General features: G+C 74.5%; 52 protein-coding genes and 2 pseudogenes (1 of these 54 running past the window's edge). 17 read left to right on the top strand and 37 right to left on the bottom strand.

All coding sequences use genetic code 11. The annotated features are described in order from the left end of the window. Window positions 1-187 precede the first annotated feature (187 nt). On the top strand, window positions 188-1,105 hold the full coding sequence (locus ACFVHB_RS15940; protein ID WP_380321311.1) for a hypothetical protein: 918 nt from the start codon (window positions 188-190) through the stop codon (window positions 1,103-1,105). A gap of 64 nt (window positions 1,106-1,169) precedes the next feature. Here ACFVHB_RS15940 and ACFVHB_RS15945 read toward each other — a convergent pair. Both ACFVHB_RS15945 and ACFVHB_RS15950 read right to left on the bottom strand, forming a co-directional pair. Next, a pseudogene (locus tag ACFVHB_RS15945) lies at window positions 1,170-1,642 on the bottom strand (transposase); the annotation flags it as partial. Window positions 1,643-1,722: 80 nt separating this feature from the next. Next, complete coding sequence (locus ACFVHB_RS15950; RefSeq protein ID WP_380321314.1) at window positions 1,723-2,208, bottom strand: hypothetical protein; 486 nt, start codon at window positions 2,206-2,208, stop codon at window positions 1,723-1,725. A 188-nt stretch (window positions 2,209-2,396) separates the two neighbouring features. Between ACFVHB_RS15950 and ACFVHB_RS15955 the strand changes: the two genes are divergently transcribed. Both ACFVHB_RS15955 and ACFVHB_RS15960 read left to right on the top strand, forming a co-directional pair. Then, the gene (locus tag ACFVHB_RS15955; RefSeq protein WP_380321317.1) at window positions 2,397-2,576 is read left to right on the top strand and encodes a hypothetical protein; all 180 of its coding nucleotides are present in this window, start codon (window positions 2,397-2,399) and stop codon (window positions 2,574-2,576) included. Between the two features lie 33 nt (window positions 2,577-2,609). Beyond that, window positions 2,610-2,918, top strand: a complete 309-nt coding sequence (locus ACFVHB_RS15960) for an SAV_915 family protein (RefSeq protein WP_380321320.1) — start codon at window positions 2,610-2,612, stop codon at window positions 2,916-2,918. A gap of 133 nt (window positions 2,919-3,051) precedes the next feature. On the opposite strand, the pseudogene ACFVHB_RS15965 reads toward ACFVHB_RS15960, so the two are convergent. From ACFVHB_RS15965 to ACFVHB_RS15985, 5 genes and pseudogenes are all read right to left on the bottom strand, one after another. Continuing rightward, window positions 3,052-3,581 (bottom strand): annotated as a pseudogene (locus ACFVHB_RS15965) (IS5 family transposase); the annotation flags it as partial. 19 nt (window positions 3,582-3,600) lie between these two features. Beyond that, window positions 3,601-4,869 carry an NAD(P)/FAD-dependent oxidoreductase gene (locus ACFVHB_RS15970; RefSeq protein WP_380321323.1) on the bottom strand — a complete coding sequence of 423 codons (1,269 nt, stop codon included), beginning with the start codon at window positions 4,867-4,869 and terminating at the stop codon, window positions 3,601-3,603. Window positions 4,870-5,028: 159 nt separating this feature from the next. Then, window positions 5,029-5,460 (bottom strand): nuclear transport factor 2 family protein, encoded by a 432-nt coding sequence (locus ACFVHB_RS15975; RefSeq protein ID WP_380321326.1) that lies wholly within the window; start codon window positions 5,458-5,460, stop codon window positions 5,029-5,031. Window positions 5,461-5,465: 5 nt separating this feature from the next. Next, a complete protein-coding gene (locus ACFVHB_RS15980; RefSeq protein WP_380321329.1) occupies window positions 5,466-6,269 on the bottom strand; it encodes an MBL fold metallo-hydrolase in 804 nt (267 codons plus the stop codon). Between the two features lie 297 nt (window positions 6,270-6,566). Beyond that, entirely contained in the window at window positions 6,567-7,934 is a 1,368-nt protein-coding gene (locus tag ACFVHB_RS15985; protein WP_380321332.1) for an MFS transporter, read from the bottom strand. 101 nt (window positions 7,935-8,035) lie between these two features. On the opposite strand from ACFVHB_RS15985, the gene ACFVHB_RS15990 reads away from it, so the two are divergent. From ACFVHB_RS15990 to ACFVHB_RS16000, 3 genes are all read left to right on the top strand, one after another. After that, a complete protein-coding gene (locus ACFVHB_RS15990; RefSeq protein ID WP_380321335.1) occupies window positions 8,036-9,133 on the top strand; it encodes a DUF5937 family protein in 1,098 nt (365 codons plus the stop codon). A gap of 222 nt (window positions 9,134-9,355) precedes the next feature. After that, complete coding sequence (locus tag ACFVHB_RS15995; RefSeq protein ID WP_380321338.1) at window positions 9,356-10,279, top strand: PhzF family phenazine biosynthesis protein; 924 nt, start codon at window positions 9,356-9,358, stop codon at window positions 10,277-10,279. A gap of 55 nt (window positions 10,280-10,334) precedes the next feature. Next, window positions 10,335-11,711: a phosphotransferase gene (locus ACFVHB_RS16000; protein WP_380321341.1), complete on the top strand. Its 1,377-nt coding sequence runs from the start codon at window positions 10,335-10,337 to the stop codon at window positions 11,709-11,711. 416 nt (window positions 11,712-12,127) lie between these two features. On the opposite strand, the gene ACFVHB_RS16005 is transcribed toward ACFVHB_RS16000, so the two are convergent. The 11 genes from ACFVHB_RS16005 to ACFVHB_RS16055 all read right to left on the bottom strand — a co-directional run bounded on the left by ACFVHB_RS16005 (window position 12,128) and on the right by ACFVHB_RS16055 (window position 21,908). Further along, entirely contained in the window at window positions 12,128-12,910 is a 783-nt protein-coding gene (locus tag ACFVHB_RS16005) for a sirohydrochlorin chelatase (RefSeq protein WP_380321344.1), read from the bottom strand. Window positions 12,911-12,920: 10 nt separating this feature from the next. Further along, window positions 12,921-13,823: an ABC transporter permease gene (locus tag ACFVHB_RS16010; protein WP_380321347.1), complete on the bottom strand. Its 903-nt coding sequence runs from the start codon at window positions 13,821-13,823 to the stop codon at window positions 12,921-12,923. Further along, window positions 13,810-14,613, bottom strand: coding sequence for an ABC transporter ATP-binding protein (locus ACFVHB_RS16015; protein WP_380321350.1), 804 nt, complete (start codon window positions 14,611-14,613; stop codon window positions 13,810-13,812). Before ACFVHB_RS16015 ends, ACFVHB_RS16010 begins: the two co-directional genes overlap by 14 nt. Window positions 14,614-14,779: 166 nt before the next feature. Further along, the gene (locus ACFVHB_RS16020; RefSeq protein WP_380321353.1) at window positions 14,780-15,937 is read right to left on the bottom strand and encodes an aliphatic sulfonate ABC transporter substrate-binding protein; all 1,158 of its coding nucleotides are present in this window, start codon (window positions 15,935-15,937) and stop codon (window positions 14,780-14,782) included. A gap of 220 nt (window positions 15,938-16,157) precedes the next feature. Beyond that, entirely contained in the window at window positions 16,158-17,477 is a 1,320-nt protein-coding gene (locus tag ACFVHB_RS16025) for a sulfate adenylyltransferase subunit 1 (RefSeq protein WP_380321356.1), read from the bottom strand. Beyond that, window positions 17,477-18,415 carry a sulfate adenylyltransferase subunit CysD gene (gene cysD, locus ACFVHB_RS16030; RefSeq protein WP_380321359.1) on the bottom strand — a complete coding sequence of 313 codons (939 nt, stop codon included), beginning with the start codon at window positions 18,413-18,415 and terminating at the stop codon, window positions 17,477-17,479. The genes ACFVHB_RS16025 and cysD overlap by 1 nt, the downstream gene beginning before the upstream one ends. Continuing rightward, complete coding sequence (gene cysC / locus ACFVHB_RS16035; protein WP_380321361.1) at window positions 18,412-19,008, bottom strand: adenylyl-sulfate kinase; 597 nt, start codon at window positions 19,006-19,008, stop codon at window positions 18,412-18,414. Before cysC ends, cysD begins: the two co-directional genes overlap by 4 nt. Before the next feature lie 36 nt (window positions 19,009-19,044). After that, window positions 19,045-19,746, bottom strand: coding sequence for a phosphoadenylyl-sulfate reductase (locus ACFVHB_RS16040; protein ID WP_380321364.1), 702 nt, complete (start codon window positions 19,744-19,746; stop codon window positions 19,045-19,047). Further along, window positions 19,727-19,906, bottom strand: a complete 180-nt coding sequence (locus ACFVHB_RS16045; protein WP_380321367.1) for a hypothetical protein — start codon at window positions 19,904-19,906, stop codon at window positions 19,727-19,729. Before ACFVHB_RS16045 ends, ACFVHB_RS16040 begins: the two co-directional genes overlap by 20 nt. Continuing rightward, a complete protein-coding gene (locus ACFVHB_RS16050) occupies window positions 19,903-21,627 on the bottom strand; it encodes a nitrite/sulfite reductase (protein ID WP_380321370.1) in 1,725 nt (574 codons plus the stop codon). The genes ACFVHB_RS16045 and ACFVHB_RS16050 overlap by 4 nt, the downstream gene beginning before the upstream one ends. A gap of 197 nt (window positions 21,628-21,824) precedes the next feature. Further along, the gene (locus ACFVHB_RS16055) at window positions 21,825-21,908 is read right to left on the bottom strand and encodes a putative leader peptide (RefSeq protein WP_329492070.1); all 84 of its coding nucleotides are present in this window, start codon (window positions 21,906-21,908) and stop codon (window positions 21,825-21,827) included. A gap of 175 nt (window positions 21,909-22,083) precedes the next feature. On the opposite strand from ACFVHB_RS16055, the gene ACFVHB_RS16060 reads away from it, so the two are divergent. Then, on the top strand, window positions 22,084-23,379 hold the full coding sequence (locus tag ACFVHB_RS16060) for a YihY/virulence factor BrkB family protein (RefSeq protein WP_380321373.1): 1,296 nt from the start codon (window positions 22,084-22,086) through the stop codon (window positions 23,377-23,379). 67 nt (window positions 23,380-23,446) lie between these two features. Here ACFVHB_RS16060 and ACFVHB_RS16065 read toward each other — a convergent pair whose 3' ends face one another. Then, window positions 23,447-24,838, bottom strand: a complete 1,392-nt coding sequence (locus tag ACFVHB_RS16065) for an FtsW/RodA/SpoVE family cell cycle protein (RefSeq protein WP_380321376.1) — start codon at window positions 24,836-24,838, stop codon at window positions 23,447-23,449. Window positions 24,839-25,343: 505 nt separating this feature from the next. Between ACFVHB_RS16065 and rsgA the strand changes: the two genes are divergently transcribed. Next, the gene (rsgA, locus tag ACFVHB_RS16070; RefSeq protein WP_380321379.1) at window positions 25,344-26,471 is read left to right on the top strand and encodes a ribosome small subunit-dependent GTPase A; all 1,128 of its coding nucleotides are present in this window, start codon (window positions 25,344-25,346) and stop codon (window positions 26,469-26,471) included. Between the two features lie 135 nt (window positions 26,472-26,606). Here the strand turns inward: rsgA and ACFVHB_RS16075 are convergent, their stop codons facing one another. Beyond that, window positions 26,607-27,062: an ASCH domain-containing protein gene (locus ACFVHB_RS16075; protein WP_380321382.1), complete on the bottom strand. Its 456-nt coding sequence runs from the start codon at window positions 27,060-27,062 to the stop codon at window positions 26,607-26,609. Window positions 27,063-27,238: 176 nt separating this feature from the next. Between ACFVHB_RS16075 and ACFVHB_RS16080 the strand changes: the two genes are divergently transcribed. Beyond that, a complete protein-coding gene (locus tag ACFVHB_RS16080) occupies window positions 27,239-28,834 on the top strand; it encodes a DNA-3-methyladenine glycosylase 2 family protein (protein WP_380321385.1) in 1,596 nt (531 codons plus the stop codon). Between the two features lie 227 nt (window positions 28,835-29,061). Beyond that, the gene (locus ACFVHB_RS16085; protein ID WP_380321388.1) at window positions 29,062-29,571 is read left to right on the top strand and encodes a methylated-DNA--[protein]-cysteine S-methyltransferase; all 510 of its coding nucleotides are present in this window, start codon (window positions 29,062-29,064) and stop codon (window positions 29,569-29,571) included. Window positions 29,572-29,583: 12 nt separating this feature from the next. Here ACFVHB_RS16085 and ACFVHB_RS16090 read toward each other — a convergent pair whose 3' ends face one another. The 3 genes from ACFVHB_RS16090 to ACFVHB_RS16100 are packed head-to-tail and all read right to left on the bottom strand — an operon-like array spanning window position 29,584 to window position 31,040. Continuing rightward, the gene (locus tag ACFVHB_RS16090) at window positions 29,584-29,892 is read right to left on the bottom strand and encodes a VapC toxin family PIN domain ribonuclease (RefSeq protein WP_380321391.1); all 309 of its coding nucleotides are present in this window, start codon (window positions 29,890-29,892) and stop codon (window positions 29,584-29,586) included. 46 nt (window positions 29,893-29,938) lie between these two features. Beyond that, on the bottom strand, window positions 29,939-30,457 hold the full coding sequence (locus ACFVHB_RS16095) for a GNAT family N-acetyltransferase (RefSeq protein ID WP_380321394.1): 519 nt from the start codon (window positions 30,455-30,457) through the stop codon (window positions 29,939-29,941). 40 nt (window positions 30,458-30,497) lie between these two features. Beyond that, window positions 30,498-31,040, bottom strand: a complete 543-nt coding sequence (locus ACFVHB_RS16100) for a MarR family winged helix-turn-helix transcriptional regulator (RefSeq protein ID WP_380321397.1) — start codon at window positions 31,038-31,040, stop codon at window positions 30,498-30,500. Between the two features lie 144 nt (window positions 31,041-31,184). Here ACFVHB_RS16100 and ACFVHB_RS16105 point away from each other — a divergent pair, with 144 nt between their 5' ends. Then, entirely contained in the window at window positions 31,185-32,648 is a 1,464-nt protein-coding gene (locus ACFVHB_RS16105; RefSeq protein WP_380321400.1) for an MFS transporter, read from the top strand. 71 nt (window positions 32,649-32,719) lie between these two features. Here the strand turns inward: ACFVHB_RS16105 and ACFVHB_RS16110 are convergent, their stop codons facing one another. The 3 genes from ACFVHB_RS16110 to ACFVHB_RS16120 all read right to left on the bottom strand — a co-directional run bounded on the left by ACFVHB_RS16110 (window position 32,720) and on the right by ACFVHB_RS16120 (window position 34,643). Next, window positions 32,720-33,415, bottom strand: coding sequence for a DUF305 domain-containing protein (locus tag ACFVHB_RS16110; protein WP_380321403.1), 696 nt, complete (start codon window positions 33,413-33,415; stop codon window positions 32,720-32,722). After that, a complete protein-coding gene (locus ACFVHB_RS16115; RefSeq protein WP_380321406.1) occupies window positions 33,412-34,077 on the bottom strand; it encodes a DUF3105 domain-containing protein in 666 nt (221 codons plus the stop codon). The genes ACFVHB_RS16110 and ACFVHB_RS16115 overlap by 4 nt, the downstream gene beginning before the upstream one ends. A 131-nt stretch (window positions 34,078-34,208) precedes the next feature. Further along, window positions 34,209-34,643 carry a hypothetical protein gene (locus ACFVHB_RS16120; RefSeq protein ID WP_380321409.1) on the bottom strand — a complete coding sequence of 145 codons (435 nt, stop codon included), beginning with the start codon at window positions 34,641-34,643 and terminating at the stop codon, window positions 34,209-34,211. A 344-nt stretch (window positions 34,644-34,987) separates the two neighbouring features. Between ACFVHB_RS16120 and ACFVHB_RS16125 the strand changes: the two genes are divergently transcribed. Beyond that, window positions 34,988-36,682: a hypothetical protein gene (locus ACFVHB_RS16125; protein ID WP_380321412.1), complete on the top strand. Its 1,695-nt coding sequence runs from the start codon at window positions 34,988-34,990 to the stop codon at window positions 36,680-36,682. A gap of 94 nt (window positions 36,683-36,776) precedes the next feature. Here ACFVHB_RS16125 and ACFVHB_RS16130 read toward each other — a convergent pair whose 3' ends face one another. The 4 genes from ACFVHB_RS16130 to ACFVHB_RS16145 form a co-directional block, all read right to left on the bottom strand. Then, on the bottom strand, window positions 36,777-37,382 hold the full coding sequence (locus ACFVHB_RS16130) for a TetR/AcrR family transcriptional regulator (RefSeq protein ID WP_380321415.1): 606 nt from the start codon (window positions 37,380-37,382) through the stop codon (window positions 36,777-36,779). Window positions 37,383-37,536: 154 nt separating this feature from the next. Beyond that, a complete protein-coding gene (locus ACFVHB_RS16135; RefSeq protein ID WP_380321418.1) occupies window positions 37,537-38,580 on the bottom strand; it encodes an agmatine/peptidylarginine deiminase in 1,044 nt (347 codons plus the stop codon). A gap of 32 nt (window positions 38,581-38,612) precedes the next feature. Further along, a complete protein-coding gene (locus ACFVHB_RS16140; RefSeq protein ID WP_380321421.1) occupies window positions 38,613-40,334 on the bottom strand; it encodes an urease subunit alpha in 1,722 nt (573 codons plus the stop codon). After that, entirely contained in the window at window positions 40,331-41,041 is a 711-nt protein-coding gene (locus ACFVHB_RS16145) for an urease subunit gamma (RefSeq protein ID WP_380321424.1), read from the bottom strand. Before ACFVHB_RS16145 ends, ACFVHB_RS16140 begins: the two co-directional genes overlap by 4 nt. A 594-nt stretch (window positions 41,042-41,635) precedes the next feature. Here ACFVHB_RS16145 and ACFVHB_RS16150 point away from each other — a divergent pair. Together ACFVHB_RS16150 and ACFVHB_RS16155 are read left to right on the top strand one after the other, a co-directional pair. Further along, window positions 41,636-42,037, top strand: a complete 402-nt coding sequence (locus ACFVHB_RS16150; RefSeq protein ID WP_380321427.1) for an ATP-binding protein — start codon at window positions 41,636-41,638, stop codon at window positions 42,035-42,037. A gap of 350 nt (window positions 42,038-42,387) precedes the next feature. Then, a complete protein-coding gene (locus ACFVHB_RS16155; RefSeq protein WP_380321430.1) occupies window positions 42,388-44,637 on the top strand; it encodes a SpoIIE family protein phosphatase in 2,250 nt (749 codons plus the stop codon). A 31-nt stretch (window positions 44,638-44,668) separates the two neighbouring features. On the opposite strand, the gene ACFVHB_RS16160 is transcribed toward ACFVHB_RS16155, so the two are convergent. From ACFVHB_RS16160 to ACFVHB_RS16180, 5 genes are all read right to left on the bottom strand, one after another. After that, window positions 44,669-45,706, bottom strand: a complete 1,038-nt coding sequence (locus ACFVHB_RS16160; protein ID WP_380321433.1) for a DUF2637 domain-containing protein — start codon at window positions 45,704-45,706, stop codon at window positions 44,669-44,671. A 201-nt stretch (window positions 45,707-45,907) separates the two neighbouring features. Beyond that, complete coding sequence (locus tag ACFVHB_RS16165) at window positions 45,908-46,837, bottom strand: (2Fe-2S)-binding protein (RefSeq protein ID WP_380321436.1); 930 nt, start codon at window positions 46,835-46,837, stop codon at window positions 45,908-45,910. A 178-nt stretch (window positions 46,838-47,015) separates the two neighbouring features. After that, window positions 47,016-47,867, bottom strand: coding sequence for a hypothetical protein (locus ACFVHB_RS16170; protein WP_380321439.1), 852 nt, complete (start codon window positions 47,865-47,867; stop codon window positions 47,016-47,018). A 279-nt stretch (window positions 47,868-48,146) separates the two neighbouring features. After that, entirely contained in the window at window positions 48,147-49,016 is an 870-nt protein-coding gene (locus ACFVHB_RS16175) for a hypothetical protein (protein WP_380321442.1), read from the bottom strand. Between the two features lie 187 nt (window positions 49,017-49,203). After that, window positions 49,204-49,848, bottom strand: a complete 645-nt coding sequence (locus ACFVHB_RS16180) for an NTP transferase domain-containing protein (protein ID WP_380321445.1) — start codon at window positions 49,846-49,848, stop codon at window positions 49,204-49,206. Window positions 49,849-49,994: 146 nt separating this feature from the next. Here ACFVHB_RS16180 and moaA point away from each other — a divergent pair, with 146 nt between their 5' ends. Next, entirely contained in the window at window positions 49,995-50,990 is a 996-nt protein-coding gene (gene moaA, locus ACFVHB_RS16185) for a GTP 3',8-cyclase MoaA (protein WP_380321447.1), read from the top strand. A gap of 62 nt (window positions 50,991-51,052) precedes the next feature. On the opposite strand, the gene ACFVHB_RS16190 is transcribed toward moaA, so the two are convergent. Then, window positions 51,053-52,030, bottom strand: coding sequence for a GlxA family transcriptional regulator (locus ACFVHB_RS16190; protein ID WP_380321449.1), 978 nt, complete (start codon window positions 52,028-52,030; stop codon window positions 51,053-51,055). A gap of 127 nt (window positions 52,031-52,157) precedes the next feature. Between ACFVHB_RS16190 and ACFVHB_RS16195 the strand changes: the two genes are divergently transcribed. Both ACFVHB_RS16195 and ACFVHB_RS16200 read left to right on the top strand, forming a co-directional pair. Next, window positions 52,158-53,078 carry an NAD-dependent epimerase/dehydratase family protein gene (locus ACFVHB_RS16195; RefSeq protein ID WP_380321452.1) on the top strand — a complete coding sequence of 307 codons (921 nt, stop codon included), beginning with the start codon at window positions 52,158-52,160 and terminating at the stop codon, window positions 53,076-53,078. A 140-nt stretch (window positions 53,079-53,218) separates the two neighbouring features. Further along, window positions 53,219-54,835 carry an alpha/beta hydrolase gene (locus ACFVHB_RS16200; protein ID WP_380321455.1) on the top strand — a complete coding sequence of 539 codons (1,617 nt, stop codon included), beginning with the start codon at window positions 53,219-53,221 and terminating at the stop codon, window positions 54,833-54,835. A 75-nt stretch (window positions 54,836-54,910) separates the two neighbouring features. Here the strand turns inward: ACFVHB_RS16200 and ACFVHB_RS16205 are convergent, their stop codons facing one another. Further along, a protein-coding gene (locus ACFVHB_RS16205; protein WP_380321458.1) for a glycosyltransferase family 39 protein crosses the window boundary here: on the bottom strand, window positions 54,911-55,628 show its end. The gene runs 1,670 nt beyond the window's last position; only the last 718 of its 2,388 coding nucleotides appear in the window; the start codon falls outside the window, past its right edge; its stop codon occupies window positions 54,911-54,913.

Consider the following 55,628-nt stretch of genomic DNA (forward strand, 5'->3'; position numbering starts at 1 on the left):
CTCGTCCGACAACACCAACTCGGCCTTCGGCCGACCAGTCCGCACCATAGACCCAGTCTATATTTATGAATGAAATTCCAGACTCAGGACACTAGAGGAGCTTTACGAACTGGGGGAAGGAGCGGCAACTCAGAAGCTCGCTGCCAGAGCTGCCTCAGAAGGCGACCTCTTCAATCCCTTCGCCTCTATGGCTCTGCTGGCGGCACTCCGCAAGATCGGGGCGGGCACCGCCCTGCTCACGCTGCTGAGTCGAAACCCTGCAGCCAAGGCTGACCCAACCAACATTTTCATCCTGCACCTACTGGAAGAACTCCACATACTCGGTGACAACGACGCTCTCCGTGTCCTGGCTGAACGTGCCCAACTTCGCTACCCGTTCGGCATCGCTGACGTGCTCCGGGAGCTCTACAGACTGGTAGACGAGCCGTGGCCGCAAGAGATGGCCATTGAGGTTGCGGCCAGAATCGATCTGGCAGACGCCTCAGGCGTCTCCAGCGTGCTGGACGTCCTGCTGGATGCTGGGGACGAGGCGGCAGCGACTGCCCTACTGGATCGGGAACCGGCCGCCCACATCGGCTTGAGAGAACCGGGCGGCGTCACGGGCATGTTGACCCTGCTCCATTGCAGCGGACACGACAAGTCTGTGAGGGTCTTGCTTGCTCGCGAACCCGCACTGCACGTGGCGCTGACGGATCCACACGGTGTTGCAGGACTGCTACGGGCCCTGAGAAGGCTTCGGGACCTCGACGCCGTACAACAACTCCTGGCCCGCCGGCCCGCTGCCCACGTGGAGCTTGCGAACCCGAGTGGGCTCGCCGCCCTCGTGCGTTCCCTGCGCTCAACCGGGGACCGCGAGGCGGCCCGCTCCCTCGCGACAAGGGCCGCCACCCACGCGAGCGTGTCGGATTACGCCGGTGGCGAGGCTTTGACATTGGCGATGTCCCAGGTGGGAGCAGCCGAGGAAGCGCGGACGTATGCCAGGAGGTTGCAAGATGCTGGTACAGGTCGGCGCGAGGATTTCGGCCAGTACGGGCGGGAGACAGACGGACGGGCAGCTCAGCCGTGGACCTGGGACGATCTTCATGACCAGATGAATCCTGAGTAGACCCGACCATCCTGCGGGAGCAGTAGAGGTCCTGACAAAGTCGCTGGACGTGCCTGTGAGTGAACAGGCGGGTGGCGAGGCCGAGGAAGCCTTCGTGGATGTCGTCGCGCCGTTCCCAGCGGATGCGTAGGCGGCGGAAGCCGTGGAGCCAGGCGATGGTGCGCTCGACGACCCAGCGGTGGACGCCGAGGACGTGGTGCTTGCTGCCCGGTCGTGCGCGGTCGACCGGGCTCGGTCCGCTTTTGGGCCGCGTCGGGCGGCCCGGATGTGGGTGGAGTCGATCACCGCCCGGGACCAGCCGAGCTGCCGGGCCGACCGAAGCTTGCGCAGGAGGACCAGATGGAGCCGGTCCCACACTCCGGCTTCGTTCCAGGCCGCCAGGCGCCGCCAGCAGGTCATGCCCGAGCCGAAGCCGAGCTCTTGGGGCAGGTACTCCCACTGGATGCCGGTGTGCAGCACGAACAGGATTCCGCAGAGCGCTTGCCGGTCCGGCACGCGGGGCCGCCCCGGCTTCAGCTTCGGACCCGGTTCGGGCAGTCACGGCTCGACCAGCCCCCACATCGGCGTCGTCGCGGGAGGTTCGCATGCCGCCGAAAGCCCGTTCAACTGATTTATGGTCAGGATGGCTGCTGGTTGCGGGTGAAGAGCAGGGCGACCAGCGCCCCGTCGGCCGTGCGGCCCTCGCGGCAGACGGCGTTCTCGGCGAAGGTCGGGAGAGCGGGCAGGCTGATGTTCGGGGTGATCTGGCGGGCCAGCCAGACGCGCTGGTGGCGGCCCGGTCCGGTCCGGTGCTCCATGGTGGCGGCGTCCCACAGCAGTCCGAGGTCGGCGCTGAGAGCCTGCCAGTGCGGTGCGGCCGCTACGAACTCGGCCTCGGCGATCCGCTCGGGCGGGCCCAGCTGGACGAGCAGCAGGACCACGAACGCCTCCTCCGCCCCGACTGCGGCGTTGTCGATGATCTCGGCGCCGATGTGCACCGGGTGCGAGCCCGACGGCAGGCCGGGCAAGGTCGCGTCACCGGCGTGGTGGTACTCCTCCGGCCGGTCCCAGGGGTCCTCGATGTACTCGTCGGCGAGCCGGCGCAGCAGCGTCTCCAGGTCCATGGCCACAGATCATGCCAGGACGGGGCCGCACCCTTTCGGCCGCAGGGATGTCAAGGAAACGTCAGGACAGGCCCGATGGGTGTAGACCGCGCGTCAAGGGCGGCGCTGCCAGCCCCGAACGGGTTGCACTGGAGGCGGGCTCGGAGCTGAGCCCGCAGGGCACGGTAACGGGAAGGACAATGCACGCCATGACGGGCTACCTGGTGATCTCGACGGACCCCGACGAACGTCGGGCGCGGCCCGTCGTGGACGAGACGGTGCTGCGCCGACTGCTGCGTGACACCGTGTTCGAGCGACGTCCGGCTGAGCCCTGCCAGCCGGGACGCCCGGTGGGCCACTGCGGTTACGCCCAGCATTACGAGGACTGAGCGGCCAGGCACCCACCCCGGGAGGAGCACGAGATGACCGCCTTCGAGGAGCACCCCGTCCGCTACGGACCGGTGAGGACCGTCGGCGACGCCCAGGTGCTGCGGCTGTTTCGGCAGCGGGACGGGAGCCGATGCGCCGTCGAGTTCAGCTCGGCCGCCGCGCTGCACGCGCTGCTCGGCCCCGAGCAGGAGGCAGCCGAGCTGACCGAGCGGGCGCCGCGCGAGATGACGGCGCCGCTGGGCGTCGAACGGTTGCTGCCAGAACCGAAGTTGGTGGCTGCGCCGACAACGGCTAGGACTACGAGCTGGAGGCAACTGTGGCGCCGCGGCGCTCGCGCCTGAACCGTGCGCCAACTGGAACGAGCCGAACCCCACGCGTGAGCGCCTGGCCACTGTCGGTGGCGGTCGCTATCGTCCTTCTGGCCGAGCGTGAGGAGAAACGTCGTGGCAAAGGTTCGTCCTAGCCGTCGTATCGCAGGGGCAGCAGCTGGGTGACGTCGTGGCGATTGCCCGGTGAGCGTCACGGCGAGCGGGGTGCCGCAACGGTCCACGATCACATGGTGTTTGGAGCCGGGGCGGGCTCGGTCGACGGGAGAGGGGCCGACGTGGTCCCCCCTTGAGGGCCCGGACGTGTGAGCCGTCCACGGCGCAGTCGTCCAGGTCCAGCAGGTCCGCGCGCCGCAGATCGGTCAGCAGCACGGCGTGCAGGCGGGGCCCGACGCCGGCCTCCGTCCAGTCCCGCAGCCGGCGCCAGGCCGTGACGCCGGAGCAGCCCACGGCCTGCGCGGGGACATCGCGCCATGCGACACCTGTCCGCAGCACGTAGATGATGCCGGCCAGGGCCGCCCGGTCCGGGACCCGCAGTCGCCCGGGGTGGCGGTGGCGCCGTTCGGGAGCGGGCGGCAGCAGCGGAGCCACCCGCTCCCACAGGTCATCAGGTACAAGATCAACACGGACGCGGACAGCCTGCCGACCAAGCTCGTCGAGCGCAAGAGTGCAGTTCAACTCATTCTGAAACGATCAGTTAGACCTCGCCGAGGGGGACGTTCGGGTCGGCCAGGCGGTCGGGGTCCACCACGCGCTTGGAGACGATCAGGTCGCGGATCGGGTCGGTGACGTCCCAGATGTTGACGTTCATGCCCGCCAGGACGCGGCCGCCGGAGAGCCAGAAGGCGATGAACTCGCGGGTGGCCGGGTCGCCGCGGAAGACCACCTGGTCGTAGCCCTCGGGTTCGACGTAGCCGGTGTACTCCATCCCGAGGTCGTACTGGTCGGTGAAGAAGTACGGCACCCGGTCGTGGACCGCCTCCGGGCCGGCCAGGCCGAGGAGGGCCCGGGCGGCGGTCTGGGGTTGGTTGAGCGCGTTGGCCCAGTGCTCGACGCGCAGGTGGCGGCCGAACAGCGGGTGGAAGGCGTTGGCGACGTCGCCCGCCGCGTAGACGTCCGGGTCCGAGGTACGCAGGTGCTCGTCGGTCTTGACGCCGTTCTCGACCGCCAGCCCGGCGGCCTCGGCGAGTGCCGTGACGGGGGCGATGCCGATGCCGATGATCACCGTGTCGGCCGCGACGGTGGAGCCGTCGGCGAGCCGGACGCCGGTGACCCTGCCGCCGTCGCCGGTCAGCTCCTCGACCTGGGCGTTGAACCGGAGGTCCACGCCGTGGTCGCGGTGCAGGTCGGCGAAGACCTGGGCGACCTCGCGGCCGAGCACCCGCAGCAGCGGCAGTTCGGCGGCCTCCAGCACGGTCACCTCGGCGCCCGCCGTCCGGGCGGCCGCCGCCGTCTCCAGACCGATCCACCCGGCGCCGATCACCGCGACCCGGGCGCCCGGCTCCAGGGCCGCCCGGATCCGGTCGCTCTCCTCCACCCGGCGCAGGTACAGCACGCCGTCCTGGTCCGCGCCGGGCACCGGCAGCCGGCGTGGTGTCGAACCGGTGGTGAGCAGCAGCTTGGCGTACTCGATCCGGCCGTCGTCGGCCAGCGTGACGGTGTGCGCGACCGGGTCGATCGCGGTGACGGCGGTGCCGAGGCGCAGGGTGACGTCGTGCTCGGCGTACCACTGCGTCGGGTGGACGTAGATCTTCTCGCGGGGCGTCTTGCCGAGCAGGTAGCCCTTGGACAGCGGCGGCCGCTCGTAGGGGAGTTCGTGCTCGTCGCCGATCAGGACGATGCCGCCCCGGTACCCGGCCCCGCGCAGCGCCTCGGCGGCCTTCGCCCCGCCCAGGGAGGCGCCGACGATGACGACCGGCCGCTCGTGCCCGCCGCCGTCGGCCGTTCCCGCTGTGTCCGTGCCCATGCTGAACCCCTCGCTCTCCGGCCGGAATCACGGACAGCCTGCCGCCGGTCGGCGCGGCCTGTCGAGGCCGGGCCAGGCGCGCCGCGGCAGGCTCCCCCGAACGGGTGAACCGGGATCGCGCCGGGTTTCGACCGGGGGTGGTGCGACGGCGTCACGGTGTCATGGCGTCATGGCGTCGCGGACCAGAGCGGTGTCGACGAACTGCTCGAAGCGCACGATCAGGCCGCCGCGCACGGTGAAGTGGTGCGCCACCCGGACCGCCAGCGGGCGGCGGGTGGCCCGGTGCACGGCGGTGTAGCGGGCCAGCACCACCACGTTCTCGCCGTCCACCACGTAGCGGTCGTCGTGCGCCGTCCAGTCCTCCCAGTCGGCGGCCAGGCGTTCCATGACGCCGCCGGTCACGCCCTTCGGCGTCCGGTACGTGCCGGCCAGCGGGAAGCCGGCCATCTCCGTCCACTCGACGTCCTCCGCGAGCGTCGCCCGCAGCGCGGCCAGGTCGCCGCGCGCCGAGGCCAGGTACTGGCGGCGGACCACGTCGGCCGGGGCGTCGGACTCGGCGAAGGCGGCGGCGGACTTCGGGATCTCGATCACGTCGCTCAGCCCCAGGCCAGCTCGCCCTTGGCGACCTTCGTCCCGAGGTCGACCGCCAGCTTCAGGCCGAGGTCCGGGAAGCGGCGCTCCAGGGCCGCCTTGGCGGCGGCCGCGTCGGGGGCCCGGCCGATCTCGGTCTCGAACGCCCGCAGGTAGTCGCGGGTGTGGTCGATCGCGGTGGTGTCGGTGGGCGCGCCGGCCGTGCGGTGGCCGGCGACCACGAACTCCGGCTCCAGCGCCGTCATGCCGTCCAGCAGGTCGATCCAGGCGGCCCGCTGCTCCGGCGTGGGCGTGTCGGCGGTCCAGACGTGCAGGCCCTCGAAGAGCAGCACCCCGCCGAGGATCGCGTGGTGGTGGTGCTGCCAGAGGTAGTGCCGGTCCGGCAGGTGGAAGTCGACCCCGCGCAGCTCGAACCGGTGGCCCTCGAAGACGAGCTCGTCGCCGTGCAGCGCCTCGGGCCGCACCAGCCGGGTCGGCAGCTCCGGGCCGAGGTGCGCCCAGGTCTTCAGCTTGGCGTCGTAGGTCTCCTGGATGTGCTCGACGGTGGACGCCGTGGCCAGGAACCGGGCCTGCGGGAAGGCGTCCTGCACCTCCTGCGCGCCGAAGTAGAAGTCCGGGTCGCCGTGGCTGACGAACACCGTGGTCAGCCGCTTGCCGGTGGCCCGGATCCGTTCGACCAGCCGGCGGCCGTCGGAGCGGGTGAACCCGGCGTCCACCAGCAGGGCGTCGTTGGGGCCCGTCACCAGCACGGAGGTCTTGTTGAGCGAGCTGTCAGGGGTGTCGATGACCTCGAAGTCAAGGAAACTCATGCGGGGACCGTCCTTCCTCGGGCTTCCACGGGCGCGGGCCCGGTCGCGGAACACCGGACACGCGTCGTCGCCCAGCATCGGCGACCGGCGGACCGGCCGCACGTCGGGCGGCGCCGGGGGAGGACGCTCCCGCGACCGGCCGGCAGGACGTTCGTCCGCGGTCGCGGTCGCGGTCGCGGTCGCGGTCGCGGGGGCGGGAGAGGGAGAGGCCATGGCGAAGGTCATCGCACCGGTCGGCGGAGCGGGCCGGCCGCGGGTGATCGGCCTGCCCTCCCGGTCATCCGGCCGGGGTCCCGGTCATCCGGCGGGGGCCAGCCGGGCCACGGCGGCCGCCCCGAGCAGGGTGGCCGCCGCCAGCACCGGCCAGAGCACGCCCGGACCGGCGGCCAGCAGCGCCGTCAGCACCGCCGGGGCCAGTGTCCGGCCGAGACCCGTGGCCAGCTCCCAGCGCGCGAGCGCCCGGCCGAGCAGCCCGGGCGGCGCGGCGGCGGCGACCAGGGCCGTGCCCGAGCCGCTGTAGAGGATCTCGCCGAGCGTGAACAGCACCGAGACCCCCGCCACCGCGACCGCGCCGGACGTCCCGCCGATCCCGCCCGCCGCCCAGAAGCCCAGGTAGGACAGGGCGAGGACGACACCGGCGGCGGCCAGCACGCCACGCCGCGAGCGGTCGGCGAGCCGGAGCACCACGGCGAGCTGAAGGGTGATCACCAGCACGGTGTTGCCCACGAACACGCCGGAGGACCACGCCGGGGAGGCCTGCAGGTGCAGCACGAGCAGCGCCGGCAGGGCGACCTCCAGGACGTCGAAGCTGAAGGCGTAGGGGAGGTTGGCGGCGCTGAGCAGGGTGATCCGGCGCAGCGCCGGGCTTCGGCCGGGGGTCTCCGCGGCAGCGTCCGGAACCGCGTCCGGAACCGTGTCCGGAGCCGCGTCCGGGACCGCGTCCGGGGCGGGCGCGGGTGTCCGGGGAGCCGTGACGTGCAGGGAGTGGACCAGCGCCGCCGCGACCAGGCAGGCCGCCGCCGTCACGCCGGCGAGCAGCCGGACGGCGCCCGCGCCGCCCGCCACGGCGAGGGTCGCGAGCAGCGCCCCCGCGCCCAGACCGGCGTTGCGCAGCGTTCGGCCGGCGGCCAGGGCGGCGTCCCGGGTGCGGCCCTGGGTGAGCGTGCTGACCACGGCGGCGTGCGTGGTCGGCCAGGACTGGCCGCCCACGCCGAGCAGCACGGCGGCCACGGTGAACCCGCCGAGGCCGCCCGCGCACAGCAGCGCCACCGAGCCGGCCGCCCGGACCAGCAGGGTGGCCGCCGCCGGGAGACTCCGTGCGCCGCGGTCGATCCACCGCCCGGTCAGCGGCAGCACCAGCAGGCCCGCCAGCATCCCGGCGGACATCGCCAGGCCGGCCGCGCCCGCGCCGAGGTGCAGCACCCCGATGCCGTAGAGCAGCAGGAACGGGCGGAGCAGGCCGGCGCCGAGGGCGTCGACCAGCAGCGCGGCGGCGTAGCGGCGGCCGCCGGCGGCGGTGAGCATCCGGAGCAGGGCGGCGGGGCCGCGGTCGGAGGCGCCGGCCCGGGGCGCACCGCGGCGGGCGGTGGCGACCGGCGGTGACGGCGGCTCGCCGTTGCGGGCGGCGGCGTGGTCGTGGACGAGTTTCTCCTGAACGAGGCTCATGGCCGGTACCGTCCGCCCTTCGACGGCCGCCGCGCACGTCGATTGACGACTCCCGTCAATCGGGGAAGGCGCCCCCCGGGCCGGCTGGCAGGATCGGGGGCGTGAGCCTGACCATCGACATCACCTCCCTGCCCGACGAGCGCCTGCTCTTCACCCCCTCCCCGCTCGCCGAGCTGAACGCGATGCTCCACGTGCTCGCCGAGCCCGCGCACCACCCCGCGTTGCACGGCTGGGCGGCGAGCACGGCCGCGTCGATCCCGCCCGAGCTCTCCGAGCGGCTCCTGGAGGCGGACTTCCTCTGGCGCTCCTCGCGTGCCGACTTCCTCGTCCCCGGCCTGCCCGGCGCGACCCTGGCCGAGGAGCTGGACGCCGTCGACCGGATCGACGACGAGCTGTACGTCGCGGCCGCGCTCATCACCACCTGCGGGTCGTCCCGGCTCACCCACCGGATGGGCTCGCCGCTCACCGACCCCGCGGCGCAGGAGCGCGCCCGGGAGCTGGCGCTGGCCCGCGGACCGCGGCAGGCCGCCTTCGCGGACCGGCTGCTCGCCGACCCGCCGGTCGTCCGGGCGCTGGTCCGGCGGATGCTGGAGGACTGCCAGGAGGCGTTCTTCGCCGACGCCTGGCAGCGGGTGCTGCCGGACCTCGCCGCCGACGCCCGGCAGAAGGCGGACCTGCTGGCCCGGCGCGGCCCCGGCGAGGCGTTGGCGGCGGTCTCGCCGTCGGTCGGCCTGGAGACCGGCGCGGACGGCCGGCGGCGGATCCTCATCGACAAGCTGCAGGACAACACCACCAGCGCGGTCGGCGCCGGGGGCGTGACCTTCATCCCGACCGCGTTCGGCCGCCCGCACCTGCTGGTGGTGCACGCGGCCGGGTGGCGGCCGGTGGTGCAGTACCCGCTGGCGGAGTCCGGGGTGCCCGAGCCGGTCTCGCTGGCCGTGATCCAGCAGCGGCTGGAGGCGCTGGCCCATCCCGTCCGGCTGCGGCTCGCCCGCACCATGGCGCGCGGCCCGCACACGACGGTCGAGCTGGCGTCGGCCTGGCAGCTCAGCGCGCCCGAGGTGTCGCGGCACCTCGCCGTGCTGCGCAAGGCCGGGCTGCTGACCACGCATCGGCGCGGGCGGTACATGCTGTACCAGCTCGACCTGGCGGGCAGCGCCCGGCTGGGGTCGGACCTGCTGGAGGCGGTACTGCGGTGAGGTCGCGCCGGCGGTGAGGTCGCGTCGGCGGTGAGGTCGCGCCGGCGGGGGCGTGCGTCGTCGGGCGTGCGTCGTCCGGCGTGCCGCAGGGGAGGCGTGCGGCGAGGTGGCGTGCGGCGCCGGGTGCCGGGGCGCGCGGGCGGGGCGTGCGAGGGGCCCGCGCACCACCGGTGGGTGGGCGCGGGCGGGAACAGCGGGGCGGCGGGGGGCGTTCGAGCGATCATGACCAGTGACGCCGTGCCCGCGACCGCGCCCGAGACCGACATCCTGCACTACGCCGCCTTCGCCACCGAGCCGACCGGGGGCAATCCGGCCGGCGTCGTGCTCGACGCCTCCGGCCTCTCCGCCGAGCGGATGCTCGCCGTCGCCGCCGAGGTCGGCTACTCCGAGACGGCCTTCCTGATACCGGAGGCGGCCCAGGGGGGCGGCCCGGCCGGTGCCCCGGGTGGGGCGCCGGGTGACGTCGGGGGCGCCTACACCGTGCGGTACTTCAGCCCGCTGGCCGAGGTGCCGTTCTGCGGTCATGCCACCGTCGCCTCGGCCGTCGCGCTCGCCGAGCGGGTCGGCCCCGGCCGGTTCGTCTTCGCCACCCGGGTCGGAGAGGTGCCGGTCGAGGTGGACAAGGGTCCGGACGGCCTGCTGCGGGCGACCCTCACCAGCGTCGAGCCGCACGTCGAGGAGGTGACCGAGGCGGACGTCGCCGAGGTGCTCGCCCTGCTCGGATGGTCGGCCGACGAGCTGGACACCGCGCTGCCGCCCCGGATCGCGTACGCCGGCGCCCGGCACCTGGTGCTGGCCGCCGCGAGCCGGGACCGGCTGGCCCGCCTGGCGTACGACTTCGAGGGCCTCGCCGCCTACATGGCGGCACGTCAGCTCCTCACGCTCCAGCTGGTTCGGCGGGAGAGCGAGCACGTCTTCCACGTCCGCGACCCCTTCCCGGTCGGCGGCGTCGTGGAGGATCCGGCCACCGGCGCGGCCGCCGCCGCCCTCGGCGCCTACCTGCGCGAGCGCGGCGAGGTCACCGCCCCGGCCGTCCTGACCCTCCACCAGGGCGAGGACCTCGGCCGGCCCGGCGTGCTGACGGTCGAGCTCCGCGAGGGCGACGCCCGGGTCCGGGTCTCGGGCACGGCGGTGCCGATCGGGTAGCGGCACCCCGGAAAACCGGTCGCGCGGGCGGGGGTCGATGGGCCAACCTGCGCGGGTGAAGCATGCGAACGGTCGAACGGTCACCGCCCACCTCACCCACGAGGGCGAATACTTCGGGCCACTGGGCCCGTACGAGGTCGACGGGGGGTGGTGGTCGTCCGCCGCGCCCGTGGTCGAGCGGGTGACGGAGGAGCTGGGGGTGCCCGTGGTGGTGCTCCGGCTCGCGGCCGCGCAGAGCGAGACCGGCGGGCACGGCGGGCACGTGGTCTACCACGTCGAGGCGCTGGAGCGGCCGGCCGGACCGGCGCCGCGTCAGGCGCCCCCGGAGGTCGCCGCGTTGCTCGGTCCGGCCGAGCGCCGGGCCGGCTGGGCCACCACGGCCGGGCTGCGGGAGACGCTCGACTGGGCCGAGCAGGCGCTGGACCGGGCCGGCCGGCCGGCCGCGGGCAAGCCCCAACAGGTCCGCACGTGGAACCTCTCCGGGCTGTTCCGCTTCCGGACCGCCGACGGCGGTGAAGCCTGGCTGAAGGCGATCAACCCCGCCTTCAACGCCCGTGAGGGCGACGTGATCGCTTTGCTCGGCTCCGCCGACCCGACGCTCGTCCCGCCCGTCCTCGGCTCCGACCCCGAGCGCGGCCGCCTGCTGCTCGACCACGTGCCCGGTGAGGACTGCTGGGGACCGTCCGCCGAGGAGGTCGCCGACGTGGTGCCCCGGCTGGTCGCCGCCCAGGCGGCGCTGGCCGCCGACGGCCGGGCCGCCGCGGCCGGACTGCGGGACCGCACCCTGCCCACGCTGGTCGCCCACGTGAACGCGCTGCTCGACCGGCTGGCGGCCGAGCACGCGGCGCACGCGTCCGAGCCGGACGGAGACGGGGCCGGGACCGACGGCCTGACTGACAAGCCGGCCGACGACCTGGCCGATGACCTGACTCACAAGCCGGCCGCCGAGCCGGCCGCCGAAGCGGCCGACGGCCTGCCCGAGGACCGGCTCACGGCCGCGGAGCTCGCCGCCGCCCGGGCGCTCGCCGCGCGACTGCCCGCGCTGGTCGAGGAGCTGACGGCCTGCGGGCTGCCCGACACCCTCCTCCACGGCGACTTCCACCCCGGCAACTGGCGGACCGACGGCACCCGGTCGGTGGTCGTGGACTACGCCGACTCCGCGTTCGGTCACCCGGCCCTGGACGGGCTGCGCCCGCGTCAGTACGTGGACGGGGAGCGGTGGGCGCAGGTCGCCGAGGTGTGGGCGCGGGCGTGGCGCGAGCACGTCCCCGGGTCGGCGCCGGAGCGCGCGCTGGAGCTGGTGGAGCCGCTCTACCACCTCGCCTACGCGGTCCGGTACCAGGAGTTCCTGGACCACATCGAGACCAGCGAGCGGCCGTACCACGAGACCGACCCGGTCAGCGAGATCCGCGCGGCGCTCGCCGCGAGCTGACGTCCGCAGGCCCGTCCCCGCGACGAGCGACGGCGGTGGCGCCGCCCCCCCCCCCCGGGCGGGGCCCCCGCGCCGCGTCCAGGGTGAACAGGCCGACGGCGATCAGCCCAGCCCCCGGCCCGGGGAAGTAGACGGCGCACACCGGCACCCCGAGCGCCAGCAGGATCCAGCCAAGCAGGGCCGGCAGCCTCCCGGTGGTGCGGGCCAGGTGCCGGGCGAGCAGGCCGAGCGCGAGCAGCGCGGTCCCCGCCGATCATGAACCAGACGGTCGCCTCGTGCTTCATGTGGTCCGCCGCGTCCGGGTCGGTGACCGAGGCGAAGAAGCCGTCCCGGAAGACCGCCCCCCAGGCGTCGGTCACGGCGAGCGCGAAGGCGACGTGCGCCGCCGACGTCGCGATGAGCGCCGGGCAGTGGGCTCAGGCGGTGAGGGCCGGGGCGGGGCGGGCTCCGGTGCGGGCGGCGTCGTAGCGCTGGAGCAGGAGGGCGGCGAGTTCCGGGGCGGGGCCGAGGACGTCGGCGAGGAGGTCGGCGTCGGCGGCGGCCTCGGCGATGCGGTCGGGGAGGCGGCCGGGGGCGAGGAGGTAGGGGGCGACGGCGACCCGGCTGACCGCCGGGACGGCGCGCAGGGCGGCGACGGCGTCGGGGACGCGCGGGCCGCCGGCGGAGGCGTAGGCGACCTCGACGGCGGCCCAGCCGCGGGTGCGGCGCCATTCGGCGGCGACGGCCCGGGTGGCGGCGTCGGCGGCCGGGTCGGAGGAGCCGGCGGCGGCCAGCACGACGCCGGTGCGGGCGCGGACGGCGGGGGAGGCGAGGTCCGGTCCGGCCTCGGCGAGCCGGCGGTCCAGGGCGTCGAGCAGCAGCGGGGAGGGCCCGAGCACGTCCGCGACCGGCAGGTCGCCGCCGGCGGCGCGCAGGGCGGCCGGGATGTCGTGCTTGGCGTGGAAGGCGCGGTTGAGCAGCAGCGGGACGGCCACGGCCGAGGCGAGCCGGGAGACCACCTGCGCGATCCGCGGCGCGCAGTGGTCCAGGTAGGCGGTGGCGACCTCCAGCCCGGGACGCAGCGCCCGGACCTCCTCGACCAGGGCGGCGACGGTCGCGGCGTGCCGGGGGTCGCGGCTGCCGTGGGCGATCAGCAGCAGGGCGGGGCCGCCCGCCGCCACCGGGGTGGCGGGGGCGACGGACGGCCGGCCTTCGGGCATGGGGGGCGCCTTACTTGACGGTGGCCAGCAGGCCGCGGTTGCGCAGGACCCGGCGCTCGACCGGGGTGAACACCAGCAGCTCGATGGCGATGCCGACGAAGAGGATGAGGATGATGCCGAGCAGCACGCCCGCCATGTCGGAGAACTCGCGCTGGTTCTCCAGGTACCGGCCCAGGCCGAGGCCCAGGTCGGGGGAGGAGGCGACCAGTTCGGCGGCCATCAGGGAGCGCCAGGAGAACGCCCAGCCCTGCTTGAGGCCGGCCAGGTAGCCGGGCAGCGCGGCCGGCAGCAGGATGTGCCGGGCGCCGGCGAGACCGGTGGCGCCGATGGTGCGGCCGGCCCGCAGGAACAGCGGCGGCACCTGGTCGATGCCGGCCACCAGGCCGTTGGCGATGGACGGGACGGCGCCGAGCAGGATGACCGCGTACATCATCGAGTCGTTGATGCCGAGCCAGATGACCGCGGCCGGCACCCAGGCGACCGAGGGCAGCGACTGGAGGCCGGAGAGGACCGGGCCGAGCGCGGCCCGCACCGGCTTGACCCGGGCGACCAGCAGGCCGATCGGGGTGCCGATGGCGAGCGCTATCAGGAAGCCGGAGAGGCCGCGCCAGACGCTGGTCCAGATGATCGAGAACAGCGTGCCGGCCGTCCAGAGGTCACCGGCGGCGTTCCAGACGTCGGCCGGGCTGGGCAGCTTGTACGCACTGGTGAGGTGCAGGCTGTAGGCGCCCTGCCAGAGGGCGAGCACCAGGACGACGCCGAGCAGCGGCGGCAGCGCCTTCTGCCGGAGCGTGTCGCCGAGTGAACTGCGCTGTGCGGCGACGGAGTCCAGCGCGTCCAGGCCGGCGCCGACGTCGGCGGTGTCGGAGACGGGGGCCTTGTCCAGGATCGGGGCGGTGTCAGTGCTGGCCATGGCGACGGATCTCCCCACGCAGTTCTTCGGTGATCTCGATGGACAGGTCGGCGACGCCGGCGGACTCGATCCGGCGGGGCTGCGGCAGGTCGATCCGCCACTCGCGGGCGACCCGGCCCGGGCGGGAGGAGAGCAGCACGACGCGCTGGGCGAGCCGGACGGCCTCGCGCACGTTGTGCGTGACGAACAGGACGGAGAGCCGCCGCTCGGCCCAGATCCGGGTGATCTCGTCGTGCAGGACGTCCCGGGTGATGGCGTCGAGGGCGGCGAACGGCTCGTCCATGAGCAGCACCGAGCCGCCCTGGGCGAGCGCGCGGGCCATCGCGACGCGCTGGCGCATGCCGCCGGAGAGCTCGTGGACGCGCTTGCCGTACGAGCCCTGGAGGCGGACGAGTTCGAGCAGCCGCTCGGCCTCGGCCCTGCGCTCGGGGCGGGGGACGCCGGCGAGCTTGAGGGCGAGTTCGATGTTCTTGCCGGCGGTGAGCCAGGGGAACAGCGCGTGCTCCTGGAACATCAGCGCGGGGCGACCCCCGGTCACCTCGATCGTGCCGCGGGTGGGCTTGTCGAGGTCGGCGACCAGATTGAGCAGGGTGGACTTGCCGCAGCCCGAGGCGCCGAGCAGCGTGACGAACTCGCCGGGCGCGACATCGAGGGTGATGTCGTCCAGGACGTGCGTCTGCGCGCCGGGGCGGCCGAAGGACTTGTGCACGTGCGAGATCCGGACGGCGGGCGCGGTGCCGCCGGCGTCGGCGCCGGTGGCGTCCGCCGAGGTGGTCAGTGCCGGGGTCATCCGGGCACCTCCTGCATGAGTGGTCTGGCTGAGAGCGAAGTGGGAGCCGGGGTCCGGCCCCGCCCGTCCCGTGAGCTGGGGGCATCGATCGGGCATCGACCGGGAGGGCGGGGGTCCGGACCGCGGGGCTGGGTCGCGGCGGCGTGGGCGGCCGCCGCGGGCTGCGCTACTTGGTGCCGAGGCCGGCGTCCGCCACCGGGCCGTGGCCCTGGGCGGCGAGCACCTTGTTGAGCAGGGTCAGGTCGTAGATGCCGTTGAGGTTCGGCTTCTTGAGCAGACCCGCGGTGACGGCGTGGTCGGCCTCGGCCTGCAGGGTGGCGGCCAGCGGGTCGTCCAGGAAGTCGATGTCCTGCCAGGCCGGGTCGAGGACGGCCGGCTCCAGCGCGTTGCCGGCCTCCTTCTTGATGGCCTCGTTGGCGTCGGCCTTGGCCTTGTCCGGGTTGGCCTTGATGAAGGCGTTGGTGTTCACCGAGCCGCGCAGCACGGCCTCCACCACGTCCGGGTGCTCCGTGAGGAACTTCTGCGAGACGATGATGTTGGTGATCACGAACTTCTTGTCCGGCCAGACGTCCTTCTCGTTGAGCAGGACCTTCGCGCCGAGGGTGACCAGCTTGGACGCGGTCGGCTCGGGCACCCAGGCGCCGTCGATCGAGCCCTGCTTGTAGGCGTCCGGGGTGACCTTGTTGTCCGAGCGGACCACGCTCACGTCGCCGGCGCCGGACTGGGCGTCGACCTTGTAGCCCTTGCCCGCCAGGTAGTTGAGCAGCGCCACGTCCTGGGTGTTGCCCAGCTGCGGGGTGGCGATCTTCTTGCCCTTGAGGTCGTCCAGCGAGGTGACCTTGTCCGGGTTGACCACCAGCTTGACGCCGCCGGAGGCCGAACCGCTGATGATCTTCAGCGACTTGCCCTCGGACTTGGTGTAGCCGTTGATCGCGGGGGAGGGGCCGATCCAGCCGATGTCGATGGAGCCGGCGTTCAGCGCCTCGATCTCGGCCGGGCCCGCGTTGAAGACCTGGGTCTTGATCCCGGTGGCGCCCAGCTCCTTCTGGAGGATGCCCTCCTGGAGCCCGACCAGCGGGGTGCCGTGGGTCAGGTTGGCGAAGTAGCCGATCCTGACCGTGTCGGCGGAGAGCTTCGCGCCGGCGGCGGAGCTGCCGGCCGGGGCGGGGGTGCCGGCCTTGGTGTCCTCGCTCTTCGAGCCGTAGCCGCAGGCCGAGAGCAGCCCGGCGGCGGTGATCACGGCGGCGGCCGCGGCGGCCGCGCGTCTGATCCGGCCGCCGTTGGGGCGCTCGGAGGTATGGGGGAACCCGGTGTTGACTGCCATGGGAGTCGTCCTGTTCATGGGGGGAAGGAAGTGCGGAAGTGGTGCTCGCGGCATCGGACTGCCGGGCGGGCCGGGCTGTCGGGGGAGCGACGGCCCGGTGACAGGAGGCGGCGCTCCTGTCAGCCTCCACATCGGGGCAGGCCGCCCTGGCCGCTGCCGAGGGCGCCGCTGCCGATGCGGCCGCCTTCCTTGTCCATGCCCGAGAACGCCTCGCTGGGCATCAGACCCAGTCCTCCTCTGTGGAAGCGTCGGTGGCGCGTACGGTGTCGAACGCCTCGCCCGCCATGCCGGCGGTGAGGGTGGTGCCGTCGGCCGGGTCGATCAGCAGGAACGAGCCGGTCCGGCGGTTGTCGGTGTAGGCGTCGAGCGCCAGCGGCTCGGCGGTGCGCAGCACCACGTGGCCGATGTCGTTGACGTTCAACCCCTCGGCGCCGGAGCGCTGTTCGAGGGTGTCGATGTCGATCCGGTAGGAGATCTCCTTGACCAGCGCGCGCACGGTGCGGGTGGTGTGCTTGAGCAGCACCTTGTCGCCGGCGCGCAGCGGGCGCTCGTTGAGGTGGCTGACGGTGGCCTCGATGTCCTTGGTGGGCACCGGGGCGGGGCCGGCCGCGATCAGGTCGCCGCGGGAGATGTCGATGTCGTCGGCGAGGCGGACGGTGACCGACTGGGGGGCCCAGGCGATGTCGGTCTCCTTGCCGAGCGCGTCGATGCCGGCGACGGTGCTGGTGTGGCCGGAGGGCAGCACCGTGACGGGGTCGCCGACCCGCAGCACGCCGGAGGCCAACTGCCCGGCGTAGCCGCGGTAGTCGGGGTGCTCCTCGGTCTGCGGGCGGATCACGTACTGGACCGGGAAGCGGGTCGGCTCGACGCTCGGGTCGCTGCCGACCGGCACCGTCTCCAGGTGCTCCAGCAGGGTCGGGCCGCCGTACCAGTCCATGTGCGCGGACGGCTCGACCACGTTGTCGCCGGCGAGGGCGGAGATCGGGACGGCCACCACGTCCTTGACGCCGAGTGAGGCGGCGTAGGCGGTGAACTCCTCGGCGATGGCGGCGAAGACGGGCTCGGCGTACGCGACCAGGTCCATCTTGTTGACGGCCAGCACCACGTGCGGGACGCGCAGCAGCGCGGCGACCGCGGCGTGCCGGCGGGTCTGCTCGACGACGCCGTTGCGGGCGTCGACCAGGACGACGGCCAGCTCGGCGGTGGAGGCGCCGGTCACCATGTTCCGGGTGTACTGCACGTGCCCGGGGGTGTCGGCGAGGATGAACCGCCGCCGCGGGGTGGCGAAGTAGCGGTACGCGACGTCGATGGTGATGCCCTGCTCGCGCTCGGCGCGCAGGCCGTCGGTGAGCAGCGCGAGGTCGGGCGCGTCCTGGCCGCGGTTGCGGGAGGCGTGCTCGACGGCCTCCAGCTGGTCGGCCAGCACGGACTTGGAGTCGTGCAGCAGGCGGCCGACCAGGGTGGACTTGCCGTCGTCGACGGAGCCGGCGGTGGCGAAGCGCAGCAGGGAGGTGGCGCTGGTCCCGGTGGTGGTGCTCATTAGAAGTATCCCTCGCGCTTGCGGTCTTCCATCGCGGCCTCGGAGAGCTTGTCGTCGGCGCGGGTGGCGCCGCGCTCGGTGAGGCGGCTGGCGGCGATCTCGGCGATGACGGCCTGGATGTCGGTGGCGTCGGAGTCGACGGCGCCGGTGCAGGACATGTCGCCGACCGTGCGGTAGCGGATCAGGCGGCGCTGGACCGGCTCGTTCTCCTTGGGGCCGCCCCACTCGCCGGCCGTCAGCCACATGCCGTTGCGGGAGAAGACGTCGCGCTCGTGCGCGTAGTAGATCCCGGGGAGTTCGATGCCCTCGCGCTCGATGTACTGCCAGACGTCCAGCTCGGTCCAGTTGGAGAGCGGGAAGACGCGCACGTGCTCGCCGACGGCGTGCCGGCCGTTGTACAGCGACCACAGCTCGGGGCGCTGGCGGCGCGGGTCCCAGGCGCCGAACTCGTCGCGCAGGGAGAAGACGCGCTCCTTGGCGCGGGCCTTCTCCTCGTCGCGGCGGCCGCCGCCGAAGACGGCGTCGAAGCGGTTGGTCTCGATGGCGTCCAGCAGCGGGACGGTCTGCAGCGGGTTGCGGGTGCCGTCGGGGCGCTCGCGCAGCCGGCCGTCGTCGATGAAGTCCTGGACGTGGGCGACGTGCAGGCGCAGGTTGTGCCGCGCGACGACGCGGTCGCGGTAGGCGATGACCTCGGGGAAGTTGTGGCCCGTGTCGACGTGCAGCAGGGAGAACGGGACCGGTGCCGGGGCGAAGGCCTTCAGCGCCAGGTGCAGCATGACGATGGAGTCCTTGCCGCCGGAGAAGAGGATCACCGGGCGCTCGAACTCCCCCGCGACCTCGCGGAAGACGTGCACCGACTCGGCCTCCAGCGCGTCCAGGTGGGACAGCGCGAAGGGGTTCTCCTGAGTCTGGACCAGGTTGTCGGTCGCGGTGGTCACGCGAGGCCCCTCTCGGTCAGGAAGGCGTGCAGTTCGGCGGCGCTCTCGGCCACCTGGCGGCCCTGGGTCTGCAGCCGCAGCTCCGGGGCCGCGGGGGCCTCGTACGGGTCGTCGACGCCGGTCAGGCCGGCGAGCTGGCCGGCCGCCTGCTTCGCGTACAGCCCCTTGACGTCGCGCTCGGCGCAGAGCTCGACGGGGGTGGCGACGTGGATCTCCAGGAACTCGGTGCCCCGGGCGTCGTGGCGCTCCCGCACGGCGGCGCGGGAGTCCGCGTAGGGGGCGATCACCGGGGCGAGCACCTTGACGCCGTTGGCGGCGAGCTTCTCGGCGACGAAGCCGATCCGGGTGACGTTGGTGTGCCGGTCCTCGCGGGTGAAGCCGAGGCCCTTGGAGAGGAACTCGCGGATCTCGTCGCCGTCCAGCACCTCCACCCGGTGGCCCTCGGTGCGCAGCCGCTCGGCCAGGGCGAGGGCGAGCGTGGTCTTGCCGGCGCTCGGCAGCCCGGTCAGCCACACGGTGGCGCCGCGCTCGCAGGGGGCGGCCGCGGGGGCCGCCTCTGCGGCTCCGCCGGCGGCCGGGGTGGTGGTCGTCACGGGGTTCTCCTGGAGATCGGAAGGGGGTGGGGCGGGTCAGAGGTGGATGCCGCACTCGGTCTTGCCGGACCCGGACCAGCGGCCGGCCCGGGCGTCCTCGCCCTCGGCGGGCTTGCGGGTGCAGGAGAGCGGGGAGCAGCCGACCGACGTGTACCCCTCCCACAGCAGCGGGTTGAGCAGCACGCCGTGGGCGTTGACGTAGGCGTCCACGTCCTCCTGCGTCCAGCGGGCGATCGGGGCGAGCTTGACCTTGCGGCGCTTGGCGTCCCAGGCGACCACCGGGGTGTCGGCCCGGGTGGGCGACTCGTCGCGGCGCAGCCCGGTGGCCCAGGCGTCGTACGCGCCGAGGCCGCGGTTGAGCGGCTCGACCTTGCGCAGCGAGCAGCACAGGTCCGGGTCGCGGTCGTGCAGGCGGGGCCCGTACTGGGCGTCCTGCTCGGCCACGGTCTGCAGCGGCGTGAGGGTGATGACGTTGACCGGCATCACCGCGGCCACCGCGTCGCGGGTGCCGATGGTCTCCGCGAAGTGGTAGCCGGTGTCCAGGAACACCACGTCCACGCCGGGGAGGACCGAGGAGGCGAGGTGCGCGACGACCGCGTCCTCCATGGAGGAGGTGACGCAGAACCGCTTGCCGAACGTGTCGGCGGCCCACTGCAGGATCTCCTGCGGGGTCGCCTCCTCGAGTTCGCGGCCGGCCTCCAGCGCCAGCTGCTCGTGGTCAGTCGTCGTGCCGGTCATGCGCGGTACCCCCGTCGGTCGGTGCGAGCAGGCCGAGGAACTTCAGTTGGAAGGCGCGGCGGCAGCCGTGGCACTCCCAGGCGCCGTGTCCGGCCTCGGACGGGCGCAGGTCCTCGTCCCCGCAGTAGGGGCAGAAGAACGGTGCCGCTCTCTCACTCACGACAGCTGCTCCTCGGTGGCGCGGGCCGTCCACTGGGCGAACCGCTCGCCCTCGGCGCGGTCGGCCCGGTACCGGGTCAGGACGCGCTCGACGTAGTCGGGCAGGCCCTCCTTGGTGACCTTGAGGCCGCGGACCTTGCGGCCGAAGCCGGCCTCCAGCCCGAGCGCGCCGCCCAGGTGGACCTGGTAGCCCTCGACCTGGTTGCCCTGCTCGTCCGTCACCAGCTGCCCCTTGAGGCCGATGTCGGCGACCTGGATGCGGGCGCAGGCGTTCGGGCAGCCGTTGATGTTGATGGTCAGCGGCTCCTCGAAGTCGGGGAGGCGCTTCTCCAGCTCGTCGATGAGCGTGCGGCCGCGCTCCTTGGTCTCGACGATGGCGAGCTTGCAGTACTCGATGCCGGTGCAGGCCATGGTGCCGCGGCGGAACGGCGACGGGGTGACCCGCAGGTCGAGCGCCTCCAGACCGGCGACCAGCGATTCGACCCGGTCCTCGGCGATGTCGAGGACGAGCATCTTCTGTTCGGCGGTGGTGCGCAGCCGGTCGCTGCCGTGGGCGGCGGCGAGGTCGGCGATCTGCCCGAGCAGCTTCCCGTCGACCCGGCCGACCCGCGGCGCGAAGCCGACGTAGTACTTGCCGTCCTTCTGCCGGTGGACGCCGACGTGGTCGCGCCAGCGGCCGCTGGGCTCCTGCGGCGCCGGGCCGTCGACCAGCCGGTACTTGAGGTACTCGTCCTCCAGCACCTGGCGGAACTTCTCCACGCCCCAGTCGGCGACCAGGAACTTCAGCCGGGCGCGGTTGCGCAGCCGGCGGTAGCCGTAGTCCCGGAAGATGCCGATGACGCCGCCGTAGACGTCCGCGACCTCGTCCAGCGGGACCCACGCGCCCAGCCGGACGCCGAGCTTCGGGTTGGTGGAGAGGCCGCCGCCGACCCAGAGGTCGAAGCCGGGGCCGTGCTCGGGGTGGACCACGCCGACGAAGGCGACGTCGTTGATCTCGTGCGCGACGTCGAGCAGCGGGGAGCCGGAGACGGCGGACTTGAACTTGCGCGGCAGGTTGGAGAAGTCCTTGTTGCCGATGAAGCGGCGCTGGATCTCCTCGATGGCGGGGGTGCCGTCGATGATCTCGTCCTCGGCGATGCCGGCCACCGGGGAGCCGAGGATGACGCGCGGGGTGTCGCCGCAGGCCTCGGTGGTGGAGAGGCCGACGGCCTCCAGCTTCTGCCAGATCGCCGGGACGTCCTCGATCCGGATCCAGTGGTACTGGACGTTCTGGCGGTCGGTCAGGTCGGCGGTGTTGCGGCCGTACTGCTCGGACACCTCGGCGATCGCCCTGAGCTGGGCGACGGTCAGCCGGCCGCCGTCGATGCGGACCCGGAGCATGAAGTACTCGGCGTCCAGCTCGTGCGGCTCCAGGATCGCGGTCTTGCCGCCGTCGATGCCCTCCTTGCGCTGGGTGTACAGACCCCACCAGCGCATCCGGCCGCGCAGGTCGGCCGGGTCGATCGAGTCGAAGCCGCGGTGCGCGTAGATCGTCTCAATGCGTGTCCGCACATTGAGACCGTCGTCGTCCTTCTTGAACTGCTCGTTGGCGTTCAGAGGAGTGAAGTGCCCCATGCCCCACTGGCCCTCACCACGGTGGCGGGTCACCTTGCGAGCCGCGGCGGGGCGGCGCGCGGCGGCGCGGTCGGCCGTGGGCTCGGCGGTCTCGGGAGTGGTGGCCATGGTGAAGTCCTTCGGGGCAGGTGGCTCTGACGCCGGGTCGGTCGCTGGGCGTGCTCGGCGGTACGGTGCTGCTTGACCTGCTGGTTCGTCAGGTCCGGGAGAGCAGCGACCGGGGCCGGGCGGGCGCCTGCGCCTCCGCTTCAGCGGGGATGGCGGGGTGGTGGCGCCGGGTGCGGTGGGTGGCGGCGGGGTGGGGCTCAGATCACCGGACAGATGGCGCTGGACACGCGAAGGAGATCGACGTGGAGTCGACCTACTAGGGTGGTTCCGGCGCTAGGCATGGCAAGAGATTCGCACGGCTCACGACGTGCGGTCCACTAACGTCCGTATTCTGGACGCAAAGGTTTCGGATGGCGAGATGGCCTGACGTTCCCGCCGCTCGCCCGGATCGGCCCCCCGTGCCATGGTGCGACACGGAGATCAACGGACCGGCCCAGGCCCGATACCGTTAGCCCTGTGCAAGAGGCAGGCGAAACGACGAGACCGAACCCCGAGCGGCCCTCCCGTCGTCGGGGCAGGGGCTCCCGGCGGGCGGCCAAGCAGGTCACCTGGCGCAGCACGGCCTGGGCCCTGATCAAGGACACCACCAACACCTGCGTCGAGTACCGGGTCACCGGCCTCGCCGCGGAGGCGGCGTTCTTCACGCTGCTGTCCATCCCGCCGCTGCTGCTCTGCCTGGCCGGCACCCTCGGCTACCTGGACGACGTCCTCGGCGCGGGGACGATCGACAAGCTGAAGTCGGACATCGTCTCGGCTGCCGGGACGGTGCTCTCCGACTCGTCGATCCAGCAGGTGGTGAAACCGCTGCTGGACGACGTCTTCAACCACACCAGGCCCGACCTGGTCTCGATCGGCTTCCTGCTGTCGCTCTGGTCCGGCTCCCGGGCGCTCTACATCTTCATCGACACCATCACCGTGATGTACGGGCTGGACGGCAAGCGCGGCATCGTCAAGACCCGGCTGATGTCGCTCGGCCTCTACCTCGGCGCCCTGGTGATCGGCTCGCTGGTGCTGCCGCTGCTGATGGCCGGACCGGGGCTGGTGCAGAACGCGGTGCCCGACGTCGCGACCCTGGTCAACGCGGCCTACTGGCCGGTGGCGATCCTGCTGCTGATCGTCTTCCTCACCACCCTCTACCACCTCGCCGTGCCCGTCTCCACGCCCTGGCGGGAGGACATCCCGGGCGCGCTGGTCGCGCTGGTGGTGCTGGTCTTCTGCAGCGTGGCCCTGCGGCTCTACCTGGTCAGCTCGGTCGAGGGCCCGTCGGTGTACGGCTCGCTGGCCGCGCCGGTGGCGGTGCTGCTCTGGATCTTCGTGGTCGCGCTCGCGGTGCTGATCGGCGCCGCGATGAACGCCGCCATAGACCGCCGCTGGCCCACCCTGGAGACCGCCGACGCCCGCGCCGAGAACGAGCGCGCCCACGAGGAGGCCGCCGCGGCGGTGGTCCGCGAGGTCGCCGCCCGGCGCGCCGTCGAGCGGGCCCGGCGGGCGCGCGAGCTGGGCCTCGCCGAGGGCAACGAGGAGGAGTACTGGGAGGACGACGGCGAGGACGTCGAGCCGCCCTCCGAGTACCCCGAGCGCTGGGCCGACGTGCTCGCCGCCGAGAACGTCCGGGCCAGGCTCAGCACCCGCGGGGGCGGTCCGCACCACCGGCCGGCCCCGCCGCCACCGGACAGCGACCGGCCGACCGCGCCGCCGCCCGAATACCCGGTCCCCGGCCACCCGCCGCGGCCGCCGTGGGACCAGCGCTGAGCGTTCGCGCGGTGGGACCCGCTCGTGCCCGGGGCCCACGCCGGCCCCCGGCGCGGGCCCCGGCCGGTCAGGCCGGTTCCAGCGCCGTCCGGCCGGCGGAGTCGCTCAGCTTCACCAGCAGGGCGGTCATCAGCCAGTTCGCCAGCAGCGACGAACCGCCGGCCGCCAGGAACGGCAGCGCCTTGCCGGTCAGCGGGATCAGCCCGCTGACCCCGCCCACCACCACGAACACCTGCAGCGCCAGCGCCGCCGACAGCCCGGTGGCCAGCAGCTTGCCGAAGGGGTCGGTCAGGCCGACCGCCGTCCGCAGCCCGCGCTGCACCAGCAGCGCGTAGAGCAGCAGGACCGCCGTCACCCCGGTGAGGCCCAGCTCCTCGCCGACGGTGGTGAAGATGAAGTCGCTGCGCCCGGCGAAGCCGATCTCCCACGGGTGGCCGAGGCCCAGCCCGGTCCCGGTCAGACCGCCGGTGCCCAGGCTGAACAGCGCCTGGGCCGGCTGGTCCGAGATCAGTGCCGGGTCGTGCTTCGGGAGGTAGTAGTCCAGCGGGTGCAGCCAGGCCTCCACCCGGCCGTGCACGTGCGGCTCCAGGGCGCCGACCACGACCGCGCCGCCGACCGCCAGCAGCAGGCCGATCACCATCCAGCCGGTCCGCTCGGTCGCGGTGTGGAGCATCACCACGAAGACGCCGAAGAAGATCAGCGAGGTGCCGAGGTCGCGTTCGAAGACCAGCACCAGCAGGCTGGCCACCCAGACCGCCAGCACCGGTCCGAGGTGCCGCCCGCGCGGCAGGGTCAGCCCCCAGACCCGGCGGCCGGCCAGGGCCAGCACGTCCCCGTAGGCCGTCAGGTAGCCGGCGAAGAAGATCGTGATGGCCACCTTGACGAACTCGTCCGGCTGGAACGACATCCCGCCGATCATGATCCAGCGCTTCGCCCCGAAGACGTCCCCCGGGAAGAACGCGGGGGCGGCCAGCAGGATCAGCGCGCCCGTCATCAGCAGGTAGACGTAGCGCTGGAAGAAGCGGTGGTGCCGGACGGCCGCGACCAGCACCACGGCCGCGACCACGGCGATCACCACCCAGGTCAGCTGGGACGGCGCGGCCGGGACCTTCTGCCAGTCGCCCTTGGCCGCGTGGGCGAGCTTGTAGGAGAAGTCCAGGCGGTCCAGCAGCACCAGGCCGAACCCGGTCAGCAGCACCGCGAGCGGCAGGACCAACGGGTCCGCGTACGGGGCGAACCGGCGCACCGCCAGGTGCGCCGCGAGCGCCAGGGCGCCCAGGCCGGCGCCGTGCGCGGCCAGGCCGGGCGGCACCCGGCCGGTCAGCGCCAGACCGGCGGCCACGTGCCCGGCCAGGCAGACCGCCGCCGCGAGCAGCAGCAGTAAGAGCTCGACGTTGCGCAGGCGGGTGGCCCGGCGGCGTCCACCGTCGCGTCCCCCGCCGCGTGCACTGCTCAGCACCGTTCGCGTCTCCCCGTTCGACCCCGCTCGACCCCCCGTGGGCGGTGTGCCGACGGCGCACCCTCCAGGACGAGGGCGGCGCGGTGGCGGTTGCGGTGACGGGATGTCCCGGGGGCGGGTGAGTGGCGGTGCGGGGGTCGCTGGGGGCTCCGCGGGTGGCTCCGGGGGTGGCTCCGGGGTGGCCTCGTGGCGCCTCCGGGGTGGCCTCGTGGCGCCTCCGGGGTGGCTCCGGGGTGGCTCCGGGGTGGAGAAACCGCAGGTGGAAAACCGGTTGGCGGGGGACCGGGTGATCGCTACGGTGTGACCAGTCCGGTTCGGGGGCCGTCCATGCGTCGGCCCGAGGAGAAACAGGAGGTGAGCCACGTGATCGTCGTTGTCGTCACGGCTGCCCCGGGCAGCGCTCGCACACACCACCTCTCCCTCCCGGCCGCCGGCTGACGCCGCTCCAACCGCGCGCGCAGCCGCAGCCCGGCGGGATCACATTCCTCCCGAAGGGCCCACTGCGTTGTTCAACGCTGCCTCCGTTCCGTCTTCCCTCCTCACCCCCGCTTCCTCGGACTCCTCGGACCCGCTGGCCGACTACGGCTGGACGGACGAGTTCGCCGAGCACTTCGCCCCGCTCGCCGAGGCCGGGCTCGTCCCGGCCCGGATCGTCCGGGTCGACCGGGGCCAGTGCGACGCCGTCCTGGTCGACCCGGGGACCGGCGAGCCGAGGACCGTCCGGGCCGACACCCGGCCGGTCGGCGACGCCGACATGATCAACTGCCCGTGCACCGGCGACTGGGCGGCCGTGGACCTCGCGGCCCAGCCGATGCCGGCCGTCGCGGCGCTGCTGCCGCGTTCCACCGCGATCATCCGCAAGGTGGCCGGCAAGCGCTCCGACGGCCAGGTGCTGGCCGCCAACGTCGACACCGTGCTGATCGCCGCCTCGCTCGCCGCCGAGCCCGACCTCGGCCGGATCGAGCGGTTCCTCGCCCTGGCCTGGGAGTCCGGCGCCGAGCCGGTGGTCGTGCTCACCAAGGCCGACCTGGTGGACGACGCCGAGTTCATCCGCGCCGACGTCGAGGCCATCGCGCCCGGCGTCACCGTGCTGGTGGTCAGCGCCGAGACCGGCGAGGGGGTGGACGTGCTGCGCGCCTGCACGCCCGGCACCACCGCCGTGATCGGCCAGTCCGGCGTCGGCAAGTCCACCCTGACCAACGTGCTGGCCGGCGCCGACGTCATGGCCGTCCAGCAGGCCCGCGCGGTCGACCAGAAGGGCCGCCACACCACGACCACCCGCGAGCTGATCCCGCTGCCCGGCGGCGGCGTGCTGATCGACACCCCCGGTCTGCGCGAGGTCGGCCTCTACGGCGGCGAGGGCGTGGCGATGGCCTTCGCCGACATCGAGGAGCTGGCCGAGGGGTGCCGCTTCCACGACTGCAACCACCACACCGAGCCCGGCTGCGCCGTCCAGGCCGCCCTGGCCGACGGCACGCTCCCGGAGCGCCGGATGGAGAGCTACCGCAAGCTCCAGCGCGAGAGCGAGTGGATCGCCTCCCGCTCGGACGCCCGGCTGGCCTCGGCCCGGGTGAAGAAGTGGAAGACCATCACCAAGGAGATGCGCGCGATGGGAGGCACCGTGAAGTGGTGACCTCACCGAAGCCGTGAACCGCCCCGCGGGCCGGTCCGGGCCGGATGATCCGGACCGGCCGAGGGGGGCGCGGTGCCGCTCGTCGCGGTGCCGGAGCCGTGCTGCTCGTCGCGGTGCCGCTCAGCGCCGTGCCGCTCAGCGCAGGTCGGCGATCAGGCGGAAGCGCTCCAGGATCACCGGCGTGCCGTCGTCCACGGTGAAGTCCGGGTCACCGAGGGCGGCGCGCATCTCCGCGCTGTGCCAGAACCGCTCGTGCACGGCGCGCCACTCGGCCACGCTCGTGTAGCCCTCGCCCTCGTCCAGGGCGTGTCGGAGGTCGACCTCGTCGAGACGGACGACCCGGACGTCCGTCGTCACGGTCACCGCGACCGGCCGGCCGTCCGAGTCGACCACCGCCCGGTGGACGTCCACCTGCGGCAGCGGGTCGCCCGCGTGCTCGTAGTCGGCGAGCAGCCCGGTGGTGCTGGTCTTGGCACCGCTCAGGACCGCCGCGACGAGCTGGTCGCGCAGCGGTCCGGGGAACGCGAACTCCTCCAGCGGGAGGGCGGCGACCCGGGGGTCGTCCGGCCCGGTGTACGGCTGCTCGCTCATGGGGACTCCAGTCGGACGGTGGGCGGGGCACCGGCAGCGTAACCGTCGGCCGGGGCCGGCGGCGCGCGGTTTTCCCGGCGCCGTACGTGCCCCGACCGTGCTCGGACCGTGCCCGGGACGGCCCCGGCCGTGCCCCGCCGTCCGCCCGGACGGGGCTGTCCCGGCCCTCGACGCCCATGTCCGATATCCGCCAGTCGACCGGCCGGCGGTGCCGCAGACTGGACAGCGTGATCGACGACGACATCCGGTACCGAGCCGTGGACAGCCGCGACGCCCGCTTCGACGGCGTGTTCTTCACGGCCGTCACCTCGACCGGCATCTACTGCCGACCGAGCTGCCCCGCCGTGACCCCCAAGCGTGCCAACTGCACCTTCTACCCCAGCGCCGCCGCCGCCCAGGGCGCCGGATTCCGCGCCTGCCGCCGCTGCCGGCCCGACTCGGTGCCCGGCTCGCCGGAGTGGAACCACCGCGCCGACCTGGTCGGCCGCGCGATGCGGCTGATCGGCGACGGGGTGGTCGACCGCGAGGGCGTCGCCGGCCTCGCCCAGCGCCTCGGCTACAGCGCCCGCCAGCTCCAGCGCCAGCTCACCGCCGAACTCGGCGCCGGGCCGATCGCGCTGGCCCGCGCCCGCCGCGCCCAGACCGCCCGGCTGCTGCTCCAGACCACCGAACTGCCGGTCACCGAGATCGCGTTCGCGTCCGGCTTCGCCTCCGTCCGGCAGTTCAACGACACCGTCCGCGAGGTCTACGACCGCACCCCCAGCGGGCTGCGCGCCGAGGTCACCGCAGGCCGGCGCACCGCCACCCCGGCCGGCGGCCTCACGCTGCGCCTCGCCTACCGGGGCGCGCTCGACAGCGACCACCTGATCGACTTCCTGGCCCTGCGTGCCGTCCCCGGCGTCGAGGAGGTCGTCCCCGGCGCACGCCCCGGCGTCCGCACCTACCGCCGCACCCTCGGCCTCCCGTACGGGCACGGCATCGCCGAGGTGGACGGGCTCGCGCCGGCGGAGCCGCGCAACCGCGGCTGGCTGGACTGCCGGCTCTACCTCGCCGACCTGCGCGACCTGCCGACCGCCGTCCAACGGCTGCGGATCCTCTTCGACCTGGACGCCGACCCGGACACCGTGGACGAGCAGCTCGGCGCCGACCCCGTGCTCGGCGCGCTGGTCCGGGCGCGCCCCGGCCTGCGCTCGCCCGGCCACGTCGACCCGCACGAGCTGGCCGTCCGCGCGGTGCTCGGCCAGCAGGTCACCGTCGGCGCCGCCCGCACCCTGGCCGGCCGGCTCGCCGAGAAGTACGGTGCCGCGCTGCCCGAGCCCAGCGGCGGACTGCGGCTGCTCTTCCCGGCCGCCGGCGCCCTGGCGGTGGCCGACCCCGAGGACTTCGCGATGCCCGCCGCCCGCCGCCGGGCGCTCACCGGACTCTGCGCCGCGCTCGCCGAGGGCGTCGTGCGGCTCGACGGCGGCGTCGACCGGGAGGAGGCGGCGGCCCGGTTGCTCGCCCTGCCCGGGATCGGCCCGTGGACCGTCGGCTACCTGCGGATGCGGGCGCTCGCCGACCCGGACGTCTTCCTCCCGAGCGACGTCGGCATCCGCCACGGCCTCACCCGGCTCGGCGCCCCCGGCGACCCGAAGTCCGCGGCCCGCGCGGCCGAGGCCTGGGCCCCCTGGCGCTCCTACGCCGTCCACCGGCTGTGGGCCGCCCCCGCCCCCGCGAACGACCAGAGCGGCACCGACCAGAGCGGCACCGGAACGGAGAAGCAGGACGCATGAGTGAGCGGAGTGAGCGGATCATGGGAAGGTGCGCGTTGTGCGAAGCGCCTGGCGAGCGCAGCGAGGTGGGCGCATGAGTGAGCGGAGTGAGCGAGTCATGGGAAGGTGCGCGTTGTGCGAAGCGCCTGGCGAGCGCAGCGAGGTGGGCGCATGAGTGAGCGGAGTGAGCGAGTCATGGGAAGGTGCGCGTTGTGCGAAGCGCCTGGCGAGCGCAGCGAGGTGGGCGCATGAGCACCACCGTCTTCACCCACATGGACAGCCCGTTCGGCCGGCTGCTGCTCAGCGGCGTCCGGCCGGCGGACGGGGGACCGGCCGCCCTGGCCACCGTCACCGCGCCCGGCCAGAAGTACGCGCTCGCCGAGCCGGCCGACGACTGGGTCCACGACCCGGAGGCGCTGGCCGAGCCGGTCGCCCAGCTCACCGCGTACTTCGCCGGTGAGCGCACCACCTTCGACCTCCCGCTCGCCCCGGTCGGCACCGAGTTCCGGCAGAGGATCTGGGCCGCGCTCGACGCCATCCCCTACGGCGGGACGGTCACCTACGGACAGCTCGCCGCCCTCGCCGGCGCCTCTCCGGCGGCCGTCCGCGCGGTCGGCGGCGCGGTCGGCGCCAACCCCCTCCTCATCGTCCGCCCCTGCCACCGCGTCCTCGGCGCCAACGGCACCCTCACCGGCTTCGCCGCCGGCGTGGACCGGAAGCGCTGGCTCCTGGACCTGGAGAGCGGCGCACTGTTCTGACGACGAGCCGCATCAACCACCGAGGTCGTCCGGCAGCAGCCGGAAGGCCTCGTGGTTGCTCAGCGGCCGGATCGCCCGGAAGAGCCTCCGGTCGACGGTCAGCACGGCGTCGGTCCGGAACTCGGCGGCGAGCACGACGTTGATCGCGTCGGTCAGGCCGATGTTCAGGTCGGGGTAGCGGCGCATGATGATCCTGGCCGCGCCGAGGTGCGAGCCGACCTCCGGGACCTCAAAGCGGCCGACCGTGCACCGGTCGATGACGTCCTCGAGGACGCGCGTCGCCCCGGTGGCGCCCAGCGTGCGGTGTGCCAGGTAGTCCAACTCCGCGAGCACGAGTGGAGACGCCGTAGTTCATTGGCTCCGTCGCTCATCCGGCCTCCTCCAGCAGATTGACGCGCCAGTTGTTGCTGCGCATGGGGCGGCCGGGCGGGAATTCGAAATCCGTTTCACCCAGGAGGGTGAAGCCGGCCTTGCGGCAGACGGCGTTGGAGGCGGGGTTGTCGACGGACGGGAAGGCGTGCAGGTAGCGGTGGCGGGCGCCGGTGCGGGCGGCGGCGACGGCGGCGCGGGTGGCGCGGGCGGCGATGCCGCGGCCCTGGTGGGGCGGGAGGACGTTCCAGCCCATCTCGTAGACGGTCCCGCCCCGCCAGCCGCGGGCGGCGTAGCCGACGGTGCCGACCGGTTCGGCCTCGCCGGCCAGCACGATGCGGAACATGCAGCCGAGACCCGAGGGGACGAAGTCCAGGTAGCGGGCGTGCCGGACGAGCAGCTGCTCCTCGGTCTCCGGTCCGCCGACGTGCTTCTTCATCTCGGGGGTGTTGACCCGGCGCAGCAGCGCGAGGTCGGCATCGGTCCAGGGTTCGAGGTGGATCCGCACGGCGTCCATGCCGGGACGCTAGCGTCGGCGGGGAGCCGACGGCACCGGATTATTCGAGGGAGGGCGGCTCGGCCAGCGCGCGGGCGAGCCGGTCGAGGGCGGGAAGCGCCTGCATGACGGCCTCGCGGTCGGCGGAGGAGAGGGTGTCGAGTGCGGTCGCGATGCGGCGTTCGTGGGCCCGCTGCCAGTCGTCCAGCTGGCGCCGGCCGGCCGGGGTGAGGGCGATGCGGGCGGTGCGGCGGTCGCCGGGATCGGCCTGGCGGTCGACGAAGCCGGCCTCCAGGAGCTTGCCGACGAGGCCGCTGACGGTGTTGGGGGCGAGCCGCTGGCGGGCGGCCAGTTCGCCGACCCGCAGCGGTGCGGCGGCGAGGGTCTGGAGGAGCTCGACCTGCGCCATCGGCAGGGACTCCCACGGGTAGTCGGTGCGGATGCTGCTGCGCAGGGCGCGGCGCAGCCGGGTGACGACGTCGGTCAGCCGCCGGGCGCGCTCGATCGCCGGCTGAGCGAGGTCGGCCGACGCGGGGCCCGGACGGTCCGCGGCCGCGTGCTGGGGGTCGGCGGCGGGGTCGGGAACGGGCGGTGACGGCGACATGGCCGACAGCGTATCGCCTGGTGGCGGCGGTCAAGAGGCCGCTCCGGCGGCCCGGGACCGCCCACCCGTCGCGACGGGCGCCGATGAGATCGCACACGACAAGCTCGCGCAACGAACATATCTGCATCCGATATATTTCGCCCCATGAACACCGCCGCCCTCGCCGCCAGGCTGCTCACCGAGCGACCCCGGCCGCGCGGCATCGCCGGTTGGCGGCACGCGCACTGGCTGGCCGTCGGCACCGTCTGCCTCGGGGCGTTCCTCGGGCAGCTGACCGCCAGCGTCACCGCCCTCGTGTTCCCCGCGCTCGGCCGGCACTTCGGGGCCGGCTTCGCCGCCGTGGAGTGGGTCGCACTGGCCTACCTGCTGGTGCTGGTCGCGCTGCTGGCGCCGGTCGGCCGGCTCTCCGACCTGGTCGGCCGCAAGACCGTGTACGTCGGCGGCTTCGCCGTCTTCGCGCTGGCCTCGCTCGGCGCGGGCCTGGCCGGCAGCCTCGGCGTGCTGGTGGCCTGCCGGGCCGTCCAGGCGGTCGGCGGCGCGATGATGCAGGCCAACAGCGTGGCCCTGGTCGCCCGCGGCGTGCCCGAGCACGCGATGCGGCGGGCGCTGGGCGTCCAGGCCGCCGCCCAGGGGCTCGGTCTGGCGCTCGGCCCCAGCCTCGGCGGGCTACTGGTGGAGCACGCCTCCTGGCGCTGGGTGTTCTGGATCAACGTGCCGATCGGCGTCCTGGGCATCCTGGCCGGATGGTTCCTGCTGCCCCGCACCCGTACCGGAAGCCCCCCGGCGCGGCAGGAGGACGGCCGCTTCGACCTGCCCGGCCTGCTGCTGCTCACCGGCGCCACCACCACGCTGCTGCTCGCCCTCTCCACCGCGTCCGGCCTGCCGCTGCCGGGCTGGGCGGTGGTCGCGCTGCTGGCGGCCTCGGTGGTGCTCTCGCTCGGCCTGGTCCGCCGGGAGCGCCGGGCGAGCCGGCCGATCCTGGCCCCCGGGCTGGTCAACACGCCCGGTGTGCGACCGGGCCTGGTGGTCTCGCTGAGCGGCTACCTGTTGCTGTTCTGCCCGCTGGTGCTGGGCCCGGTGCTGCTCGCCGCGGCCGGCGTCCCGGTGGCCCGGGCCGGCCTGGTGATCACGCTGCTCCCGGCCGCGTTCGCGCTCGCCGCGACGGCCGGCGGCAGCCTGCTGCCGCGGGGCTGGTCGGACGTCACCCGCTGCCGGGCCGGTGCGGCCCTCGCGGGTGCCGGGCTGCTGCTGTTCGCGGTGCTGCCGGTGGGCGCGTCGTCCACGGCCGGCCCGCTGCCGCCGGCCGGCCCCCTCGTCCTCACCGGCTGGGGGCTGGGCCTGCTGCTGCCCGCCAACAACGCGCTGGTGATGCGGGCGATCCCGGCGGAGTGCTCGGCGGTCGGCGGCGGCATGGTGAACATGGCCCGCAGTCTCGGCACGGCCCTCGGCACCGCGTTGCCCGTCCTCGGTGTCCACCTGGCGGGCGCGGCGGGCGGCGGCCGGGCGGTGCTGTTCGCGCTCGCCGCCGTCGCCGTGCTGGCGGTGGTGCTGAGCCGCCCCGCCGGCGGCCGGGCCCGCCGGGAGGAAGCGGCGGTGGCCAGGGCCTGAACGCCGGCCGGGGTGTGGCCGAACGGCGAGGCCGTCCAGCCACACCCCGGCCGGGGGGCGGGCTCCGCGCGTCAGGCGGGGACGCCGGGGGCGGCGCCGCGCTCCTTGAGCATGTCGGTGATCAGCTGGATCTCCGAGGTCTGCCCGACCACCATCGACTGGGCGAGCCGCTTCTCGGTGTCGTTCTTCGCCAGGTCGACGTAGCCCTGGGCCATCTCCACCCCGCCCTTGTGGTGCTCCAGCATCAGCTGCAGGTAGTACACCTCGGCCTCGCGCCCGCTGAGCGAACGCAGCTTGGCGAGCTGGGCGTTGGTGGCCATGCCGGGCATCAGCGAGCCGTCGTGGGCCTCGTAGGTGTGGTTCATCCTCATCCACACCATGGGCTTGGCCGGCGAGTGCTGCGACAGCCCCCACTGGTCGAGCCAGCCCATCATCATCCCGCGCTGGTTGGCCTGGGTGTTGATGATGTCGAAGGCGAGCGTGCGGACCGGCTCGTCGGCCGTGCGGTCCCGGACGATGAACGACAGGTCGACGGCCTGCTGGTGGTGGGTCGCCATGTCGCGGGCGAACCCGGCCTCGGGCGAGTCGTCCGCCGGCGCGGTGAGCGCGGAGGAGCCCGAGGCGGACGTCCCGCTCGCCACCAGGGCGGGTATCCCGAGCGCGAGGGCGAGCGCGGCGGCCAGCGCGGCCGGCCACCAGAGCCGCCGGCGGGAGGCCGCCCGCGGCGCCTCGCCGTCCTCCTCGGGCGTCACCGGGGCGGCGGTCACATCTGCCCCATGGTGCAGGAGGCGCCGGGCTCCTGGGTCTGCTTGCCCTGCACGTACTTGGTGAAGAACTCGTTCACCCGCGGGTCGTTGGCGTTGTCCACGACCAGCTGGGTGCTCCACGCGCTGAGCGTGATGGTGCCCTTCTCGTCCGGGTACGGGCTCATCAGCGAGTACGGGGTGGCCTTCACCTTGTCGGAGAGGGTCTTGATGTCCTCCGGCGTGGCCTTGCCGTTGTAGGTCACCCAGACCGCGCCGTGCTCCAGCGAGTGGACGGCGCGCTCGTTCTCGACCGGCTGGTCGTAGACGTGGCCCATGCAGTCCAGCCAGATCGCGTTGTGGTCGCCGCCGACCGGCGGGGTCATCGGGTAGTTGACCTTGTCCTTGACGTGGTTGCGGCTCAGGTCGCCGAAGGTCTGCACGCCGTCGATCGGCGCGCTGGCGGCGGCCTCCTTGGCCTTCTTGTCGTTGTTGGCGTCGACCACGATCCAGGTGCTGGTGGCGATCGCGGCGATCACCAGGACGCCGACGGCCACACCGGCGATGATCTTGTTGCGGCGGTCGCGGCGCTGCTCGGCGGCGCGGAGCTCGGCGATCCGGGCACGGCGGTCGGGCATGCCCTGCCTGCCGCCGGACTTGTTGGACTGCTTGGAGGCGGAACCCATGTGGTGTCCTTGTCCCCGCCACGCGGTGGCGCGGCGGTCTGAAGAGGGGGGTGGAGGGGCGGATCCGTCGGCCGTGCCCTCCCGCCGTCCGTCCGGGCGGGCGGGGAGGTCGGACCGGCGGCGGGTTCCGCTCAGGACCGGTGGACTTGGAGCTCGTGCAGATCGGGTGCCGGGTGCGGACCGTCCAGCAGCCCGCGCGGCACCACCCGGGGCAGGGCCTCCGGGGTGTCCGGGCGGGGTGTCACGGCCGGCTGGGGCTGCGGCGGCGGGTTGGGCAGCTGGGCGTCCTGGCCGCAGGACGGGTGACCGGAGCAGCCGTTGTTGCGGTGCGGCGGCTCGCCGTCGACCGAGCACCACGTCCAGTGCCGCGGCTCGTCCACGTGGCGCGTCGCGTGGGCGGCGGCGCTCGGCGGGCCGGGCGTCTCCGCCGTTCCGGCCGTCGTCGCGAACCCGGCCGGGGCGGCCGCCGGCGGGACGGACCGGTCGGTCGGGACCGCCTGGGCCCGGCCCGCGCACGGGAGCGCCGTCAGCAGTCCGACCAGCAGCAGGACCCACAGCACACCCACCGGGCGGCCCGCGGGTGCGGCCCTCCCCGGTCGGGGCGATACGGGGGCCGACGCGGTCATGCGCACATTTAATCAGCCGAACGAGTGAAGCGATGCCCCTCCTCAGCCTCCATTTTCGGCGCCCGGAGGGACCGAACACCCCGTAAACGCCCTGCTCGGGGCAGTTCCGGCAAGCACGGACGGAACGGAAGCGGAACACGGGGCAAAGCGGGTGATCGGGATCATCCGATCAGTGCACCGTTTGTCGCCGAAACCCGGACAGCGTCGTTGCTCCTTGGAGACAATGACGTCGAGCCCGGCCCCGCCGGGGGCGGCGCGCACACGGACCGACCAGGAGCCGCCAGATGAGCACACAGGGTGCACCCGCACAGCAGCACCGGCCGGACGACGGCTGGTGGGACACGGTCTACGCGGGACCGGCGGGCACCCTTCCCGACACTCCGGACGCGGCCCCGGGGGAGGGCAGCGTCGACGACTGGTTCGAGACGGCGGCCGGGTTGATCGGGCGGCAGCGGACCGACGAGCCGGCCGCGGAGCCGGTACCGGTCGAAGCGGTACCGGTCGAGGCGGTGGTGGAGGCGGCGGCGCGGCCGGGGCCCGAGGCCGATCCAGCGCTCGAACCGGTGCTGGAACCCGCACTGGAACCCGAGCCGGAGCCGACGACCGTAGCGGCGGTTGCGGGAGGGGCCGCGGGCGGGGACGCGGTGCTGGAGCGGGACAGCATCGACGACTGGTTCGACACCGCGGCCGGTGTGATCGGGCAGCAGCGCGCCGCGGACGAGACCCACCGGTTCCCCGCCCCGTCCTGGTCGGCCGGCGTGCCGGCGGCAGCGACCGTACCGGAGCCGGAGCCGGAGCTAGAGGTGCAGGCCGAGCCGCAGCCCGAGGCGGAACCGGAGCCCGAGCCCGAGCCGCAGGTGGCGCCCGCGTCCGCGCCCGTGCTCCGGAAGACGCCCGAGCCCGAGCCCGAACCCGAGCCCGAACCCGAGCCCGAAGCGGCTTCCGAGCCGCAGCCCGCCCCTGAACCCGGACCCGCCCCTGAACCCGGACCCGCCCCCGAACCCGAGCCCGCCGCCCCCGCGGTGCGGCCGGGCGCCCGGTCGGTGCTCGCCGAGGCGGCGCCCGCCGTCCCGCACGTCGGCGAGCGCCCGCCCACGTACGGGCCCGAGCCGACCGCGGTGCCCGAGGCGGACCCCGGCACGCTGGGCGCCGTCGTGCCGGACACCGTGCTGGAGGGGGCCCAGTACGCCTCTGCCACCCTGCGCGCCGTCTCCGTCCGCGGCGACTCCGCCCGCTACCGGGGCGAGCCCCGCCGCGACGCGCTGCTGGTGACCCGCTTCGGCGAGGGCACCGACGGGCTGCTGCTCGCCGCGCTGGGCGGCTTCGACCGGACCACCGCGGCCGAGGACGTGGCCGCCGGGACCGTCGCGACCGCCACCGCCGAGGCCTGCCGCCAACTCGCCACCGCGATCGGCCGCAGCCGGGCGGGGCTCGCCGCCGACCTGCGCGCCGGCGCGCGCGACCGCCTCCGGTACGGCCTCCAGCGGCTCGCCACCAGCGCGGCCGCCCCGCTGCGCGCCCTCGCGCCCGGGTCGGAGGGCGAGGACGAGGACGGCACGCCGTCCCCCGCCGCGCTGCACTGCCTGCTGCTCTCGCTCGACCCGGCGGCCACCTACCGGGCGGCCTTCGGAGTGGGCCCGGGCGGTCTCTACCTGCTGCGCTCCGGCCACTGGATCGACGCGTACGCCGCCCGGCTGCTGCACCACCCGGACGGCCAGCCGCCGGTCCCGGAGGCCCCGGTGCCGGACCCGCGCCCGTTCCGCTTCCGGATGGTCCCGGCCACGCCGGGCGACATCCTGCTGCTCTGCACCCCGGGCCTGGCCCGGCCGATCGCGGACGAGCCGGCCGTCGCCCACTTCCTCTCCACCCACTGGGCCCACCCCCACCCGCCGGGCACCGTCGACTTCCTCCGCCAGGTCCAGGTCCGCGCCAAGGGCTACGCCGACGACCGCACGGCCGCCGCGATCTGGACGGAGTGAAGGACCGCGGGAACAAGGAGGAGCGCAGGACGAAACAAGGAGGACCGCGGGACGAAGAGGGACCGCGGGAAGAAGAGGAGAGCGGAGGAGCCCGTCAGTCCTTGGCGGCGAGCAGGGTGCGGAAGGCCGATCCGGCCAGCTGCAACGCCCGGGGCCGGTGGGCGCCGGGCAGGCCGAGGGCGACCGGGACGGCGAGGCCGTCGAGCAGGGCGCGGATCTGGGCGGCGCGTTCGGCGGCGGTCCCGGCGGAGAAGTGGCCGGTGGTGCTGCCCTCGTCCAGGAGGGCGACCAGGTCGGCGTCCCACGGGGCCTCGATCTCCAGCTGGCCCTGCCGGAGTTCCTCGCTGGCGGGGGAGCGGCCCCACACCTCGACCCAGAGGATCCACCGCGGGTCGCCCGGGCCCTCGGGCAGGTAGAGCCGGGTGTACTCGCCGAGCCGGTCCCAGACGTCCCGGCCGCCGTCGGTGAGGGCGGTGTGCCGGCGGGCGCCGAGCTGGTCCTCGCTCCAGCGCAGGGTCTCCAGCAGCAGGTGGTCCTTGCTGCCGAAGTAGTAGAGCAGGTGCCCGGCGCTCATCTGGAGCTGCTTGCCGAGCCCGGCCATGGTGAGTTTGGCGAGCCCGTGCTCGGCGATCGCGGCCCGCGCGGTGGCGAAGACCTCCTCGCGGGGGCGCGCCGGGCGGCGCGGACGGGCGTCCGCCATCTGCTGTTCTCCTCTGTGGCTCGGGGACCTCACGATACTGGGCGCGCCCGAAGGGCCCCGGAGCGGGAAGTCGGCCGGTCCGACTTCCCACTCCCGCGCGCACGGCTCGGGCCGCCGTGGCCCCGGCCGGCGCGGCGCCGACCCGCCAAGAGCGTCAGGCCTTCGGCTGCTGCTGGGTGATGCAGTGGATGCCGCCGCCGTTGGCGAAGATCTCGCGGGCGTCGACCAGTTCGACGGTCCGGCCCGGGTAGGCCCGCTCCAGGACGGCCTTGGCCTCCTCGTCGCGCGGGTCGTCGAAGGCGCAGAGGATCACGGCGCCGTTGGCCACGTAGTGGTTGATGTACGAGTAGTCGACCGGCTCGCCCTCCTCGTCCAGCAGGACGGTGGGGGCGGGCAGTTCGATCACTTCGAGGGTGCGGCCCTGCGCGTCGGTGGAGGCGCGCAGGACGGCGACGAGCTCCTGGCAGACCTCGTGGTCCGGGTGGGCCGGGTCCGGCTGGACGTGGGCGACCACGACGCCGGGGCGGACGAAGGAGGCGACGATGTCGATGTGGCCGCGGGTGCCGAACTCGTCGTAGTCGCGGGTGAGTCCGCGCGGCAGCCAGATGGCCTTGGTGGTGCCGAGGAAGGCGTGCAGCTCGGCCTCGACCTCCTCGCGGGTCCAGTCGGAGTTGCGGCCCTCGCCGAGCTGGACGGTGTCGGTGACGAGCACGGTGCCCTCGCCGTCGACGTGGATGCCGCCGCCCTCGTTGATCAGGCGGGAGGCGAAGCGCTGGACCTCCGTCAGCTCGCTGATGTGCTCGGCGATGTGCTGGTCGTTGTCCCAGCGGGCCCAGGACTGCGCGCCCCAGCCGTTGAAGATCCAGTCGGCGGCGGCGAGCGAGCCCTTGCCGTCGATCAGGAAGGACGGGCCGATGTCGCGCATCCAGGCGTCGTCCAGCGGCCGCTCGACGATCTCGACCTGCTCGGAGACGTACTTGCGCGCCTCCGCGGTCTCGCCGGTGTTGACCACCAGGGTGACCGGCTCGTACCGGACGATCGTGTTGGCCACCGCGGCCCAGGCCTCGCGGCCGGCGTGCAGGTGCTCCGGGCTGTCGAAGGTCGGGTTGCTGGTGGGGAACGCCATCCAGGTGCGGTCGTGCGGGTGCCACTCGGCGGGCATCCGGTAGCCGAGCGAGGCGGGGGTGGGGGAGGTCATCTTCGCGTCCTAGGAAGGGTGGTGAGGGCGGGTCAGAGGAAGTACAGGCGGCTGAGCGAGACGCTGTCGGCCGGCTCGGAGCGCAGCGGGGAGCCGTCCAGCGAGACCAGGCCGGTCTCGGTGACCTGGACGTCGCCGACGCGGGCGTTGCGCACCATGTCGCGCGGGCCGATGCCGCGGGTGTTGCGGACGCCGACGCGGCGGCGGCGGGTCGGCAGGCCGTCCGCGGCCCGGTCCAGGTAGGCGCCGTCGGCCGCGGCCTGGGCGACGAAGGCGACGGAGATGTCGGCGGCGGTGGCGCCGTGGGCGCCGAACTGGGGGCCGAGGACGAGGGGTTCGCAGCGGTCGGTGGAGGCGTTGGGGTCGCCGACGACGCCGTAGGCGGGGAAGCCGGCCTTGAGGACGAGCTGGGGCTTGGCGCCGAAGTGGTCGGGGCGCCAGAGCACGATGTCGGCGAGTTTGCCGGTCTCGATCGAGCCGACCTCGTGGGCGAGGCCGTGGGCGATGGCGGGGTTGATGGTGAGTTTGGCGATGTAGCGCAGGACGCGTTCGTTGTCGTCGCCGCTCTCGGTGGTGCCGTAGGAGCCGGTGCCGTCGAGGGGGCCGAGTTCGGCCTTCATCTTGCCGGCCATGGCGAAGGTGCGGCGCACGGTCTCGCCGGCGCGGCCCATGCCCTGGGCGTCGGAGGAGGTGATGCCGATGACGCCGAGGTCGTGCAGGACGTCCTCGGCGCCCATGGTGCCGGCGCGGATGCGGTCGCGGGCCATGGCGGCGTCGCCGGGCAGGTCGACCTTGAGGTCGTGCGCGGAGACGATCATGCCGAAGTGCTCGCCGAGCGCGTCGCGGCCGAACGGCAGGGTGGGGTTGGTGGAGGAGCCGATGACGTTGGGTACGCCGGCCATCTTGAGGACGTTGGGGACGTGTCCGCCGCCGCAGCCCTCGATGTGGAAGGCGTGGATGGTGCGGCCTTCCAGCACCTTGAGGGTGTCCTCGACGGAGAGGCACTCGTTGAGGCCGTCGGTGTGCAGGGCGACCTGGACGTCGTACTCCTCGGCGACGCGCAGGGCGGTGTCCAGGGCGCGGGTGTGGGCGCCCATGTCCTCGTGGACCTTGAAGCCGGAGGCGCCGCCCTCGGCGAGGGCCTCGATCAGGGGGGCCGGGTCGGAGGAGGATCCGCGGCCGAGGAAGCCGATGTTGACCGGCCAGGCGTCGAAGGCGTTGAAGGCGTGGCGCAGCGCCCAGGGGGAGTTGACGCCGACGCCCCAGACCGGGCCGAACTCCTGGCCGATGATGGTGGTGACGCCGGAGGCGAGCGAGGCCTCCATGATCCGCGGCGAGAGCAGGTGGACGTGGGTGTCGATCGCGCCGGCGGTGGCGATCAGGCCCTCGCCGGAGACGATCGTGGTGCCGGTGCCGACGACGACGTCCACGCCGTCCAGGGTGTCCGGGTTGCCGGCCCGGCCGATCGCGGCGATCCGGCCGCCGATCAGGCCGATCGAGGTCTTCCGGATGCCCTGGACCGCGTCGATCACCAGCACGTTGCTGATCACCACGTCGCAGGTGTCGCGGACGGCGGCGGGCTTGAGGTGCAGGCCGTCGCGGGCGGTCTTGCCGAAGCCGGCCAGGAACTCGTCGCCCGGCGCCTGCGAGTCGGACTCGACCCGGACGATCAGCCCGGAGTCGCCGAGCCGGATCCGGTCCCCGGCCCGGGGGCCGTGCACGGCGATGTAGTCGTGAGGAGTGATGGCGGTCACGAGGGCACCTCGGCGTCGTCGAAGCTGGTCAGGTAGCCGGTCGCGCGGGCCTTGGCCAGCGCGGCCTCCTTGGCGCCGGGCGCGTCGAGCGGGCCGTCCACCAGGCCGGCGAAGCCGATCGCGACCCGCTCGCCGCCGATCGGGACGAGGCCGACCTCGACGGTGGCGCCCGGGTCGAAGCGGACCGAGGAGCCGGCCGGGACGGCCAGGTGGGTGCCGTACGCGGCGGCGCGGTCGAAGGCGAGGCGCGGGTTGGCCTCGAAGAAGTGGAAGTGCGAGGTGACCGAGATCGGCACCTCGGAGGTGTTGTGGACGAGGAGCACGACGGTCTCCTCGACCGGGTCGTAGCCGGCGCCGTCGCCGATCAGCGCGCCGCCGGGGGCCTCGTCGCCGAGCGAGCCGGCGCCCTTGAACGGGTCGTTGACCACGGCGAGGCGGGTGCCGTCCTCGAAGACGGCCTCGACCTGGATGACGGTGACCACGTCCGGGACGCCGGGCAGGACGTCGTCGGCGGTCAGCACGGAACGGCCGGCCTCGATGGCCTCGGCGAGGCGCTTGCCGTCGCGGGCGGCCTCGCAGACGGTGTCCGCGATCAGGGCGTGCGCCTCGGGAACGTTGAGGCGTACGCCTCGGGCACGGCGGGCGCGGGCCAGCTCGGCTGCTGTGAAGATCAGCAGCCGGTCCCGCTCGGTGGGGGTCAGTCGCACGGTTCCTCGCTCGCGGTCGCCGGGGAGGGGGGAGGGGGATGGAGTTAGAACGGCGTTCAAACTTCTCGGGCCATTGAACCCGGCCCCGGCCGCCCTGTCCAGCGTTGCCCGTCCCCGGGTGTTCGGCTCGCCGGGAGCCGCCATCGGGTCCGCGGGCGTGTCGCGGGCCGCGGAGTGGGCCGGGGCGCAGGCCGGGGCGTGCCGGGCGCACACCCCGTCCGGCGATGGCCGGAAGGCGTCGAAAACCGCCCGTACGCTTCGCAAACCTGTCCGGCGCGAGCAGTTGGATCACGCGGGCCGCCCCGTGCCCCTTTCACCTCGGGTGATCGCACGCACACTGTTGCAAAGGCCGAAAGCTGGGCATGAGGATGGTGGTCAGAAAGAGGGGGCCACCCGGCCGGCGGGGGATCCGGTCCCGGGTGCCCGGAACGAGGGCGGGGGCATGTGTTGATGGACGGTCAGTCGCGATTCCCGCGGCAGCGGACGAATTCGGGGGATGCCTTCCGGTCCCGGCCCCAGGGGGGCGCGCCGGGCGCGGCCGACGTCACGGGGGGTGTCACCGGAGCGGAGAACTCCTCCCCGTCCGGCGCCCCGGTGCCCGGCTGCGCACTGCACCGCCGGCTCCACCTGGCGGTCGAGGCGGCCGACCTCGTCGCGGTCGGCGCGGTCCGGCGCCGGCTGCGCTCCGCGCTCAGCCACTGGGGGGTGCCGGAGCTGGCCGACACGGCCGAGCTGCTCTCCTCCGAGCTGGTCACCAACGCGCTGCTGCACACCGGCCAGGGCGCGGTCTTCGACGCGGTGCTCACCGCCGACCTGCGGCTGCGGATCGAGGTCCAGGACGGCGCGGCCAGGCTGCCCGGCCGCCGCCGCGACCCGGAGGCCGAGTACGCCACCTCGGGGCGCGGGCTGGTGCTGGTCGAGGCGCTGGCGGACGCCTGGGGCGTGCAGCTGCGCGGGGACGGCAAGGTCACCTGGTTCGAGCTGGCCTCGCCCTGACCCGACCGTGGGTCCCGCGCCCGCCCGTCCCGCCCGGTCGCCCCGTCCGCGCCGGAGTTCCGTTCCGTGGAAGAATGCCCGCGAAATCGCGTCGTTCGCCGTCGAACGGAACGTCGCGGTGAAGGCCCGTCGGAAGATTTCCGGCTCGTTGCCATTGCCGCTCGGCCCAACATTGGCCAGGATGGTGGGAATGTGTGTCCACGTGCGGCAAGCAGCGGGGAGACCTCACCTCGACTGACCACCGCCCGTCGGCACGGTCCGATCCAGCACCACCCGATCACACCGCCACACGGCCCGTCCGAACCGTCAGAACGGTCGGCGCGGTCCGCCACGGCAGCGGCAGGAGCAGCATGCCCACAGAGCCCGAGTCCCCGGGGCCGGCGCTCCCTCCCGGTCAGTCCACGACCGGGGCGGGGCGGGCGAGACCACCCGCGCAGGCGGTGCGCCGGCACGCGCTGCGGACCGCACAGGGCCTGGCGGCCGGGCGGCTGGCGCCGATGCTCTCCGGCGGGCTGCCGGTCGCGTCGGGGGATTCCACGCCGGACTGGCTGGAACCGGCGATGGCCGCCAACGGCATCGGCTCCTTCGACTGGGACATCCGCCGCGACGTCCTGGAGGGCGACCAGCGGGCCTGCACGATCATCGGCCTGGACGGGGCCGACCGCAGCCGCTTCGACCGCACCTCCGCCTCCTTCCTGGCCCTGCTGCACCCCGAGGACGCGCCCGTGGTGCGCCGCCGGGTCGAGCGCGCGGTGGCCGAGCTCGGCCAGTGCGGCGCCTACTACCGCACGGTCGGACCGAACGGCACCATGCGGGCGGTCCGGTTCCGCGGCCGGGTCCTCGCGGACGCCTTCGGCCGTGCCTCCCGGATGGTCGGCTTCGTCTGGGACGCCACCGTCGAACTGCACAAGCGCGACCGCGCCGACCGGATGGCCCTGCTGCGCGAGGAGCGCTCGCGGTTCATCAAGGAGGCCGCCCGCGCCCTCTCCGAGGCCGTCACCGTCCGTGACGTCGCCCGGGTCTTCACCGAGCTGCCGCTGCCCGGCCTGCCGCCGGACGGCCTGGTCCTGGCCTCCTTCGAGGCCGGCCGGGTGCAGATCCTCGGCGCCTCCGGCTACCGGGCCGACGAGCTCGCCGTCTGGGACCGCTCGGTGCTTCCCGCCGCCCACCCGGCGGCCGAGGCGCTGCGCAACCGCGCGCCCGTCTTCATCGCCGGCCGCGACGAGTTCCGCGAGCGCTACGCGGAGGTGTGGGAGCCGACCAGCCGGACCGGCCGCAGCTCGTGGGCGTTCCTGCCGCTGGTGGCCAGCGGCCGGGCGATCGGCGTCTGCGTGGTCAGCTTCGACGACGACCGCGAGCTGGACGCCGACGAGCGCACCCTGCTCTCCACCCTCGGCGGCCTGGTCGCCCAGTCACTGGCCCGGGCCCGGCTGCACGACGCCGAGCACGAGCTGGCGGCCGGCCTGCAGCGGGTGATGCTGCCGCGCACCGTCCCCTCGGTGCCCGGGGTCACCACCGCCGTCCGCTACCTGGCCGCCGGCTCGGGCCTGCAGATCGGCGGCGACTGGTACGACGTCGTCCCGCTGCCCGGCGGGCACGTCGGGCTGGTGATCGGCGACGTCCAGGGGCACGACGTGCACGCCGCCGGGATCATGGGCCAGCTGCGGATCGCGCTGCGCGCGTACGCCGCCGAGGGCCACCCGCCGGCCGCCGTGATGGCCCGGGCCTCGCGCTTCCTCGCCGACCTGGACACCGACCACTTCGCCACCTGCACCTACGCCGAGGTGAACGTCGACTACGGCGTGGTGTACGCGGTCCGCGCCGGGCACCTCGACCCGGTGGTCCGCCGGGGCGACGGCACCGCCACCGTGGTCCCGGTCGCGGGCGGGCTGCCGCTGGGCATCGCCCCCGACGAGGAGTACCGGGTCACCCGGTTCAGCCTGGACCCGGGCGAGACGGTGCTGCTCTGCACCGACGGCCTGGTCGAGGCCCGCGGCATGGACCTCGACGACGGCGTCGCCCGGCTCACCTCGGTGCTCTCCGGCCCGCTCGGCGAGCGGGACGGCTCCGGGCGCGACCCGCTGGAGGGCCTCGCCGACCGGATCGCCGCCCAGGCCGCCGACGACAGCGAACGCGAGGACGACATAGCGCTGCTGCTGCTGCGCTGGGACGGCCCGGAGGGCGGGCTGGCCGCCCAGCAGCTGCGCCGCCGGATCGGGCAGGCCGACCTCGCCCGGATCTCCGAGGTGCGGGCCGAGCTGCGCGACGCGCTGCGCCGCTGGGGCGTCGCCGAGCTGGTGGACACCGCCGAGCTGCTCGCCTCCGAGCTGGTCACCAACGCGATCCGGCACACCGACCGGGACGCCATGTTCACCGCCCGGCTCTACCGGGAGCCGGTGGCCGACGGCGGCCGGGCCCGGCTCCGGGTCGAGGTGGAGGACGAGTCCGACCTCTGGCCGACCCGCCGGACCCCGGGGGAGCAGGCCTCCTCCGGACGCGGGCTGATGCTGGTCGAGGCACTGGCGGACGGCTGGGGCGTGGAGCCGCGCGGCTCGGGCAAGCGGATGTGGTTCGAGCTCACCGCCACGCCGGCGGCGTAGCCGCGGCCCTGCGCGGGCCGCGGCCCGGGCCTCAGCCGAACTGCTGCTCCAGGTCCTTCAGCTTGCGCTCCAGCGAGTCCAGCCGGGGCAGCTCGGCGGTGTCCTCCTCCAGCGTGAGGTCGATGGTGCGGCGCTCCGGACGGGCCGGCAGGCCCGGCTGCACCACCGCGCCCCCGGCCGGGGCCGGCGGTTCGACGGCGGGCCGGTCCGTCACCGGCCCGCCGGCTATCGCGGGCTCCTGGCCGGACTCCAGCTGCCGGGTGGCCGTGCCGCGCTGGCGCCAGACGCTGTTGGTGCGGTTGATGGCCCGGATCTCGGCCCGTTCGCGGCGGCCGGCCAGCCGGCGGCGCTCCTTCTCCGCGATCTTCTCCCGCTTCTCCTCGCGCACCTCGTCGACCGCCTCGTCCAGGCTGCGGACGCCCTCCAGCAGCATCAGCGACCAGGCCGCGTAGGTCTCGCGCGGGGCGCGCAGCCAGCGGACGATCCGGATCTGCGGCAGCGGGCGGGGGACGAGCCCCTGCTCGCGCAGGGCGGCCCGGCGGGTCTGCTTCAGCGCCCGGTCGAACAGCACGGCGGCCGACAGCGACATCCCGGCGAAGAACTGCGGCGCGCCGGCGTGGCCGAAGCCGCGCGGGGCGTGCACCCAGTTGAACCAGGCCGAGGCGCCGGCGAACAGCCAGACCAGCAGGCGCGAGCCGAGCGCCGCGTCGCCGTGGCTGGCCTCGCGGACGGCGAGGACCGAGCAGAACATCGCCGCGCCGTCCAGGCCGAAGGGGACGAGGTACTCCCAGCCCCCGGAGAGGTTGAGGTTCTGCACGCCGAATCCGACCAGGCCGTGGAAGGAGAGCGCGGCCGCGACGGCGGCGCAGCAGAACAGCAGCGTGTACGAGGCCGCGCCGTACAGGGACTCCTTGCGGCGGCGGCGTTCCTCGGAACGCTCCCAGGAATCCGTGCCGCCCGGTCCGGTCGCGGATCCCCGGTTCCGGGCCAGGGCCACCAGCAGGGCGGTGACCAGGAGCCCCGCAACGCCGGTGACGGCCCAACCGAGCGGTATATCGGACAATTTCATCGCCTGGACCAGCCTCGCTTTCCTGCGTCGTGATGGCGGGGACCATCATGACGGATGCTCGGCCGGGGAATGGCTGATTCGACGTCAATGCGCTGGGGAGAGGGATTTCTGACGTGGGAGAAGTCGCATTGTCGTATTAATTTGGGGTGGATATTTCCCGGAATTCCGGGCTCGGCGCGCACCGTTCCGCGGGGAATTCGGTCAACCTCGCGTGACGCGGGGGCAGCCGCCGCACATTCCCTCGGGCTGGACGGTGTAGACGAGGCAACAGCTGGCCCGGCCTCGGTCGGTGGTCGAAGCATCCGGTGGCGCGGGGGTGAAGCCCGCGCCGGGCGTGAACGGTGCGACGGAGGCGGCGGACGCCGCGGACGCGCCGGGTGCGCACGCCGTCGGCCCGGGCGCGAGCAGCCCGGACAGCTCGGTGCGGGCCCGCTCCTCCTCGCCGAGCAGCCCGCCGACGTACCAGAGGCCCTCCACCACCGCGTCCGTCGCCATCGCCCAGAGCGTGCGCGGGCCGCGCCGCACCTCCGGGCGGAAGGCCCCCAGTACGGGCGTCAGGAACCCGGCCAGCGCGGACCGCAGTACGGCCGCCAGCTCGGGTTCGCCCGCCACCGGGCGGGCGTCGGCCAGGCCGGCCGCCGGGTCGTCCGGCAGGCAGGCGAAGGCACCCGGCCGGGCGGTCAGCTCACCGGTGCGGCGGCGGACCGAGACGTCCTCGGGGGCGAGCAGCGGCACCCGGCGCTCCAGGAACCAGGGCAGGGTGAACAGCAATCCGGTCGGCCAGGTGAAGCGGTGCAGGCCGAAGCCGGCCGCGACGTCGGGGCGCAGCGCCCGCCCGTACCGGGCCAGGCCGTCCCGGGCGTCGTGGGCGATCAGCTCGCGCAGCGCCTCCGGGCGGGCGACCAGGTCGGCGCCGGTGAGCCAGCCGTCGCCGCTGCGCGGCGGGGCGCAGTGCACCCGCAGGGCCGGGAACAGTTCGCCGAGCCGCCGGTAGCTCGCGGCGCACGGCCGCGGGCCGTCGTGGGCGGTGGGGCCGTCGGCCTCGGCCGGGGAGGCGGGGGAGACGGGAGTAATGGTGTCCGGGGCGGCCGGAACGGGGGTGCCGCAGTGGGCGGTGCTGCTCACGGTCATGGTGCGGGCCCCATCGGGTCGACCGGAGCCCTGCCGGACCGCCCGGTCCGTCCCGGCCGGTGGGGTGCGGGCGGGCGCCCCCGGGCCGGGCCCGGCCGGCCGGGGCATGGCGGAGCCCGGGGAACGGCAAGGCGAACCCGGCCGGGGTACTGCTCCCCCCGGCCAGGTTAGGCTCACCTTAGCTGATGCTTCCCCGGGGCTGCCTTCCGATGCGTCCGTCCGGGGGAGCGCCCGGCGTGCGCGCCGCGCCCAACTGGCGCGCGAGCCAGACCGGAACGCCTCCGAGCGCCTGCACCAGCCGGGCGGCCTCCGCCCGCAGCCGAGTGGCCTCGGCGGGTTCGGAGACCTCGGCCAGCGCCGCCAGCGCGGGCGCCACCCCGACCGTGAAGCCCAGCTGCTCGCGCAACCGCAGCGAGGCGTCGAAGCCCTCCCGGGCCCGCTCGCGGTCCCCGGCGGCCTGGGCCAGCGCGGCCAGGTGCCGCCAGGTGTGGGACCGCAGCAGTTCGTCACCGCGCTCGCCCGCGCCGTCGTGCGCCCGCCGGTAGGCGATCCAGGCCGCCGTCCGGTCGCGCAGCAGGTTCTCCGCGACCAGCCCGCGGCGGAAGTCCAGCAGCGGGCGCCCGGGGGCGTCCGGCGGCAGCAGCGCGGAGGTCCGGCCGAGCGCCGCCTGTGCCTCGTCGAGCCGGTCGCGCGCGCCGAGCACGCTGGCGACGTACGCCAGGAAGCCGCGGGCGCACGCGGCGGCCGCGCGCTGCTCGGTGGTGCCGACCACGGCCTCGGCCAGGCGCAGCGCCTGTTCGGCCGGGGTCCAGTGGGCGGCCGTGAACAGACACTGCTCGATCAGGAGTTCGGCCCGGCCGAGGGCGGCCGTCGGGTCGCGCTCGGCAGCCGGCCGTAACAGCTCCGCGGCCTCCTGCCAGCACGCGCGGGACCGCAGCCGCCATACGGTGTCCCCCGGCTCCCGGGGGGCCGCCCGGCCGCGCACCTCCCGCCCGTCCCGGCCGCTCGGGTCCCATCCGTGCTCCGACAACGCCACCTCCTTGTGCGCGCCATCCAGCAGGGCGCAGGCCTTCCCCAGGGGCGTGCCCTGCGGGTCCCCGCCGGATCCGGCGGAACCCGAAAGGCGCGCCCACGCCTGCGTCGTGGCGGCAATTCAACACGGGGGTGAGCTTGTGCACCAGATCACGAGCGGAGGTTGTTGCGTTCGGCGGCGGAATGATCTAGGGCGCCTCCGGCACGTCACGCGCTCGTGGCCCCGGCGCGACCGGGACGGGGCCGGGACGCGGTCGGGGCCGGGGCCGGGGCGGGGTCAGGACGTCCAGCCGGTCTCCATCAGGGCCTCGGCGGCGCCGTTCGCGGGCTGCGGAACCCCGGCCAGGTCCAGGCTGAACAGGGCGACCAGCAGCTGCTCGCCGCGGACGGTGGCCTGGTGGGAATACCCCGCCAGGGTGAACATCGCGGCGGCCATCTCCTCGGCGTGCAGGGTCTGCAGCCAGAGGCACTCCACCGACTTCACGTCGGCCGGCTCGGTCCAGGTGTCCACCTGGGCGACCATCCGGCTGCCCAGCAGGGTGACGCCGTCGCGCTCCTGGGCCTCCGTCAGTTCGAGGTCCTCGAAGCCGAGCCACTCCAGGTAGCGGGCGGCCGTGAACACCGCGTCCTGCGAGGTGCGGACCGGGTGCGGGCGGAACGGGGCCCGCCGCCGCCACGGCGTCGCCGGGGAGCCGGACCCGCCGGGCGGGGCGGGCACCGGGGCGCCCTGCGGGTGGGCCGGGGAGGGGCGGGTGGACGGCGGGGCGGCCGGCCCGAGCTGCCCGGTGCCGGCGCGGCCGGCGGTGGCGCTGCCGCCGAGGCGGGTGGTGCGGTCCACCGGCAGCCGGACGGTGGCGCCGCAGTTGCAGGTGAACTCGGGCTGCGGCCACTGGTCGGAGCGGCCGCAGTGCGGGCAGCGCATGTTCAGCCAGGAGTCCTCCCAGGACCGGAACCGCACCTGCACCGGGACGCCGCCGCGCAGCAGCGGGACCTTGAGCGAGGCCCCGCACGGGCAGGGCAGCGAGGGCGGCTCGTACAGGTGCTCGCGCCGGCAGGCGGGACAGCGGATCGCCCGGGCACCGCCACCCGCTCCCGGCCCGTGCTGGGCGGGGTCGCGTCCGGTGAAGTCGTCGGCCAGTCCGGACATCGCGGGCACCGTCCGTTCGAATCGGGGTGGAAGGACGTGTCCCATGCTCCCCGAAAGGCGGGGGCCGCGGCGCGGAATGGGGCAATCCTCAGGGACAGATCAGGGGTGTGCGGTCGATCCCTCGCCGGCGAGGAGGAGACCGGGCCACCCGGGAGGGGGAGCGGGTGCCGAGGTCGGCCGGGGCGGGTCAGCCGGCGGACCAGCGGGCCAGGTCGGCCGGGGTGTCCAGGTCGTCCGGGACGGCGACATCGGCGCACTCGACCAGCGCGATCTCCTCGGCGTGCGCCGTCAGCAGGGCGCGCGCGCCGGAGTCGCCGGTCGCGCCCGCCGCCGCCTCGGCGAAGTGCCGGGCCCCGATCAGGACGGGGTGCCCGCGCCGTCCGCCGTACGCCGCCGCGGCCAGGTCGGCGCCCGCCCGGTGGGCGGCCAGCAGCCGGGCCACCGCCGCCGGCGTGACGCCGGGCGTGTCCACCAGCATCACCAGCGCGGCCGGGGCCTCCGGCGGCAGCGCGGCCAGCCCGGCCCGCAGCGAGGAGCCCATGCCGCCCGCCCAGTCCGGGTTGGCCACCAGCCGGCAGCCCGGCAGGTGCGCGGTGGCCCGGACCCGTTCGCGGTCCGCGCCCAGCACCACCGTCACGTCCGTGCAGCCGCCCGAACGGACCGTGGCCACCGCGTGCTCCACCAGCGGCCGCCCCCGGTAGGGGATCAGGGCCTTGGGGCGCCCGCCGAGCCGCCGCCCGCCGCCGGCGGCGAGGACGAGCGCGGCCACCGGCGCGGAGGCGGGCGCGGAGGCGGGTGTGGAGGCGGTGACGGCTGGATCACTGCGGTGCATGCGCCCAGCCTGCCCGGCCGGGGGCGTCCCGCGCAGCCGTTCGGACCCACAGTTGGACGAATGCACAAGGGAAACCCGCAGGTGGCGGCCGTACCCCGGCGGTTCGGCGGGTGGCACTGCGGCCCGCTTGCCCCTGTACTGAGTCGATGAACACCGCACCGCGCCCGCTGCTGGACCGCTTCGGCAGGGTCCACACCGACCTGCGGGTCTCGCTCACCGACCGCTGCAACCTGCGCTGCACCTACTGCATGCCGGCCGAGGGCCTCGCCTGGCTCCCCAAGGCCGAGGTGCTGAGCGACGACGAGGTGGTCCGGCTGGTCCGGATCGCCGTCGAGCGGCTGGGCATCGCCTCGGTGCGGCTCACCGGCGGCGAACCGCTGCTGCGGCGCGGGCTGCCGGCGCTGATCGGCCGGATCACCGCCCTCGGGCCGGAGGTCTCGCTCACCACCAACGGCATCGGGCTGGCCCGGACCGCCGGCGCGCTCCGCGAGGCCGGGCTGCACCGGGTCAACGTCAGCCTGGACACCCTGCGCCCCGAGCGGTACGCCGCGATCACCCGCCGGGACCGGATCGCCGACGTCTTCGCCGGCCTGGCCGCCGCGCAGGCCGCCGGACTCGCGCCGGTCAAGGTCAACGCGGTGCCGGTGCGCGGCGTCAACGACGACGAGATCCTCGACCTGGCCGAGTTCGCCGCCGGGCACGGCTACCGGATGCGGTTCATCGAGTCCATGCCGCTGGACGCGCAGGGCGCCTGGGACCGGACGACGATGGTCACCGCCGACGAGATCCTGGCCGTGCTCGCCAGCCGCTGGGACCTCGTCCCGGTCGGCCGGCACGGCAACGCCCCCGCCGAGGAGTGGCGGATCGCCGGCACCGACACGGTGATCGGCGTGATCGCCTCCGTCACCCGCCCGTTCTGCGGCGGCTGCGACCGCGTCCGGCTCACCGCCGACGGGCAGCTGCGCAACTGCCTCTTCGCGACCGAGGAATCCGACCTGCGCGCGCTGCTGCGCGACGGGGCCGACGACGACCGGATCGAGGAGGCCTGGCGCAACACCATCGCCCGCAAGGGCGCCGGCCACGCCATCGACTCGGCCGACTTCGTGCGGCCGGACCGGCCGATGTCGGCGATCGGCGGCTGAGGCCCGGAGTCCGAGGTCCGAGGTCCGAGACCGGAGACACCGGCGCAGGCACGGGCATCGGCTCAGCTCCCGTCCACCGCCCGCTTCGGCCGGGCGAAGTGGGCCCGGTAGGCGCGGGGGGTCATGCCGACGCGCCGGAGGAGGTGGCGGCGCAGCGAGTCGGGGCTGCCGAAGCCGGCGCGGTCGGCGATCAGGTCGACCGGGGAGTCGGTGGACTCCAGCAACTCCCGGGCGTGCTCGATCCGTTGGGTCAGCAGCCACTGCAGCGGCGTGGTCCCCGCCTCGGCCAGGAAGCGCCGGTTGAGGGTGCGGACGCTGACACCCGCGTGCGCCGCGAGCGCGGCCAGCGTCAGCGGCTCGTGCAGCCGCTCCAGCGCCCAGGCCCGGGTGCCGGCCAGTGAGGCGCCGTCGGCCGCGGAGACCGGCGCCTGCGCCTGCTCCTGGCGGCTGTCCCGGACGGCCGAGATCACCGCGAGCCGCGCCACCGCGTTGGCCACCGCCGCGCCGTGGTCGCTGCGGACCATGTGCAGGCACAGGTCGATGCCGGCCGTCAGCCCGGCCGAGGTCAGCACCGGGCCGTCCTCCACGAAGAGCGCCCGCGGGCGGACCCGGACGGACGGGAAGCGGTGCTCCAGCGCGCCCGCCTGCACCCAGTACGTGGTCGCGCTGCGCCCGTCCAGCAGCCCGGCCTGGGCGAGGACGAACGCGCCGGTGCAGATCGACGCGATCCGCGCGCCCCGTGCGGCCGCCGCGCGCAGCGCCGTCAGCACCCGCTCGTCCGCCTCCGTGCGCGAGGCCGTGCCGGTCACCATCACGGTGTCCGCCTCCGCCAGCACCTCCAGCCCGTGCGGGACGACCACCCGCAGGCTCCCGGTGGAGTCGACCGGGCCGGGCACGGCGGTGCAGATCCGCACCTCGTACGCCGGCCGGCCGTCCGCCTCGGCGGAGCCGAAGACCACGTCGGGGATGGCGAGGTCGAACGGGGTCACCGGGGCGACGGCGACCACCGCGACCAGGTGCGGCGTGCTGCGGGCGGGCATGGCCAGAACCTCCGGAAGCTTGGCAACCGGGGCGCTGTTCCACGACGGCGCCCGGTCGGAGAGTGGAGCGACGGCGGCGCCCGGCCGGCGCCGCACACCTCACCCACCGTCAACCCGGAGGAGTGCCATGTCCTTCCACGTCGTCACCGGTGCCGGCCCGATCGGCACCGCCACCGCGCTCCGGCTCGCCGGGGCCGGCGAGCGGGTCCGCCTGGTCACCCGGCGCGGCACCGGCCCCGAGCACCCCGGCATCGAACGGGTCGCCGCCGACGCGACCGACGCCGACGGCCTCACCGCCCTCACCGAGGGCGCGGCCACCCTGGTCAACTGCGCGGCCCCGGCGTACCACCGCTGGCCGCAGGAGTTCCCGCCGCTGGCCGCCGCGCTGCTCACCACCGCCGAACGGACCGGCGCCGGCTACGTGATGCTCGGCAACGTCTACGGCTACGGACCGGTGGACGGCCGGTACCACGAGCGGCTGCCGCTCGCCCCGACCACCCGCAAGGGGCGGGTGCGCGCCGCGCTCTGGTCGGACGCGCTGGCCGCCCACCGGGCCGGGCGGGTGCGCGCCACCGAGGTCCGGGCCAGCGACTTCCTCGGGGCGGGCGCCGGCTCGCCGTTCCACCTGATGGTCGCCCCGGCCGTGGTGGCCGGCGACCCGGCCGGCTACCCCGCCGACCTGGACGCGCCGCACAGCTGGTCCTACACCGGCGACGTCGCCGCCACCCTGATCGCGGCCGCCCGGTCCGACGCGTCCTGGGGCGAGGTCTGGCACGTGCCCGGCACCGGCGACCTGTCGGCCGGGGCGCTGGCCGGGGAGCTGGCCCGGGCGGCCGGCGCGCCCGCGCCGAAGCTGACCGCGCTGTCGCCGGAGGAGCTGGCGCGGGCGGGCGAGGCCGACGAGGTCCTCGCCGAGGTGGTGGAGATGGGGTACCTGTACTACCGCCCGCTGCTGCTCGACTCCACCCGCACCGAGGAGGTGTTGGGCGTCTCGGCGACCCCGCTCGACACCGTGCTCGCCGAGACCGCGCGGTCCCTCCGGGGGTAGCGGCCGTCGGCCGTTGGGCGGCGGCTGAGCGGAACGTTTCACCATCCTTTGTCCGCATACACCGCCCGGTGGACGGCGTCAGCGCGCCGGGCGGTGTGACCGGTGTGATCACCGGGTGATATTCGTGTGCGGTGCATTCGATGATCACCCGGTTCTCCCGGCGCGCCCTGACCGCCGCCGTCGCCGCCACCGTCCTGGCCGGCTGCACCGGTTCGGCCGGTTCCACCGGCTCCACCGGCGCCGCCTCCGGCACGGCCTCGCCGGCCGCGACCGGCAGCCCGGCGGCGGCCCCGACCACCACGCCCACGCCGACCCCGAAGCCCACCGGTGCGGCCGACCCGGCGCTCAAGGCGTTCTACGGACAGCAGATCGCCTGGGCCCCGTGCGCCGACGACCCGCAGACCACGAAGATCGACGAGTCCCTGGTGCAGTGCGCCACCCTCAAGGTCCCGCTGGACTACGCCAACCCGGCCGGGGACGTCCTCGACGTCGCCGTGGTCCGCAACCCCGCCGTCAAGCAGGACCAGCGGGTCGGCTCGCTGCTGGTCAACCCCGGCGGGCCCGGCGGCTCCGGCGTCGACATGGTCAAGCGGAACCCGTCCGGCTGGGCGGGCCCGCTGCACGACCGCTTCGACATGGTCGGCTTCGACCCGCGCGGCGCCGGCCTGACCAGTCCGCTGAACTGCCTGGACGACAAGGCCCGCGACGCGTGGGTCACCACCGACGCCCCGGGCGCCGACCACGGCAAGGTGCTCGCGGAGGCCTGCCAGGCCAAGTACGCCAAGGTGCTGCCCTTCGTCGGCACCCGCAACACCGCCCGCGACATGGACGTGCTGCGCGGCGCCCTGGGCGACCAGAAGCTCAACTACCTCGGCATGTCCTACGGCACCTACCTCGGCAGCCTCTACGCCGAGGAGTTCCCGGACCGGGTCGGCCGGCTCGTCCTGGACGGCGCCACCTCCCCGTCCACCTCGCTCGTCCAGCACAACATCGAGCAGTACGCCGGCTTCGAGCGCGCGCTCAAGGCCTTCGCCGCCGACTGCGTGACCAAGGACCCGTGCTCGCTCGGCAAGGACCCGGACAAGGCCGCGCAGAAGCTCGCCGGCTTCCTCGACGGCCTCAAGGAGCACCCGCTCAAGACCGCCAAGGGGCGCACCCTCACCGCCAACGCCGCCTGGACCGGCGTCCTCAGCACCCTCTACGGCGGCGAGAAGGCGTGGACCAACCTGCGCAACGTCCTCGCCTTCGCCATGCTCCGCGACAAGGGCGACTACCTGCTCGACCTCGCCGACGGCTACAACGGCCGTGGCGAGGACGGCAAGTACGGCGTCTCGGCGGACGCGTACACCGCCATCCACTGCGCCGACGGCGCCACCGACGCGCCGGCCGGCGAGCAGCTGCAGGCCGCGCTGGCGGAGCTCGCCGCCAAGGCGCCGCTGGTCAGCGGACACGAGCCGACGATGGCGCTGTTCGACCCGGACTGCCGGATCTGGCCGTTCCGCTCCGTCGAGAAGCCGCACGCGATCGCCTCGAAGAGCGACGCCACCATCGTCGTGGTCGGTTCGACCGGCGACCCGGCCACGCCGTACGCGTGGTCCGAGAAGCTCACCGCCGAACTCGGCCACGCCGTGCTGCTCACCCGCGAGGGGGAGGGCCACACCGCCTACGGCAAGAGCACGTGCATCCGCGGGTCGGTCGACGCCTTCCTGGTGGACGGCACCGTCCCGGCCGCCGGGACGCGCTGCCCGTCGGACTGACCCGCACCGCACGACGGCGCACGGCACGAGGGGCGCACCGCGGTGTTCCGCGGTGCGTCCCTTCCGGTGCGGGCGTCAGGAGGCGGGGGCCTGGGTCAGGTCGTAGAAGGTGGAGCCGCCCACCGTCTTCGCGGTGTAATGGCTCGCCACCCATTCCTCGATCTGCGCGGTCTGCGTCCGCTGCGCCCCGCCGGCGGCATCGGCCCCGGCCCCGGCCGCGCCGCGGGCGCCGCCGCCGATGAACCAGTGGATCCTGCCCTCCTTCACGTACTGCTGGAAGGCGCTCAGGCCGAGCGACGGATCGGTGCCGTTGAAGCCGCCGAGGGCCATCACCGGGACGCCGGAGGCGAGTTGGTAGCTGGCGGCGTTCTGCGAGCCGCTGGTCGCGGCGGCCCAGGTGTAGCGGCCGGCGTCCTGCGCGAGGGCGGCGGAGGCCTCCGCGCTCACCCGGGCGCCGTTCAGCAGGCCGCCCATGCCGCCGGGGGCGCCGCCGGTCATGCCGCCGGAGCCGCCGCCGCGGCCGTCGGAGCCGGTGCCGTTGCCCCCGGTCCGGCCGCCCTGGCCGCCCTGGCCGCCCGGGAACCGACCGCCCGGGAGCTGGCCGCCCTGGCCGCCCGGGAACCGACCGCCCGGGAACCCGCCGGGCGCCCCGCCCTGGGCGCCGCCGGGCGCGCCGTTCTGGCCCGGCACGACCGGCCGGCCGTTGACGAACAGTTCGGCCCCCGGGAACGGCCCGCCGCGCATCCCGCCCGGGCCCATGCCCCGCCCGCCCGCGACCGCCGGGCCGGCCGTC

It is taken from the genome of Kitasatospora sp. NPDC127111, assembly GCF_042677465.1.
GTDB lineage: Bacteria > Actinomycetota > Actinomycetes > Streptomycetales > Streptomycetaceae > Kitasatospora.

Coding starts and splice junctions, on each gene's coding strand:
- ACFVHB_RS16095 (WP_380321394.1), bottom strand. CDS start 30,457: ATGGACGCCGTGCGGATCCACCTCGAACCCTGGACCGATGCCGACCTC.
- ACFVHB_RS15940 (WP_380321311.1), top strand. CDS start 188: ATGGCTCTGCTGGCGGCACTCCGCAAGATCGGGGCGGGCACCGCCCTG.
- ACFVHB_RS15950 (WP_380321314.1), bottom strand. CDS start 2,208: ATGGACCTGGAGACGCTGCTGCGCCGGCTCGCCGACGAGTACATCGAG.
- ACFVHB_RS16160 (WP_380321433.1), bottom strand. CDS start 45,706: ATGAAATTGTCCGATATACCGCTCGGTTGGGCCGTCACCGGCGTTGCG.
- ACFVHB_RS16015 (WP_380321350.1), bottom strand. CDS start 14,613: ATGACCCCGGCACTGACCACCTCGGCGGACGCCACCGGCGCCGACGCC.
- ACFVHB_RS16005 (WP_380321344.1), bottom strand. CDS start 12,910: ATGCCCGAAGGCCGGCCGTCCGTCGCCCCCGCCACCCCGGTGGCGGCG.
- ACFVHB_RS16080 (WP_380321385.1), top strand. CDS start 27,239: ATGTCCGATATCCGCCAGTCGACCGGCCGGCGGTGCCGCAGACTGGAC.
- ACFVHB_RS16180 (WP_380321445.1), bottom strand. CDS start 49,848: ATGCACCGCAGTGATCCAGCCGTCACCGCCTCCACACCCGCCTCCGCG.
- ACFVHB_RS16125 (WP_380321412.1), top strand. CDS start 34,988: ATGAGCACACAGGGTGCACCCGCACAGCAGCACCGGCCGGACGACGGC.
- ACFVHB_RS16085 (WP_380321388.1), top strand. CDS start 29,062: ATGAGCACCACCGTCTTCACCCACATGGACAGCCCGTTCGGCCGGCTG.
- ACFVHB_RS16075 (WP_380321382.1), bottom strand. CDS start 27,062: ATGAGCGAGCAGCCGTACACCGGGCCGGACGACCCCCGGGTCGCCGCC.
- ACFVHB_RS16130 (WP_380321415.1), bottom strand. CDS start 37,382: ATGGCGGACGCCCGTCCGCGCCGCCCGGCGCGCCCCCGCGAGGAGGTC.
- ACFVHB_RS16050 (WP_380321370.1), bottom strand. CDS start 21,627: ATGGCCACCACTCCCGAGACCGCCGAGCCCACGGCCGACCGCGCCGCC.
- ACFVHB_RS15960 (WP_380321320.1), top strand. CDS start 2,610: ATGACCGCCTTCGAGGAGCACCCCGTCCGCTACGGACCGGTGAGGACC.
- ACFVHB_RS15980 (WP_380321329.1), bottom strand. CDS start 6,269: ATGAGTTTCCTTGACTTCGAGGTCATCGACACCCCTGACAGCTCGCTC.
- ACFVHB_RS16195 (WP_380321452.1), top strand. CDS start 52,158: ATGTCCTTCCACGTCGTCACCGGTGCCGGCCCGATCGGCACCGCCACC.
- ACFVHB_RS16190 (WP_380321449.1), bottom strand. CDS start 52,030: ATGCCCGCCCGCAGCACGCCGCACCTGGTCGCGGTGGTCGCCGTCGCC.
- ACFVHB_RS15995 (WP_380321338.1), top strand. CDS start 9,356: ATGACCAGTGACGCCGTGCCCGCGACCGCGCCCGAGACCGACATCCTG.
- ACFVHB_RS15970 (WP_380321323.1), bottom strand. CDS start 4,869: ATGGGCACGGACACAGCGGGAACGGCCGACGGCGGCGGGCACGAGCGG.
- ACFVHB_RS16040 (WP_380321364.1), bottom strand. CDS start 19,746: ATGACCGGCACGACGACTGACCACGAGCAGCTGGCGCTGGAGGCCGGC.
- ACFVHB_RS16055 (WP_329492070.1), bottom strand. CDS start 21,908: ATGCCTAGCGCCGGAACCACCCTAGTAGGTCGACTCCACGTCGATCTC.
- ACFVHB_RS16020 (WP_380321353.1), bottom strand. CDS start 15,937: ATGGCAGTCAACACCGGGTTCCCCCATACCTCCGAGCGCCCCAACGGC.
- ACFVHB_RS15955 (WP_380321317.1), top strand. CDS start 2,397: ATGACGGGCTACCTGGTGATCTCGACGGACCCCGACGAACGTCGGGCG.
- ACFVHB_RS16175 (WP_380321442.1), bottom strand. CDS start 49,016: ATGTCCGGACTGGCCGACGACTTCACCGGACGCGACCCCGCCCAGCAC.
- ACFVHB_RS16100 (WP_380321397.1), bottom strand. CDS start 31,040: ATGTCGCCGTCACCGCCCGTTCCCGACCCCGCCGCCGACCCCCAGCAC.
- ACFVHB_RS16010 (WP_380321347.1), bottom strand. CDS start 13,823: ATGGCCAGCACTGACACCGCCCCGATCCTGGACAAGGCCCCCGTCTCC.
- ACFVHB_RS16200 (WP_380321455.1), top strand. CDS start 53,219: ATGATCACCCGGTTCTCCCGGCGCGCCCTGACCGCCGCCGTCGCCGCC.
- ACFVHB_RS15985 (WP_380321332.1), bottom strand. CDS start 7,934: ATGAGCCTCGTTCAGGAGAAACTCGTCCACGACCACGCCGCCGCCCGC.
- ACFVHB_RS16025 (WP_380321356.1), bottom strand. CDS start 17,477: ATGAGCACCACCACCGGGACCAGCGCCACCTCCCTGCTGCGCTTCGCC.
- ACFVHB_RS16115 (WP_380321406.1), bottom strand. CDS start 34,077: ATGGGTTCCGCCTCCAAGCAGTCCAACAAGTCCGGCGGCAGGCAGGGC.
- ACFVHB_RS16135 (WP_380321418.1), bottom strand. CDS start 38,580: ATGACCTCCCCCACCCCCGCCTCGCTCGGCTACCGGATGCCCGCCGAG.
- ACFVHB_RS16105 (WP_380321400.1), top strand. CDS start 31,185: ATGAACACCGCCGCCCTCGCCGCCAGGCTGCTCACCGAGCGACCCCGG.
- ACFVHB_RS16155 (WP_380321430.1), top strand. CDS start 42,388: ATGCCCACAGAGCCCGAGTCCCCGGGGCCGGCGCTCCCTCCCGGTCAG.
- ACFVHB_RS16165 (WP_380321436.1), bottom strand. CDS start 46,837: ATGACCGTGAGCAGCACCGCCCACTGCGGCACCCCCGTTCCGGCCGCC.
- moaA (WP_380321447.1), top strand. CDS start 49,995: ATGAACACCGCACCGCGCCCGCTGCTGGACCGCTTCGGCAGGGTCCAC.